50 protein-coding genes (2 of these 50 only partly in view) are annotated in these 56365 nt (G+C 70.4%); 28 read left to right on the top strand and 22 right to left on the bottom strand.

Translation table 11 applies throughout. From position 1 onward, the window contains the following. The 3 genes from NVS83_RS15950 to NVS83_RS15960 all read left to right on the top strand — a co-directional run. Positions 1 to 628: the 3' portion of a TIGR00282 family metallophosphoesterase gene (locus NVS83_RS15950; protein ID WP_258734735.1), read on the top strand. The gene continues 188 nt to the left of window position 1, outside the view; only the last 628 of its 816 coding nucleotides appear in the window; its start codon lies off the left edge, out of view; the stop codon is at positions 626 to 628. 34 nt (positions 629 to 662) lie between these two features. Further along, complete coding sequence (locus NVS83_RS15955) at positions 663 to 1709, top strand: alpha/beta hydrolase family protein (protein ID WP_258740204.1); 1047 nt, start codon at positions 663 to 665, stop codon at positions 1707 to 1709. Between the two features lie 120 nt (positions 1710 to 1829). Further along, positions 1830 to 2576 (top strand): YebC/PmpR family DNA-binding transcriptional regulator, encoded by a 747-nt coding sequence (locus tag NVS83_RS15960; protein ID WP_258734737.1) that lies wholly within the window; start codon positions 1830 to 1832, stop codon positions 2574 to 2576. A 107-nt stretch (positions 2577 to 2683) separates the two neighbouring features. On the opposite strand, the gene NVS83_RS15965 is transcribed toward NVS83_RS15960, so the two are convergent. Then, entirely contained in the window at positions 2684 to 3520 is an 837-nt protein-coding gene (locus NVS83_RS15965) for a sulfite exporter TauE/SafE family protein (protein ID WP_258740205.1), read from the bottom strand. Between the two features lie 133 nt (positions 3521 to 3653). Here NVS83_RS15965 and NVS83_RS15970 point away from each other — a divergent pair, with 133 nt between their 5' ends. Then, positions 3654 to 4583, top strand: coding sequence for a DMT family transporter (locus tag NVS83_RS15970; protein ID WP_258740206.1), 930 nt, complete (start codon positions 3654 to 3656; stop codon positions 4581 to 4583). Here NVS83_RS15970 and NVS83_RS15975 read toward each other — a convergent pair. Beyond that, a complete protein-coding gene (locus NVS83_RS15975; RefSeq protein WP_258740207.1) occupies positions 4580 to 5497 on the bottom strand; it encodes a LysR family transcriptional regulator in 918 nt (305 codons plus the stop codon). The genes NVS83_RS15970 and NVS83_RS15975 overlap by 4 nt on opposite strands. A gap of 114 nt (positions 5498 to 5611) precedes the next feature. Here NVS83_RS15975 and NVS83_RS15980 point away from each other — a divergent pair, with 114 nt between their 5' ends. Then, positions 5612 to 6616, top strand: a complete 1005-nt coding sequence (locus NVS83_RS15980; protein WP_258740209.1) for an aldo/keto reductase — start codon at positions 5612 to 5614, stop codon at positions 6614 to 6616. A gap of 4 nt (positions 6617 to 6620) precedes the next feature. Here NVS83_RS15980 and NVS83_RS15985 read toward each other — a convergent pair whose 3' ends face one another. Beyond that, entirely contained in the window at positions 6621 to 7103 is a 483-nt protein-coding gene (locus NVS83_RS15985; protein ID WP_309486209.1) for a pyridoxamine 5'-phosphate oxidase family protein, read from the bottom strand. 177 nt (positions 7104 to 7280) lie between these two features. Between NVS83_RS15985 and ruvC the strand changes: the two genes are divergently transcribed. The 17 genes from ruvC to glmM all read left to right on the top strand — a co-directional run bounded on the left by ruvC (position 7281) and on the right by glmM (position 23936). After that, the gene (gene ruvC, locus NVS83_RS15990; protein WP_258740210.1) at positions 7281 to 7796 is read left to right on the top strand and encodes a crossover junction endodeoxyribonuclease RuvC; all 516 of its coding nucleotides are present in this window, start codon (positions 7281 to 7283) and stop codon (positions 7794 to 7796) included. Beyond that, the gene (ruvA, locus tag NVS83_RS15995) at positions 7793 to 8410 is read left to right on the top strand and encodes a Holliday junction branch migration protein RuvA (protein WP_258740211.1); all 618 of its coding nucleotides are present in this window, start codon (positions 7793 to 7795) and stop codon (positions 8408 to 8410) included. The genes ruvC and ruvA overlap by 4 nt, the downstream gene beginning before the upstream one ends. After that, positions 8407 to 8856, top strand: coding sequence for a hypothetical protein (locus NVS83_RS16000; protein WP_258740212.1), 450 nt, complete (start codon positions 8407 to 8409; stop codon positions 8854 to 8856). Before ruvA ends, NVS83_RS16000 begins: the two co-directional genes overlap by 4 nt. Further along, positions 8853 to 9890: a Holliday junction branch migration DNA helicase RuvB gene (gene ruvB, locus NVS83_RS16005; protein ID WP_258740213.1), complete on the top strand. Its 1038-nt coding sequence runs from the start codon at positions 8853 to 8855 to the stop codon at positions 9888 to 9890. The genes NVS83_RS16000 and ruvB overlap by 4 nt, the downstream gene beginning before the upstream one ends. A gap of 66 nt (positions 9891 to 9956) precedes the next feature. Next, positions 9957 to 10589 carry a TetR/AcrR family transcriptional regulator gene (locus tag NVS83_RS16010; protein ID WP_258740214.1) on the top strand — a complete coding sequence of 211 codons (633 nt, stop codon included), beginning with the start codon at positions 9957 to 9959 and terminating at the stop codon, positions 10587 to 10589. A gap of 95 nt (positions 10590 to 10684) precedes the next feature. Further along, complete coding sequence (locus NVS83_RS16015; protein ID WP_258734747.1) at positions 10685 to 11134, top strand: DUF2852 domain-containing protein; 450 nt, start codon at positions 10685 to 10687, stop codon at positions 11132 to 11134. Between the two features lie 137 nt (positions 11135 to 11271). Further along, positions 11272 to 11811 carry a tol-pal system-associated acyl-CoA thioesterase gene (ybgC, locus tag NVS83_RS16020; RefSeq protein ID WP_258740215.1) on the top strand — a complete coding sequence of 180 codons (540 nt, stop codon included), beginning with the start codon at positions 11272 to 11274 and terminating at the stop codon, positions 11809 to 11811. A 279-nt stretch (positions 11812 to 12090) separates the two neighbouring features. Further along, positions 12091 to 12804: a protein TolQ gene (tolQ, locus tag NVS83_RS16025; protein WP_258734749.1), complete on the top strand. Its 714-nt coding sequence runs from the start codon at positions 12091 to 12093 to the stop codon at positions 12802 to 12804. Positions 12805 to 12807: 3 nt separating this feature from the next. Continuing rightward, positions 12808 to 13260, top strand: coding sequence for a protein TolR (tolR, locus tag NVS83_RS16030; protein ID WP_258740217.1), 453 nt, complete (start codon positions 12808 to 12810; stop codon positions 13258 to 13260). 3 nt (positions 13261 to 13263) lie between these two features. Then, positions 13264 to 14247: a cell envelope integrity protein TolA gene (tolA, locus tag NVS83_RS16035; protein ID WP_258740218.1), complete on the top strand. Its 984-nt coding sequence runs from the start codon at positions 13264 to 13266 to the stop codon at positions 14245 to 14247. 136 nt (positions 14248 to 14383) lie between these two features. Beyond that, positions 14384 to 15742: a Tol-Pal system beta propeller repeat protein TolB gene (gene tolB / locus NVS83_RS16040; protein ID WP_258740219.1), complete on the top strand. Its 1359-nt coding sequence runs from the start codon at positions 14384 to 14386 to the stop codon at positions 15740 to 15742. A 163-nt stretch (positions 15743 to 15905) separates the two neighbouring features. Continuing rightward, entirely contained in the window at positions 15906 to 16391 is a 486-nt protein-coding gene (gene pal / locus NVS83_RS16045) for a peptidoglycan-associated lipoprotein Pal (RefSeq protein WP_374114619.1), read from the top strand. 226 nt (positions 16392 to 16617) lie between these two features. Next, a complete protein-coding gene (gene ybgF / locus NVS83_RS16050) occupies positions 16618 to 17523 on the top strand; it encodes a tol-pal system protein YbgF (protein ID WP_258740220.1) in 906 nt (301 codons plus the stop codon). Further along, positions 17510 to 18586: a tRNA lysidine(34) synthetase TilS gene (tilS, locus tag NVS83_RS16055; RefSeq protein WP_258740221.1), complete on the top strand. Its 1077-nt coding sequence runs from the start codon at positions 17510 to 17512 to the stop codon at positions 18584 to 18586. Before ybgF ends, tilS begins: the two co-directional genes overlap by 14 nt. A 147-nt stretch (positions 18587 to 18733) precedes the next feature. Then, complete coding sequence (gene ftsH / locus NVS83_RS16060) at positions 18734 to 20653, top strand: ATP-dependent zinc metalloprotease FtsH (RefSeq protein ID WP_258734756.1); 1920 nt, start codon at positions 18734 to 18736, stop codon at positions 20651 to 20653. Positions 20654 to 21039: 386 nt separating this feature from the next. After that, on the top strand, positions 21040 to 22437 hold the full coding sequence (locus tag NVS83_RS16065) for a nucleobase:cation symporter-2 family protein (RefSeq protein ID WP_258740222.1): 1398 nt from the start codon (positions 21040 to 21042) through the stop codon (positions 22435 to 22437). A 152-nt stretch (positions 22438 to 22589) separates the two neighbouring features. Continuing rightward, positions 22590 to 23936, top strand: coding sequence for a phosphoglucosamine mutase (gene glmM / locus NVS83_RS16070; RefSeq protein WP_258734758.1), 1347 nt, complete (start codon positions 22590 to 22592; stop codon positions 23934 to 23936). 53 nt (positions 23937 to 23989) lie between these two features. Here the strand turns inward: glmM and choV are convergent, their stop codons facing one another. The 3 genes from choV to NVS83_RS16085 form a co-directional block, all read right to left on the bottom strand. Then, positions 23990 to 25183 (bottom strand): choline ABC transporter ATP-binding protein, encoded by a 1194-nt coding sequence (choV, locus tag NVS83_RS16075; RefSeq protein ID WP_258740223.1) that lies wholly within the window; start codon positions 25181 to 25183, stop codon positions 23990 to 23992. A 14-nt stretch (positions 25184 to 25197) separates the two neighbouring features. Next, on the bottom strand, positions 25198 to 26049 hold the full coding sequence (gene choW, locus NVS83_RS16080) for a choline ABC transporter permease subunit (RefSeq protein WP_258734760.1): 852 nt from the start codon (positions 26047 to 26049) through the stop codon (positions 25198 to 25200). Positions 26050 to 26247: 198 nt separating this feature from the next. After that, positions 26248 to 27213, bottom strand: a complete 966-nt coding sequence (locus NVS83_RS16085) for a choline ABC transporter substrate-binding protein (RefSeq protein ID WP_258740224.1) — start codon at positions 27211 to 27213, stop codon at positions 26248 to 26250. Positions 27214 to 27799: 586 nt separating this feature from the next. On the opposite strand from NVS83_RS16085, the gene betB reads away from it, so the two are divergent. Beyond that, complete coding sequence (betB, locus tag NVS83_RS16090) at positions 27800 to 29875, top strand: betaine-aldehyde dehydrogenase (RefSeq protein WP_258740398.1); 2076 nt, start codon at positions 27800 to 27802, stop codon at positions 29873 to 29875. Further along, positions 29875 to 31542 (top strand): choline dehydrogenase, encoded by a 1668-nt coding sequence (gene betA / locus NVS83_RS16095; RefSeq protein ID WP_258740225.1) that lies wholly within the window; start codon positions 29875 to 29877, stop codon positions 31540 to 31542. Before betB ends, betA begins: the two co-directional genes overlap by 1 nt. Positions 31543 to 31555: 13 nt before the next feature. Here the strand turns inward: betA and NVS83_RS16100 are convergent, their stop codons facing one another. The 6 genes from NVS83_RS16100 to NVS83_RS16125 all read right to left on the bottom strand — a co-directional run bounded on the left by NVS83_RS16100 (position 31556) and on the right by NVS83_RS16125 (position 40523). Then, entirely contained in the window at positions 31556 to 32317 is a 762-nt protein-coding gene (locus tag NVS83_RS16100) for an adenine nucleotide alpha hydrolase family protein (RefSeq protein ID WP_258740399.1), read from the bottom strand. A gap of 4 nt (positions 32318 to 32321) precedes the next feature. Beyond that, a complete protein-coding gene (locus NVS83_RS16105; RefSeq protein ID WP_258740226.1) occupies positions 32322 to 33572 on the bottom strand; it encodes an electron transfer flavoprotein subunit alpha/FixB family protein in 1251 nt (416 codons plus the stop codon). Continuing rightward, positions 33569 to 35488: a DUF3483 domain-containing protein gene (locus NVS83_RS16110; RefSeq protein ID WP_258740227.1), complete on the bottom strand. Its 1920-nt coding sequence runs from the start codon at positions 35486 to 35488 to the stop codon at positions 33569 to 33571. The genes NVS83_RS16105 and NVS83_RS16110 overlap by 4 nt, the downstream gene beginning before the upstream one ends. Before the next feature lie 111 nt (positions 35489 to 35599). Next, complete coding sequence (locus tag NVS83_RS16115) at positions 35600 to 37639, bottom strand: NADH:flavin oxidoreductase (protein WP_258740228.1); 2040 nt, start codon at positions 37637 to 37639, stop codon at positions 35600 to 35602. A gap of 152 nt (positions 37640 to 37791) precedes the next feature. Then, a complete protein-coding gene (locus NVS83_RS16120) occupies positions 37792 to 39468 on the bottom strand; it encodes a SulP family inorganic anion transporter (RefSeq protein ID WP_258740229.1) in 1677 nt (558 codons plus the stop codon). A gap of 80 nt (positions 39469 to 39548) precedes the next feature. Beyond that, a complete protein-coding gene (locus NVS83_RS16125; protein WP_258740230.1) occupies positions 39549 to 40523 on the bottom strand; it encodes a GlxA family transcriptional regulator in 975 nt (324 codons plus the stop codon). Between the two features lie 193 nt (positions 40524 to 40716). Between NVS83_RS16125 and NVS83_RS16130 the strand changes: the two genes are divergently transcribed. Further along, on the top strand, positions 40717 to 41382 hold the full coding sequence (locus tag NVS83_RS16130; protein WP_258740231.1) for a hypothetical protein: 666 nt from the start codon (positions 40717 to 40719) through the stop codon (positions 41380 to 41382). 31 nt (positions 41383 to 41413) lie between these two features. Here NVS83_RS16130 and NVS83_RS16135 read toward each other — a convergent pair whose 3' ends face one another. Further along, a complete protein-coding gene (locus tag NVS83_RS16135; protein WP_258740232.1) occupies positions 41414 to 42577 on the bottom strand; it encodes an FAD-binding oxidoreductase in 1164 nt (387 codons plus the stop codon). A gap of 98 nt (positions 42578 to 42675) precedes the next feature. Continuing rightward, positions 42676 to 43935 (bottom strand): aromatic ring-hydroxylating oxygenase subunit alpha, encoded by a 1260-nt coding sequence (locus NVS83_RS16140; RefSeq protein ID WP_258740233.1) that lies wholly within the window; start codon positions 43933 to 43935, stop codon positions 42676 to 42678. 234 nt (positions 43936 to 44169) lie between these two features. Here NVS83_RS16140 and NVS83_RS16145 point away from each other — a divergent pair, with 234 nt between their 5' ends. Then, on the top strand, positions 44170 to 44607 hold the full coding sequence (locus tag NVS83_RS16145; protein WP_258740234.1) for an EamA family transporter: 438 nt from the start codon (positions 44170 to 44172) through the stop codon (positions 44605 to 44607). Positions 44608 to 44614: 7 nt separating this feature from the next. Here NVS83_RS16145 and NVS83_RS16150 read toward each other — a convergent pair whose 3' ends face one another. From NVS83_RS16150 to NVS83_RS16180, 7 genes are all read right to left on the bottom strand, one after another. Further along, positions 44615 to 45670 (bottom strand): GlxA family transcriptional regulator, encoded by a 1056-nt coding sequence (locus tag NVS83_RS16150; protein ID WP_258734772.1) that lies wholly within the window; start codon positions 45668 to 45670, stop codon positions 44615 to 44617. 87 nt (positions 45671 to 45757) lie between these two features. Beyond that, a complete protein-coding gene (locus NVS83_RS16155) occupies positions 45758 to 47122 on the bottom strand; it encodes an L-serine ammonia-lyase (RefSeq protein WP_258740235.1) in 1365 nt (454 codons plus the stop codon). A 209-nt stretch (positions 47123 to 47331) separates the two neighbouring features. Next, the gene (locus NVS83_RS16160; RefSeq protein ID WP_258740236.1) at positions 47332 to 47895 is read right to left on the bottom strand and encodes a sarcosine oxidase subunit gamma; all 564 of its coding nucleotides are present in this window, start codon (positions 47893 to 47895) and stop codon (positions 47332 to 47334) included. Further along, positions 47888 to 50923: a sarcosine oxidase subunit alpha gene (locus NVS83_RS16165; protein WP_258740238.1), complete on the bottom strand. Its 3036-nt coding sequence runs from the start codon at positions 50921 to 50923 to the stop codon at positions 47888 to 47890. Before NVS83_RS16165 ends, NVS83_RS16160 begins: the two co-directional genes overlap by 8 nt. 1 nt (position 50924) lies before the next feature. Next, complete coding sequence (locus NVS83_RS16170; RefSeq protein WP_258740239.1) at positions 50925 to 51221, bottom strand: sarcosine oxidase subunit delta; 297 nt, start codon at positions 51219 to 51221, stop codon at positions 50925 to 50927. A gap of 3 nt (positions 51222 to 51224) precedes the next feature. Then, entirely contained in the window at positions 51225 to 51593 is a 369-nt protein-coding gene (locus NVS83_RS16175) for a cupin domain-containing protein (RefSeq protein WP_258740240.1), read from the bottom strand. Between the two features lie 11 nt (positions 51594 to 51604). Beyond that, positions 51605 to 52855, bottom strand: coding sequence for a sarcosine oxidase subunit beta family protein (locus NVS83_RS16180; RefSeq protein ID WP_258740241.1), 1251 nt, complete (start codon positions 52853 to 52855; stop codon positions 51605 to 51607). 276 nt (positions 52856 to 53131) lie between these two features. Here NVS83_RS16180 and NVS83_RS16185 point away from each other — a divergent pair, with 276 nt between their 5' ends. Next, positions 53132 to 53950 carry a tellurite resistance TerB family protein gene (locus tag NVS83_RS16185; RefSeq protein WP_258740242.1) on the top strand — a complete coding sequence of 273 codons (819 nt, stop codon included), beginning with the start codon at positions 53132 to 53134 and terminating at the stop codon, positions 53948 to 53950. Positions 53951 to 54133: 183 nt separating this feature from the next. Then, positions 54134 to 54766 carry an outer membrane protein gene (locus NVS83_RS16190; RefSeq protein WP_258740243.1) on the top strand — a complete coding sequence of 211 codons (633 nt, stop codon included), beginning with the start codon at positions 54134 to 54136 and terminating at the stop codon, positions 54764 to 54766. A gap of 66 nt (positions 54767 to 54832) precedes the next feature. Here NVS83_RS16190 and NVS83_RS16195 read toward each other — a convergent pair whose 3' ends face one another. Beyond that, positions 54833 to 56365 carry the 3' portion of a methyltransferase domain-containing protein gene (locus NVS83_RS16195; RefSeq protein WP_258740244.1) on the bottom strand. The gene runs 165 nt beyond the window's last position, so 1533 of the gene's 1698 nt are visible here — the last part of the coding sequence; its start codon lies off the right edge, out of view; the stop codon is at positions 54833 to 54835.

Below are 56365 nucleotides of genomic sequence, written 5' to 3' on the forward strand. Positions count from 1 at the left end.
CACGCTCGGCAATCATTCCTTCGACCAACGCGAGGCGCTCGTCTTCATCGAGCGCGCGCCGCGGCTGATCCGCCCCGCCAACTATCCCGCCGGCACGCCGGGGCGCGGGGCGGCGCTGGTGGAGGCGCGCGGCGGCGAGCGGGTGCTGGTCGTCAACATGATGGGCCGCGCCTTCATGGACCCGATGGACGATCCCTTCGCCGCCATCGACCGCGAGCTGGAGGCCGGTCCGCTCGGTCTCGTCGCGGACGCTGTGATCGTCGATTTCCACGCCGAGACCACCAGCGAGAAGCAGGCCTTCGGCCATTGGTGCGACGGGCGCGCCAGCCTCGTCATCGGCACGCACACCCATGTCCCGACCTCCGACCACCGCATCCTGCCGGGCGGCACCGCGTTCATGACCGATGTCGGCATGTGCGGCTGCTATGACGGCGTGATCGGCATGGACAAGGAGGAGCCGCTGCGCCGCTTCACCCGCAAGATCGGCTCCTCGCGCTTCGAGCCGGCGATGGGCGAGGGCACGCTGTCGGGCCTCGCGGTGGAGACGGACGGGGCGGGCCAAGCGATCAAGATCGCGCCAGTGCGCATCGGCGGGTCGCTGCAGCCGGCGCTGCCGGATTTCTGGTGAGCCCTTCTTCCACCGGCGAAAAAAGGCGTCGCGAATGCTGGGTGCCGTGATGATGTCGACCGGCCGATCTTCGCTCGCCATCCTTCTGGCCGCGCTCCTCACGGTTGCGGGCGCGCTGGCGGCGCGGGCCGCTGACGACGTTCCCGTCGGGGTGAGACGTTTCGACGTCGCGGTGCCCGAGCGCGGCGCGCCGGTGACCGCGGAGCTGTGGTATCCGGCCGCCCCGGGCGGCACGGCCGAGGCCTATGGCGCGTCGCCGCTCTTCGTCGGGGTGGAGGCGGCGCGCGATGCGCCGACCGCGGCGGGTCGCTTTCCACTCGTGCTGCTGGCGCATGGCGGGCTGCGCTCGAACCCTTCTCTCGCCGGCTGGATCGCCGCGCGTCTCGCCGGTGCGGGGCGCATCGTCGTCAGCGTGCACCCTCCCAAACTCAGCCCGCGGCAGGCGGGCGAGGCGGTCGACGAGTTCCGGCTACGGTCGGCGGATCTGCGCGCGGCGCTTTCCGCGGCCGAGGCGCTGCCGGAAGTCGCCGCCCATCGCGCGCCGGGCAAGGTGGGCGCGGTCGGCTTCTTTCTCGGCGGCACCTCGGTGCTGGCGCTCGCCGGCGCGCGTTTCGACGTCGCCGGCCTTCGCGCCGCCTGCGACCCGCCGGCGCGCGGGCCGGACTGCCGCTGGTTCGCGGCCTCGGACGTCGACCTGCACCGGGCGGTGGACGAGGCTTTCGGGGCGGACAGGACGGACGCGCGCATCGGCGCCGTAGTCGCGGTCGATCCCGAGCTGATGGACGCCTTCGACCCGGCGAGCCTTGCCGCGATCGCGGTTCCGGTGATGCTGCTGCGCCTCGGCGCGGATGGCGCGTCGCCGCAGCGGGCACTCATCCCCGGCTTCCGAACCGGGACGATCGCGGACGCCGACGCATTCACCGCCTTCGGCGCCTGCACCGGGCGGGCGGCGGCGATATTGAAGCAGGAGGGCGAGGACGAGGCGATCTGCCGCGAAGGCGCCCGGCCGCGCGCCTCTCTCCAGGCCGAGATCGCCGCGCGGATCGAAGCGGGGCTGGCGCGCGGGGCGGGCGCGCCCTGAGGGGCGACGCGCGGCCCGGCTTTACGCGCGCACGCCCTGTCGCCTATAAGCCGGCACTCAGTTTTCCGGAATTCAGACGCGGCAGGCCAGGGCGCCCGGCCGCGCGACGTGGAGGCGGCCATGGCCGGGCATTCGCAGTTCAAGAACATCATGCACCGCAAGGGTAAGCAGGACGCGGTGCGCTCCAAGCTGTTCTCCAAGCTCGCGCGCGAGATCACAGTCGCGGCGAAGCTCGGCATGCCGGACCCGGCCATGAACCCGCGCCTGCGCGCGGCGGTGCTGGCGGCCCGCGCCGAGAACATGCCCAAGGACAATATCGACCGCGCCATCAAGAAGGCGGCCGGCGGCGACGCGGAGACCTATGACGAGATCCGCTACGAGGGTTACGGGCCGGGCGGCGTCGCCGTCATCGTCGAGGCGCTGACCGACAACCGCAACCGCACCGCCTCGGAGGTGCGCTCCTACTTCACCAAGTCCGGCGGCTCGCTGGCGGAGACGGGCGCCGTCGCCTTCATGTTCGACCGCGTGGGCGTGGTGGAGTTCGATGCCGACAAGGCTTCCGCCGACGACATGCTGGAAGCGGCCATCGAGGCGGGCGCCGACGATGTCTCCTCGAGCGAGGACGGCCACGAGGTGGTGTGCTCGATGGAGAATCTGCACGAGGTCGCCGGCGCGCTGGAAGCCAAGTTCGGCGAGCCGCGCAAGTCGGCGCTGGTCTGGCGGCCGCAGAACACGGTGGCGGTGGACGACGAGGTGGCGGAGAAGCTGATCCGGCTCGTCGACAACCTCAACGACAATGACGACGTGCAGAACGTCTACGCCAATTTCGAGATCTCGGACGAGATGATTGCCAAGATGAGCGCCTGAGCGCTCATCTTCAGCGAAGACATTCTGAGCGCCTGAGCGCTCATCTTCAGCGAGGACATCTGGGCGCGTGAGCGCTCCTCCTTCCGCGAGGACCCCGAGCGTCGCCGTCAGCGTCCGAGCAGCGTGTCGAACACCGGCAGGCTGAGCAGCAGCGCGAGCGTGATGATCCAGTAGGCGATGAAGCGGAAGTTCCGGTCCGACGTACCGCGAAAGGCGCGGGCACCGAGGAACAGGCCGGCGGCATAGGCCGGCCCGAGCACCAGCACCAGCCAGCCGACCTCGCGCGTCAGCATTCCGTTGGCGGCATAGGCGGTGGCGCTGGCGACCGTGACCAGCGCGAAGAAGCCGAACATGTTCGCCCGCACCAGCGCCGGCGGCTGGTTGCTGCCGAGCCAGTAGGCGACGAGGGGAGGCCCGGACATCTGCGCCGCGCCGCCGAGCACGCCGGCGAAGGCGCCGAGCGCCAGCTTGGAGGGCAGCCGCTGCTGCCCCGAATGACGCCATCCGGCCATCACCGGCGCCAGCATGGCAAGGCCGAGCCCGGCCAGCGCCCAGCGCAGTGCCAGCGGGTCGGCATGCCTGAGGATGGCGACGCCAGCGGGCACGGCGACGACCGCGCCGATGGCGAGCGGGGCGACCTGGCGCCACACGCAGTCACGGAACGCCCTGATGACGAAGGGCAGGGTGAGCGCGGTGTCGACGATGAGCAGCGTCGGCGCCGAGACCCGCGGCCCGTAGGCGGCACTGATCAGCGGCACGAAGATCAGCGCGCCGCCGAAGCCGGCAAAGCCACGTGTCGTTCCCGCGACCAGCGCGGTAAGAAGGGCTCCGGCGAGAACCGGATCGAAGCTCATGGGAAGACCGATGTGAAGGCGCATGCCCGCAGGGCGCGGTGCCCTCAGGTGGTAGTCCTGCCGGTCCGGCGCGTCAATGCGAGCTTCCATCGGCTTTCGTGAACGGGCTCATCGGCAAAACTCGTTTGCGAACAAAGATCGCTCGCGCCACATTCGTCCCAACTTCGCCGCCGCTGCGGCACCACCCTTCGAATTGGCCGCCCGGGCGGCCGGATTGTGATCAATGCAGAAGCCTCTTGCTCCGCGCGCGACCGGCGCCGCCGACGCCGCGCCTCTCAACGGGCGCCTCGTCGGCTATGGCTGCGCGCTCCTTGCCGTCACCATCTGGGGCGCGTGGATCGTCTCGACCCGCCACGCCGTGCACGGCCACCTGCCGCCCGCCACGATCGGCTGGCTGCGCTTCATCGTGCCGGCCACCATGCTCGCCCCCGCCTGGCTGAGGGTCGGCCCGTGGCCCAAGCGCGGCCTGGTGCCGTTCCTTTTCTGCTTCTTCGGCGCCGGCGGCATCTTCTTCCTCGTCGTCGCCAATGCGATGCGCTTCGTGCCGGCGGCCGATGTCGGTCCGCTGCTGCCGGGCACCATGCCGCTCGTGGTGGCGGTGATCTCGGTGCTGGTGTTCCGCGAATGGCTCGGCACGGCGCGGGCGGTCGGCTTCATCTGCATCGCGCTCGGCGTGGTGACGCTGAGCGGGCGCGGCCTGTTCGAGCCCGAGGACGGCGCCTGGCGCGGCCATTTGCTGCTGCTGTGCGGGGCGACGATGTGGGCGGGCTATACGCTCGCCTTCCGGCGCACCGGCATGAAGGCGACCGAGGTGGTGGGGCTGATCGGCCTGTGGTCGGTGCTGATCCTCACCCCCACCGGCCTGCCCGGCGTGGTGACGGCGGTGCGCGAGGGCTACGGCACCGAGGTTCTGTTCCAGTTGCTGATGCAGGGCCTGCTCTCGGGCGTGGTGGCGCTGGTCGCCTTCGGCATCGCCATCGAACGGCTTGGCTCCTCGCGCGCGGCCGCCTTCACCGGCCTCGTGCCCGCGCTCGCCGCGCTCATCGCCGTGCCGGTGCTGGGCGAGCATCCCGACACGGCGGCGATCATCGGTGTCATCGGCACCGGGGTCGGGGTCGCGCTGGCGAGCGGCGCGTTCAGCCGGGCCCGCTAGACGGAAACGGCATTCCCGCTCCGCGCGTTGCGGGCGCGCACGAAGTCGAGGAAGACCCGCAGCGCGACCGGCATGTGGCGCCGGCTCGGATAGTAGAGGAACGGCCCCTCGAAGGGCGGGCACCAGTCCTCCAGCAGCGAGACCAGTTCGCCGCGCGCGACGGCGGGGGCGGCGAACTCGCTGAAGTTCATGCCGATGCCGACGCCGTCGATGGTGGCGCGGATCATCATGTCCGAATTGTTGCTGATGAACGGCCCGCGCGGCTCGATCATCAGCGTTCGGCCGTCCTTCTCGAACTCCCAGGGCCGCACCGCGCCGCCGGCGAAGCGCAGCAGGATGCAGCGGTGCGCGAGCAGGTCGTGCGGCGTCGAGGGCACGCCGTGGCGCTCCAGATAAGAGGGCGAGGCATAGACGCCGTAGCGCTGCGGCGGGCCGAGCGGCACCGCGATCATATCCTGCGCCAGGCTTTCCCCATAGCGCGCGCCGGCGTCGAAGCCGGCCTCGATCACGTCGACGAGGCGCTCCTCCAGATGCACTTCCAGCGTGAGGTCGGGATAGGCGGCGAGGAATTCCGCCAGCATCGGCGCCAGCACCAGCCGCGCCACCGGCCCGGGGACGTTGAGCCGCAACAGGCCGCCCGGGCTGTCGCGGAAGCTGTTCACCTCGTCCAGCGCCTCGCCGAGCTCGTCCAGCATCGGGTTCAGCCGCTCATAGAGCCGCCGGCCCGGCTCGGTCAGCGTGACGCTGCGGGTGGTGCGGTTGAGCAGGCGCACGCCGAGCTGGTGCTCCAGCCGCTTCATGGATTCGCTCAAGGTCGAGGCCGAGACGCCCCGCTCCCTGGCGGCGCGGCGGAAGCTGCGGTGGCGTGCAACGGCGGCGAAGGCATCGAGCAATGCGAGATCGGCAGAATGCATTGTACGGATTTCCGAACGGTTCATTCAGATAAGAATAGATTATCGAACAGGTTCCCCCGCGCCATATCTGGCCCATCCCGCCGGGACTGCCGGCGGCCGCGATGGAGACGCATCATGACCCTTTCCCGCACCAAGCTCGGCGCCACCGGACCGGAGGTCTCCGCCTTCGGCCTCGGCGCCATGGGCATGTCCGGCATGTACGGGCCCGCCGACCGCGAGGAGAGCCTCGCCACGCTGCACGCCGCGCTCGACGCCGGCATGACGCTGATCGACACCGGCGACTTCTACGGCATGGGCCACAACGAGGTGCTGATCGGCGACGCGCTTACGGGCGTGCCGCGCGAGGCCTACCAACTCAGCGTCAAGTTCGGCGCGCTGCGCGACCCGGCCGGCGGCTGGGGCGGCTACGATCTGCGCCCGGCGGCGATCCGCAACGCGCTCGCCCAGTCGCTCAGCAAGCTGCGGGTGGACTACATCGACATCTATCGCCCCGCGCGCCTGCCGGCGGGCACCGATGTGGAGGAGGTGGTCGGCACGCTCGCCGACTTGGTGAAGGCCGGCTATGTGCGCCATATCGGCCTGTCCGAGGTCGGGGTCGAGACCATCCGCCGCGCCGCCGCCGTGCACCCGGTCTGCGACCTGCAGATCGAGTATTCGCTGGTCTCGCGCGGCATCGAGGACGAGATCCTGCCCGCGCTGCGCGAGCTCGGCATCGGCGTCACCGCCTATGGCGTGCTCTCGCGCGGTCTCATCAGCGGCCACTGGCAGGGCACGCAGGGCGCTGGCGATTTCCGCGGCGCCAGCCCGCGCTTCCAGGGCGAGAACGCCGCCGCCAACCTCGCGCTGGTCGAGGCGCTGAGAAAGGTCGCCGAGGCGCGCGGCATCTCGGTGGCGCAGGCGGCGATCGCCTGGGTGGACGCGCAGGGCGCGGACATCGTGCCGCTGGTCGGCGCGCGCCGGCGCGACCGCCTCGCCGAAGCGCTGGGCGCGGCGGACATCCGCCTCTCGCCCGACGATCTCGCCGCGATCGAGACGGCGGTGCCGAAGGGCGCCGCGGCCGGCGAGCGCTATCCGGCCATGGCGATGGCCGATCTCGACAGCGAGCGCAAGGCGCGCTGAGGCACTACAGCCGCACCAGGTCGGTGTGACCGAAGCCCTTCGAGTAGTCGAGCAGCGAGATCACGCTCGGCGTGACGCGGAAGATGCGGATGTCGTCCGGGCTGGGGCGGACGATCGGCACCGGGGCGGGCGCGTCGGCATAGGCGGCGATCATCGCCGTGATCACCCGCTCGGCCTCGGTGCGGTCCCCGACGGCGCGCGCATGGCCGGCCAGCGACAGCGCGCTGATGGCCATGATGTCGGCCGTGTCGCGGTCGATGGTGAGCGAGACGCGGTCGTCGCGGGCGATGTTGGCAGCCTTCTGGCTGTCGAGCGCGCACAGGAAGTAGATCGCCAGCCCGTCATGCACATAGCCGACCGTCGTCGCCTGCGGCCAGCCATCCGGCCGCAGCGTGGCGACGGTACAGATGCGGTGCGTGTCCAGCACCTTCACGATCTTCTCGCGCAGAAGCGGGTCGATCTTCCCGCCGTCGGTCTTCGCGTTCATTGCCGTCACCCCCGAGGGACCGGAGGCGCCAGCATGCGCCCGGCGCGGCGTCCCGGTCTTGACCGGCGTCAACGGGCGCCGGCGATATCAACCTTGCGTTAACCACAACCGGCCGGCGGGCGGGCAGGCGGCGCCCACGGCCTTCACGTTCGTCCTTTGTTCGGGTACGCCGATGATATGGCGCCACCTGCGATTCGCATCCTCGGGCTCGACCCCGGCCTCCGCCGCACCGGATGGGGGGTGATCGAGGCCGCCGGCACGCGGCTGACCTTCGTCGCCTGCGGCACGGTGCTGCCGCCGGAGGAGGGCGGGCTCGCGGACCGCCTCGCCGCGCTCCATACCGAGCTGGCGCGCGTGCTCTCCGCCTATCGCCCGGACGAGGCGGCGGTGGAGGAGACCTTCGTCAACGTCAATCCGGCCTCGACGCTGAAGCTCGGCCAGGCGCGCGGCGTGGTGATGCTCACCCCGGCCCTTGCCGGCGTGCCGGTGTCGGAATATGCCGCGCTGTTTGTGAAGAAAACCGTGGTCGGCGCCGGCCGGGCCGAGAAGGCGCAGATCCGCATGATGATGAAGGTGCTGCTGCCGCAGGCCGATTTCGAGACCGACGACGCCGCCGACGCGCTTGCGGTGGCGGTCACCCACGCCCAGCATAGGGGCATGGCGCAGATGAAGGCCCGGATGGCGGCGCGATGATCGGCAAGCTGAAGGGCGTGGTCGATACCTATGGCGAGGATCACGTCATCCTCGACGTGCACGGGGTGGGCTATCTCGTGCACTGCTCCGGGCGCACGCTGCAGGCGCTGCCGCCGGCGGGGGAGGCGGCGACGCTGTTCATCGAGACCTTCGTGCGCGAGGACATGATCCGGCTCTACGGCTTCGTCTCGAAGGCCGAGAAATCCTGGTTCATCCTGCTGCAGAACGTGCAGGGGGTCGGCTCCAAGGTGGCGCTCAACGTGCTCTCCACCCTCTCGCCCTCCGAGCTCGCCAATGCGGTGGCGATGGGCGACCGGGCGATGGTGGCGCGCGCCAACGGCGTCGGGCCGAAGGTCGCCGCGCGCATCGTCGCCGAGCTCAAGGACAAGGCGCCGGGCTTCGCCGACGTCGACCCCGCGCTGGCCCAGCTCGCCGGGCAGATCGAGGAGCGCAGCGCCCCCGCGCCGGTGAGCGACGCGGTCTCGGCGCTGGTCAATCTCGGCTACGCGCAGGTGCAGGCCAGTGCCGCGGTGGCGGCCGCGCTGCGCGAGGCGGGCGAGGGGGCCGACGCCGCACGGCTGATCCGGCTCGGGCTGAAGGAGCTGGCGCGATGATGCTGCGCCTGCTCTCGCGCCTGCGCGGTGCCGACCGGCGCGAGCCGGCCGTGTGGCCGTGGCCGTCGCGTATCCCGGCCATGATCTTCGCCTATGGCGGCGCGATCATCGCCGTGCTGATGATCGAGCGGCTGATGCACAGCCTGATGTCGGCCAACTACGCCGCCATCGCGGTGGTGCCGGGCGGGCTGGCGGCGGGGATCTGCGCCTTCGCGCTGTCCTTCACGCCGCGCTCGCGGCTGTTCGTGCTCGTCGCGGTGCTGGTGGTGTCGCTGCTGCCGCTCGCCGTGGTCTTCCTGTCGATCGACTTCAAGGAATACGAGGCACTGTTCGAGCACCGCGCCATCATCCTCGCGCCGATCTTCGCGGCGGCGATCGTGATCGTCACCGGCGTGCTGATCGTCGGCGGCGTGTTTCCCTCGCGTCGCGGGAGCCCGCCGGCATGAACACCAAGCGCCTCATCACGCCCGACAAGCGCGAGGAGGACCTCGCCGAGGCGACGCTGCGCCCGCAGACGCTGGCCGATTTCGTCGGGCAGGAACAGGCGCGCGCCAATCTCGACGTGTTCATCAAGGCGGCGAAGGCGCGCGGCGAGGCGCTCGACCACGTGCTGTTCGTCGGCCCGCCCGGGCTCGGCAAGACGACGCTGGCGCAGATCGTCGCGCGCGAGCTGGGCGTCGGCTTCCGCTCCACCTCCGGCCCGGTGATCGCCAAGGCCGGCGACCTCGCGGCGCTGCTGACCAATCTCGAAGAGGGCGACGTCCTCTTCATCGACGAGATCCACCGCCTCAACCCGGCGGTGGAGGAGATCCTCTATCCGGCGATGGAGGACTATGAACTCGACCTCATCATCGGCGAGGGGCCGGCGGCGCGCTCGGTGAAGATCCAGCTCTCCAAATTCACGCTGGTCGGCGCCACCACGCGCTCGGGGCTGCTGACCACGCCGCTGCGCGACCGTTTCGGCATCCCGGTCCGGCTCAATTTCTACACCGTGGACGAGCTGGAGCTGGTGGTCTCGCGCGGGGCGCGGGTATTCGGCATCCCGATCTCGAAGGACGGGGCGCGCGAGATCGCCCGCCGCGCGCGCGGCACGCCGCGCATCGCCGGGCGGCTGCTGCGCCGGGTGCGCGACTTCGCGCTGGTCGCCGGCCGCGACGTGATCGACCGCGCCGCCGCCGACCATGCGCTCGGGCATCTCGAGGTCGACGCCGCCGGGCTCGACCAGATGGACCGGCGCTACCTCACCGTGGTCGCGGTGAACTATGGCGGCGGGCCGGTCGGGGTCGAGACCATCGCGGCGGCGCTGTCCGAGCCGCGCGACGCGATCGAGGAGATCATCGAGCCCTATCTGGTGCAGCAGGGTTTCATCCAGCGCACCCCGCGCGGGCGCATGCTGACGGCCCATGCGTTCAAGCATCTCGGCCTCGCCGTGCCGACCAGCACCAACCAGATGCCGCTCTTCGACGAAGGCGACGAATGACGCGCACGGGGCGGCGTGCATCGGCGCAATCGACGCGGATCGCGCGGTGATGTAAGTGCCATTCACATGAGCTGGTCGAGAAACGGCGAATCCCGCGGCTATCATCACGGCAACCTCCGGGAAGCCCTGATGAAGGCGGCGCTCGAGCTGATCGCGGAGAAGGGCACGGCGGGCGCCACCTTCGCCGAGGCGGCGCGGCGTGCCGGCGTCAGCCCCGCCGCGCCCTACCGCCATTTCCGCGACCGCGACGAGCTACTGGCGGCGGTGGCGACGGAAGGCTTCGAGCGCTTCGCCGCGGCGTTGCAGGCGTCGTGGGGCGAGGGCCGGCCGACACCTGCCGAAGCCTATGAGCGCATGGGACGGGCCTATCTCGATTTCGCCCGCACCCACCCCGCCGACTATGTCGCCATGTTCGAATCCGGCCTGTCGGCCGAGGCGCATCCGGCGCTGGCGCAGGCAAGCCAGGATGCGTTCGGGGTGCTGCGCGCGGCGGCCGACGTGCTGGTCGCCTCGATGCCGGGGCAGGGGCGCCCGCCGGCGCTGATGGTGGCGCTGCACACCTGGGCGCTCGCCCATGGCGTCGCCTCGCTGTTCGGTCGCGCGGACGGGGCGCGGCGCAAGCTGCCCATGTCGCCCGAAGAGCTGCTGGAAGCGGCTTTCCTGGTCTATCTGAAGGGCCTCGGCGCCCCGGCGAACTGAGCCGTCCGCGAAATCGGAAGGGGCGATCCTTGACAACGAGCCGGGCCGTCTCTACCTATGTAAATGTGATTAACATTAACCCAGGAACGGATGCCATGGAGCTCGCACAGAAGCTCGACTACTACGGCAAGCCCGCCTGGATCGCACTCACGGTCCTCGGCTTCATGGCCTGGTGGCCCCTGGGTCTGGCGATCCTGGCTTTCACCATAGGGAGTGGACGGATGTTTTGTGGCGGCAGGCGCGGCTTCGGCCGCTGGCAGGAAGACGGCGCGGAGATGATGCGCAGCGCATTCGGCGGCCGCTGCGGCCGGCGCGGCGGTTTCGCCTCGAGCGGCAATCGCGCCTTCGACGAGTATCGCGAGGAGACGCTGCGCCGCCTTGAGGACGAGCAGAAGGACTTCCGGGACTTCCTAGACCGTCTGCGCCAGGCCAAGGACAAGGCCGAGTTCGACCAGTTCATGACCGAGCGCCGCGACCGTCCCACGCCGCCCCCCTCGGACGTCCCCCCGTCCCAGCCCTGGAACCAGCCCCAGAACGGGGGCTGATCATCCGGCGCCGACCTCCACGCCTGATCGAGACGGCCCGGCCCTGCGCCGGGCCGTTTTCTTTTTGGCAGCACGGCAGGACCGGACCAGCGCGGGCTTTGTTCACAACGCGGCCGCGCTCGGCTATGAGGGCGACTATGAACGAGCGCCCCGAACCGCTGTCGCCGGACGTCCTGAAGGCCGATCCGTTCCTGCACCTCGCCGGCCGGCTGGTGCCGGGCGGGCATGTGCTGCCGGTCCGCGTCTATTACGAGGACACCGACTTCTCCGGCATCGTCTACCACGCCAACTACCTGAAGTTCATGGAGCGCGCCCGCTCCGACCATCTGCGGCTGATCGGCGTGGTGCAGGGGGATCTGTTCGGCGAGGCGCTCGCCGAGGCGCCGGGCTTCGCCTTCGTGGTGCGCTCGATGGAACTCCAGTTTGTGCGGCCGGCCCGCATCGACGACGTGCTGGAGATCCACACCGCCCCGCTCGAGGTGGCGGGCGCCTCGATCACGCTGCAGCAGAAGGTGATGCGCGGCACGGAATTGCTGGTCGAGGGCAAGGTGAAGGTCGCCTTCGTCTCCCAGGGCCGGGCCCGGCGCATCCCCGACGCGCTGCGCCTCGCCATGAAGGCGGCGCAGGAAGAGGCGCCACGAGACGGCGCCGCACCGGACGGGGCTCCGCGCGGCTAGGGAGCACCGGCGCGGGCCCGCCGCTGTTGCGAGGCGGTCACGCTAACGGTGCATTAACCTTGTCGATTGCTTAATCGGGTCGGCGCAACCCTTTGCACGCCCTAGTTTCGTCGGATTCGCCGTCGAACACGGGCGGACGGAAAGAGGGCGGCATGGACCCAGGACACCGCGTCCGGGCCGGTTCGCCCTGCTGGAAATTGCCGCAGGGCGTTGCCGCGTCGTGCTTTCCGGCCGTCCATCCGGGCGTGGCCGGCCTATCGTGCTGAGGTTAACACACACATGAATCCTGCCGATGTGGCGCAGACCGCCATGGCAGCCCCAACCGCGGATCTGACGCTGATCGGGCTGTTCCTCCAGGCCAGCATCGTCGTGAAGATCATCATGGTCGGGCTGATCCTCGCCTCGGTCTGGGTGTGGGCGATCATCATCGACAAGACGATCCTGTTCGGCCGCATGAAGCGCCAGATGGATCGCTTCGAGTCGACCTTCTGGTCCGGCCAGAGCCTCGAGGAGCTTTACCGTTCGCTCGCCTCGCGGCCGAACCATGCCATGGCCGCGATCTTCGTCGCCGCGATGCGGGAGTGGAAACGCTCCTACGAGGGCGGGGCGCGCTCCTTCTCCGGGCTCACCCAGCGTCTCGACAAGGTGATGGACGTGACCATCACCCGCGAGGTCGAGCGGCTGGAGCGTGGGCTGCTGGTGCTGGCGACGGTCGGCTCGGCGGGTCCGTTCATCGGCCTGTTCGGCACGGTGGTCGGCATCATGACCAGCTTCCAGTCGATCGCCGCGTCAAAGAACACCAGCCTCGCGGTGGTGGCGCCGGGCATCGCAGAAGCCCTGTTTGCGACAGCGATCGGCCTTTTCGCCGCCATCCCGGCGACGATTTTCTATAACAAGTTCGTTTCCCAGGTTAATCGACAGGCGCTGAGGCTGGAAGGTTTCGCGGACGAGTTCTCGGCCATCCTGTCCCGGCAGATCGACGAGCGGGGCTGACGAATGGGGATGTCCGCAGGAGGCGGAGGCGGCTGGACGTCGCGGCGCTCGCGCCGGCGCGGCGGCGGCGGCGTCATGTCCGAGATCAACGTCACGCCGATGGTCGACGTGATGCTGGTGCTGCTCATCATCTTCATGGTGGCGGCGCCCATGCTCACCGTGGGCGTGCCGCTCGACCTGCCGCAGACGCAGGCGCAGGCGGTGCCCCAGGACAACGAGCCGCTGGTGGTCAACATCACCAAGGACGGCAAGGTCTATCTCCAGGACACGGAGATCGCGGTCGACGAACTGGTTCCCAAGCTGCAGGCCATCGGCAAGGCGGGCTATGAGGAGCGGATCTTCGTGCGCGCCGACAAGAGCCTCGACTACGGCTCCGTGATGCGCGTCATGGGCCGCCTGTCCGGTGCCGGCTTCAAGCACGTCGCCCTGGTTTCCGAAGTCGAGCAGGGGAGCTGAGCCATGCGCGTCGGCATCGTCTCTTCGACCGCCCTTCATCTCGGCATCATCGGCTTCATGGTGATCTCGTTCGCCTCGCCCTCGCCCTTCGAGGTGCCGCCGAGCGAAGCCATGCCGATCGACATCATCTCCGACGCGGAGATGAGCCAGATGATGGCCGGCAAGAAGGACGCGCCGCGCAAGGAAGACCCCAAGCCGGTGGTCGAGAAGGTCGAGGACAAGCCGAAGCCGGCCGAGAATCTCGAGGCCAAGGTCGAGGACAAGCCGGAGATCAAGGCGAGCCGCGAGGCCGCCGCGCCGCCGCCCCCGCCGCAGGAACAGGCAAAGCCCGCCGAGCAGAAGCCGCCGGCCGAGAAGGCCGAGGCCAAGCCCGAGCCGGCGCCGCCAAAGGACGCGGAATCGCTCGCCGCCAAGCCGCCCGAGCCCAAGCAGGAGCAGCAGCCCAAGCCCGAGGAGACCGCGCAGGCGGCCCCCGCGCCGGTGCCGCCGAGCAAGCCGAAGAACATCCCGCCCAAGGTGGTGCAGGCGCCGCCGAAGGACCAGAAGGAGTTCAACCCGAACGACATCGCCGCGCTGCTGAACAAGCAGGACGCGCGGCGCATGGCCTCGATCGGCGACACCATCAACAATACCAGCTCGCTCGGCGCCTCGACCGGCTACGCCCCGACGCTCTCGCTGACCGAGCTCGACGCGCTGCGGGCCTATCTCGCCCGCTTCTGGCACATGCCGACCGGCGCCGCCGACGTCGGCCGGGTGAAGGTGATGGTGGTGCTGCGGCTCAGCCCGAACCGCACCCTGATCGGCCGGCCGGAGGTCGTGGGCATGGAGAACGCGTCGAACCCCTACGCGCCGCAGATGAGGGAGAGCGTGCTGCGCGCCATCTACGCCGCGGCGCAGCAGCCCAACCCGTTCCCGATGCTGTCGGCCGAGAAATACGACGTCTGGCGGGAGATGCAGCTCACCTTCGATCCCTCATGGATCAACTGACAATGCACGGCGTCGGCAGGACGGGCGGGACGCCGATGGCGGAGTGTGACCTTGCGGAACCTATGCGTGATGTGATTCGACAAAAGACAATTGGGGCGGGCATTCGCCATCAGGGATTAGATTCGAGATCGATATTATGAGTCACATTGTCCGTCCGGGCCGTTCCGGCCTCCTCATCGGTCGCCGCAGTCTCATTGCAGGGGCCGGCGCCCTCACCGGCGTCAGCCTGCTCTCGCGCCCGGCCGAGGCGGTGCTCAAGCTCGACGTGACCGGCGGCACGGTGCAGCCGCTGCCCATCGCCATCACCGATTTCGTCGGCGGCGGCAGCCCGCAGGACGTGGAGGCGGGCAAGGGGGTGACGCAGATCATCACCGCCGACCTGCGCCGTTCCGGCCTGTTCGCGCCGATCGACCCGGCCGCCTTCGTCGAGAAGATCACCAACCCCGACACCTCGCCCCGTTTCCAGGACTGGCGCGTGATCAACGCGCAGGCGCTGGTGACCGGCCGCATGACCCGCCAGCCCGACGGGCGGGTGAAGGCCGAGTTCCGCCTGTGGGACGTGTTCGCCGGCCAGCAGCTCATCGGCCAGCAATATTTCACCCAGCCGGAGAACTGGCGCCGCGTCGCCCACATCATCGCCGATGCGATCTATGAGCGGCTCACCGGCGAGAAGGGCTATTTCGACACGCGCATCGTCTTCGTCGACGAGAGCGGGCCGAAGGAGAAGCGGGTCAAGCGCCTCGCCATCATGGACCAGGATGGCGCCAACGTGACCTATCTCACGCGCGGCGACGACCTCGTGCTGACGCCGCGCTTCTCGCCGACCAGCCAGGAAATCACCTATATGAGCTACGGGCAGGGCGAGCCGCGCGTCTACCTGCTCAACATCGAGAATGGCCAGCGCGAGGTGGTCGGCAACTTCCCGAACATGAGCTTCTCGCCGCGCTTCGCGCCCGACGGGCAGCGGGTGATCCTCTCGCTCCAGCAGGGCGGGGATTCCAACATCTTCGTCATGGACCTGCGCTCCAAGGCGACGACGCGGCTGACCGACACGGCGGCGATCGACACCGCGCCGTGCTATTCGCCGGACGGCTCGCAGATCTGCTTCGAGAGCGACCGCGGCGGCTCCTCGCAGATCTACGTCATGAATCCCGACGGCTCGAACCCGCACCGCATCTCGTTCGGGGAAGGGCGCTATTCGACCCCGGTCTGGTCGCCGCGCGGCGACGTCATCGCCTTCACCCGGCAGGCGCAGGGGCGCTTTGCCATCGGCCTGATGAACCCGGACGGTTCGGGCGAGCGCATCCTGACCGAGGGCTACCACAATGAGGGGCCGACCTTCGCCCCGAACGGACGCGTGATCATGTTCTTCCGCGACCCGGGCGGCGAATCGGGGCCCCAGCTCTATACCGTGGACATCACCGGCTATAACGAGCAGCGGGTGCCGACGCCGAGCTACGCCTCGGACCCGGCATGGTCGCCGCTGCGTTCGTGAGCCGGTAGGGAACGGTTAACCATAAGAGATCGTTGAGGCGATGGTCTTGGAATCGACGCATTTGAGCAAGGTTCCGTAAAGGTTGACGGACCATCCATAAACGTCATCACGCTAGATCGGGGCGCCCGGTCAGGGGAATCAGGAGTCAGCGGTTATGATCGGTATGTTGCGCCATCTGGGCGGAGCGCGCGCCGCCTTCATCATCGGTTTTGCCATGCTCGCGGCAGCCTGCGCGAAGAACCCGATGGATGGTGCAGGCCAGCAGCTTGGCTCGGCCCCTCCCGGCAGCCCTCAGGAGTTCATCGTCTCGGTCGGCGACCGCGTGTTCTTCGAAAGCGACCAGTCCGACCTGTCGGCGCAGGCGCAGGCGACGCTGGACAAGCAGGCGCAGTGGCTGAACCACTACCGGCAGTACACCTTCACCATCGAGGGTCATGCCGACGAGCGCGGCACGCGCGAATACAACATCGCGCTCGGCGCCCGCCGCGCCCAGAGCGTGCGCGACTATCTGGTCGCGCGCGGCGTCGATGCCAACCGCATGCGGACCATCTCCTACGGCAAGGAGCGCCCGGTCGCGGTGTGCAACGACATTTCCTGCTGGTCGCAGAACCGGCGCGCAGTGACGGTGCTGAACGCCACCAACTCCTGACGCACGCTGGGGCAGCTTCGGGGCCCGGTCCGCTTCACGGCGGGCCGGGCCTTGCCATGTCCGGCGTGCCGGGGCTGGCGGGCCACACTTTGGACGCGATCGGCCCGGTATGTTCGGCTATCATGCTGCGGCTCCCGTCGCCGCCTGAAGCCGGCCGCCCGTTCCGGGCCGCCTCAATCCCATCCAAGCTTGCGCTGCCGCTCGCGCCGAAGCCTGCCCAGTTGTCATGATGTTCCGTATCTCGCGATTTTCCGCCCTTCTGCTGCTCGCCGGTCTCACCGCGGCGGTGCCCGCTACCTGGCAGGGCGCGCAGGCGCAGGCGAACAACGATTTCTTCGGCAACCTGTTCAAGCCGCCGGGCCAGGTGCGCCAGGGCAATAACGCCAATGAGGGCGATTCACCCGACTCGCTGTCGGCGCGGATGGACCGGCTCGAGAACCAGATGCGGATGATGACCGGCCAGATCGAGCAGTTGCAGTACCGCAACCAGCAGCTCGAGAACCAGCTCCGCGGCACGCAGGGCGGCGCGGCGCCGGCCGGCATGCCGCCGGCCGCGCCCGGCGCCGGCCGCGGCTCGGACGCGTTCGACCCGTCGAGCCAACCGGGCGCCGCCGGCGCGCCGCGCCCGCTCGGCACCACCGCGCCCTCCGGCCCGCCCCCGGGCGCCTCGGCCGGCACCCCGCCCGGCGCGCCGATGGACCTCGGCGCCCTGTCGGGCTCCGTCGCGGCCGCCCCGGCGCCGAGCTCGGAGAGCCCGAAGGACCTGTACGACCGCGCCTATGGCTACATGCTGCAGCAGGACTACAGCCAGTCCGGCCAGGCGTTCGAGCAGTTCATCCAGCTCTATCCCAACGACCGGGCCGCGCCGGACGCCTATTACTGGCTCGGCGAGACGCAGTTCCTGCGCAAGTCCTACAAGGAGGCGGCGCAGAGCTTCCTCAAGGTCTCGACTGACTATCCCAACGCCGTGAAGGCGCCGGACGCGCTGCTGCGGCTCGGCCAGTCGCTCGCCGCGATCGGCGAAAAGGACGCGGCCTGCGCCACGCTCAACGCCGTCAACAACAAGTATCCGCGCGCCTCCACCACCATCAAGCAGGGTGTGGCGCAGGAGCAGAAGCGTGCCGGCTGCTGAGGCAGCACCACGCTCCCGCGGGTCCGGCGACGCCGCGCTCGCAACCTCCTTCGCGCCCTTCGAGCGGCACCGCAAGGTGCTCCTCGCGGTTTCCGGCGGCCCCGATTCCACCGCGCTGATGCTGCTCGCCAGCCGCTGGCGCGCGGCCATGGCCGAGACGTCGGCGAAGGTGCCGGAGCTTGCCGTCGCCACGGTCGACCACGGGCTGCGGCCCGATGCGCGGGCCGAGGCCGAGGCGGTCGGCCGGCTCGCCGGTGCGCTCGGGCTCGACCATGCCGTGCTCGGCCTGCCGCGCCGCCTGCCGGCGACCGGCGTGCAGGAGATGGCCCGAAACGCCCGCTACGACGTGCTCCTCGCCCATGCCCGCGCGATCGGGGCCGATGCCATCGCGACCGCCCATACCGGCGACGACCAGGCCGAGACGGTGCTGTTCCGGCTGATGCGCGGTTCCGGCCTGTCCGGCCTCGCCGCGATTCCCGCCGAGCGCGACCTCGAGGGTGTCGCCCTGCTGCGCCCGCTGCTCGGCTGGGCCAAGGACGAATTGATCGCCGTCTGCGCCGCGGCCGGGGTCGATTTTGCTCGCGATCCCTCCAATGCCGACCCGCGCTTCGCCCGCGCGCGCCTGCGCGCGCTCATGCCCGAACTGGCGCGCGAGGGGCTTGACGCCGCCCGCCTCGCCCGCCTCGCGGCGCGGATGGCGCGGGCCGATGCCGCGCTGGAGGCGGCGACCGACACCGCCGCCGCCGCGCTGTGGCGCGAGCAGGGGGATGGAATCGCCGTCGACCGCGCGGGCCTGCTCGCCCTGCCGGCGGAGATCGGCCTGCGACTCATTGGCCGGGCTGTCGAACGGGCGGGCGGGCGCGCGCCCGAGCTCGCCAAGCTGGAGGCGGTGCTGGCCTGGCTTTCCGCCTTGCCGGCCGGCACGGGCGGGGCGCGCACCCTCGCGGGCGCGCTGATCCGGGCCGGGCAGGTGCGGGTGACGGTGCGGCAGGCGCCGGCGCGCCGGCCGGGAACCGGGCGTCCCGGCGGGGCGTCGACACGCGACCGAGAGAACGCCCGCTGACGTGAATGTGCGCCTTGCCGTTAGCCGCTTTTTTTGCTGCATCTTGGCAACGATCAATGGCGGACCTAAATTACGGTGCGACAAGGGAGGTCCGCCAGCGCCGGCGGAACCCGAGCGTCGGGCTTATCCGACGCCGAAAGGAACGAGATGAACGCCAATATCCGGAATTTCGCCCTGTGGGTGATCATCGTTCTGCTGCTTCTGGCGCTTTTCTCGCTGTTCCAGAACCCGGCGCAGCGTCAGACGGCAAACGACATCAGCTTCTCGCAGCTCCTCAACGAGGTCGATCAGGGCCGCGTGCGCGACGTGGTGATCCAGGGCCCGGAAATCACCGGCTCCTTCACCGACGGCCGCGCCTTCCAGACCTACGCGCCGAACGATCCCTCGCTGGTGCAGCGGCTCTACGGCAAGGGGGTGTCGATCACCGCCAAGCCGCAGCAGGACAACGTCCCGTGGTTCGTCAGCCTGCTCATCTCCTGGCTGCCCTTCATCGCACTGATCGGCGTGTGGATCTTCCTCTCGCGCCAGATGCAGGGCGCGGGCGGCAAGGCCATGGGATTCGGCAAGAGCCGCGCCAAGCTGCTGACCGAGGCGCACGGGCGCGTCACCTTCGAGGACGTGGCGGGCATCGACGAGGCCAAGAGCGACCTCACCGAGATCGTGGAATTCCTGCGTGATCCGCAGAAGTTCCAGCGCCTCGGCGGGCGCATCCCGCGCGGCGTGCTGCTGGTCGGCCCGCCCGGCACCGGCAAGACGCTGCTGGCGCGCGCCATCGCCGGCGAGGCCAATGTGCCGTTCTTCACCATTTCCGGCTCGGACTTCGTCGAGATGTTCGTTGGTGTCGGTGCCAGCCGCGTGCGCGACATGTTCGAGCAGGCGAAGAAGAACGCGCCGTGCATCATCTTCATCGACGAGATCGACGCGGTCGGCCGCCATCGCGGTGCCGGCCTCGGCGGCGGCAATGACGAGCGCGAGCAGACGCTGAACCAACTCCTGGTCGAGATGGACGGCTTCGAGGCCAACGAGGGAATCATCCTCATCGCCGCGACCAACCGCCCCGACGTGCTCGACCCCGCGCTGCTGCGTCCCGGCCGCTTCGACCGCCAGGTCATCGTGCCGAACCCGGACGTCGTCGGCCGCGAGCAGATCCTCAAGGTCCACGCCCGCAAGGTGCCGATCGCGCCGGACGTCAACCTCAAGGTCATCGCGCGCGGCACGCCCGGCTTCTCCGGCGCCGACCTCGCCAATCTCTGCAACGAGGCCGCCCTCATGGCCGCCCGGCGCAACAAGCGCATGGTGACGATGAGCGACTTCGAGGACGCCAAGGACAAGGTGATGATGGGCGCGGAACGCCGCTCGCTCGTCATGACCGAGGACGAGAAGATGCTGACCGCCTATCACGAAGGCGGGCATGCGATCGTCGCCCTCAACGTCCCGGCCACCGACCCTGTGCACAAGGCGACCATCATCCCGCGCGGGCGGGCGCTCGGCATGGTCATGCAGCTTCCCGAGCGGGACAAGCTGTCCATGAGCTACGAGCAGATGACCTCGCGCCTCGCCATCATGATGGGCGGGCGCGTGGCCGAGGAACTGATCTTCGGCCACGACAAGGTCACCTCGGGCGCCGCCTCCGACATCGAGCAGGCCACCCGCCTCGCCCGCATGATGGTCACGCGCTGGGGCTTCTCGGACAAGCTCGGCCAGGTCGCCTATGGCGAGAACCAGGACGAGGTGTTCCTCGGCATGTCGATGCAGCGCCAGCAGAACGTCTCCGAGGCGACGGCGCAGACCATCGACAGCGAAGTGCGCCGCCTCGTCGACGAGGGCTATGGGGAGGCCAACCGCATCCTCACCGAGCACAAGGACCAGCTCGAGACGCTGGCCCGCGGCCTGCTGGAGTACGAGACGCTCTCGGGCGACGAGATCGTCAATCTGCTCGACGGCCAGCCGCCGGTGCGCGACACCACGATCGAGCCCGCCCATACGCGCGGCTCGGTGGTGCCCACCGCGGGCAAGAACCGCCCGCCGCGCCCCGATGCCGGCATGGAGCCGCAGCCGCAGGCCTGAGCCGGCGACAACGAACGAGTTGAAGAGCCCCGGGCCTCGTGTCCGGGGCTCTTTTCTTTTGAGCCGGCGGGCGGGAGAGGGCGGCGAGGGGCGGATCCGGCAGCGGATCGCTTTCATGCCTCGACCGCCTGCAGGCCGAACTGCGGGTCGCGCCCGCGGGCCTCAGCGTGGCAGAATCCTGCGCATGCTCTGATCGCCGCCCCATGGGACGCGGTCCGACCGGGCCGGCCGGTGCCTCGCATTTCCGCACACTCCCCTTCATTCGCCCGAATCCTGACCTCTGGACGAAAGTCTGAAGGGTGCTGGAGCACCATGGCATGATCGTTGAATGGCTTCCGCAACGGGAACGGGCATCGCGCCCTGTCACAGCAGCGGAGGAGTTCGGCATGACGGCGAAAGTGCACCCGGTGGACGAGCGACTCCCCTGGCCGCGGCTGACCACGCTCGGTCTCCAGCATGTGCTGGTCATGTATGCCGGCGCGGTGGCGGTGCCGCTCATCGTCGGCCGAGCACTGAAGCTGGCGCCGGAGGACGTCGCTTTCCTCATCAGCGCGGACCTGTTCACCTGCGGCATCGCCACGCTGATCCAGAGCATCGGCTTCCCGGGCGTGGGCATCCGCCTGCCGGTGATGATGGGCGTCACCTTCGCCTCGGTCGGGCCGATGCTCTCCATCGCCACCACCGGCGACATCGGCATCCTCGGCATCTACGGGGCGGTCATCGCGGCCGGCATCTTCGGCATCGTCATCGCGCCCTTCGTCTCGCGGCTGCTGCCGCTGTTCCCGCCGGTGGTGACGGGCACCATCATCATGGTGATCGGCATCTCGCTGATGCGGGTGGGCATCAACTGGGCCGGCGGCGGGCTGCCCACGCTGACGCGGGTGGTGGACGGCGAGCGCGGCGCCTTTCCCAATCCGGCCTACGGTCAGCTCGGCGGGCTCGCCATCGCGCTGTTCGTGCTTCTCGCCATCCTTGCCCTGACCCGGTGGGGAAAGGGCTTCGTCGCCAATGTCGCAGTGCTGCTCGGCATCGTCGCCGGCTGCGTGCTGGCGAGCGTCATCGGCGTGATGCACTTCGACAAGGTGGCCGCAGCGCCCTGGTTCGGCGTCGTGGTGCCGTTCCATTTCGGCGTGCCGGAGTTCCATCTCGTGCCGGCGCTGACCATGTGCCTCGTCATGATCGTGGTGATGATCGAATCGCTCGGCATGTTCCTCGCGCTCGGGGAGATGACCGGCCGGCACATCGACCGCGCCGCCCTCACGGCGGGCCTGCGCGCGGACGGCGTCGGTACGCTGTTCGGCGGCATCTTCAACACCTTCCCCTACACCTCGTTCTCGCAGAATGTCGGCCTGGTCGGGGTCACGGGCGTGCGCTCGCGCTATGTCACGGCGGCGGGCGGGGTCATCATGCTCGCGCTCGGGCTGCTGCCGAAGATGGCCGCCATCGTCGAGGCGGTGCCGCAGGTGGTGCTCGGCGGCGCCGGGCTGGTCATGTTCGGCATGGTCGCCGCCACCGGCGCGCGCATCCTCACCGCGGTCGATTTCCGCGACAACCGGTTCAACCTCTACGTCGTCGCCGTGTCGGTCGGCTTCGGCATGATCCCGCAGGTGGCGCCGAACTTCTTCCGGAATCTGCCGCACGCCCTGCATCCGCTGCTCGAATCCGGCATCCTGCTGGCGGCGATCTCGGCGGTGCTGCTGAACGCCTTCTTCAACGGCGTGCGCAGCGCCGAGGAGGCGGAGCGCGAGGTGGCCGCGGCCGCGGCGGCGGCAGAGCACGGCTGAGTTGCATTGCAAGGTGCGCTTACACTTTGTGAAACCCTTTCGTTCAATGTCGGTGCTAGACAGATGACATGGCGGCGCGCGGTCCCCCCGCGCGGCCGCCCTCGTTCGATGGTCGGTGCCCCCAGAGGCCGCCGATCCGTGAGGGGCTGAAGATGGGACGCAGTTATTTCGGTACGGACGGCATTCGCGGCCGGGCCAACGGGGCCATTACGCCCGAGCTGGCGCTGCGCGTCGGCATGGCGGCGGGCTATGTCTTCCACCGCGGCGACCATCGCCACCGCGTGGTGATCGGCAAGGACACGCGCCTGTCCGGCTACATGATCGAGAACGCGCTGGTCGCGGGCTTCACCTCGGTGGGCATGGACGTGCTGCTGCTCGGGCCGATGCCGACCCCGGCCGTGGCGATGCTCACCCGTTCCATGCGCGCCGATCTCGGCGTCATGATCTCCGCCTCGCACAACCCGTTCGACGACAACGGCATCAAGCTGTTCGGGCCGGACGGCTACAAGCTGTCCGACGCCATCGAGAGCGAGATCGAGGAGCTCATCGGCGCCGAGAACATGTCGGCCCAGCTCGTCGAGCCGGCGCAGATGGGCCGGGCCAAGCGGCTGGAGAGCGTGCATGCGCGCTATATCGAGTTCGCCAAGCGCACCCTGCCGCGCAACCAGTCCTTCGAGGGCATGCGGGTGGTGGTGGACTGCGCCCACGGCGCCGCCTACCGCGTCGCGCCGGAAGCGCTGTGGGAGCTCGGCTGCGAGGTGATCGCCATCGGCGACAAGCCGGACGGCTTCAACATCAACCGCGAGGTCGGCTCGACCGCGCCCGAGGCCCTGATGGCCAAGGTGCGCGAGGTGCGGGCCGATATCGGCATCGCGCTCGACGGCGACGCCGACCGTGTGCTGATCGTCGACGAGAAGGGCCATCTGGTCGACGGTGACCAGCTCATGGCCGTGGTGGCGGAAAGCTTCAAGGAGGAGGGGCGGCTCTCGCGCGAGGGCATCGTCGCCACCGTGATGTCGAATCTCGGCCTCGAGCGGCATCTGGCCGGGCTCGGCCTGTCGCTGGTGCGCACGCCGGTCGGCGACCGCTACGTGCTGGAGCGCATGCGCTCCGAAGGCTTCAACGTCGGAGGCGAGCAGTCCGGCCACATCATCCTGTCCGACTATTCGACCACGGGCGACGGCCTCGTGGCGGCACTGCAGGTGCTGGCCGTGGTGCAGCGCCACCAGCGGCCGGTCTCCGAGGTGTGCCACCGCTTCGACGCGCTGCCGCAGATCCTCAAGAACGTGCGCTACAAGAAGGGCCGCCCGCTCGACGATGACGGCGTGATCCGGGCCATCGCCGCCGCCGAGCTCAAGCTCAACAGCCATGGCCGGCTGCTGATCCGCCCCTCCGGCACCGAGCCGGTGATCCGCATCATGGGCGAGGGCGACGACCGCGACCTGGTGGAGGCCGTGGTGGCGGACGTGGTCGAGGCGGTCGGCGTCGCCGCGATCTGACGGCGGCGCGGCCGCCTTCCTGCCGGGGAGGCGGGTCGCGCTAGCGGACCTGCCTAACCCTCCAACCGCCTGAGCAGGCCGCGATAGATCTCGTCGTCGTCGCATAGGCCGGCGAGCCGGCCGAGGTCGTCCACCAGCAGGATCGGCAGCTCGGTGTGGCGCTTCAGCTCGATCGCCGCCTTCAGCCTCAGATCGACCGGCGCGATGATGCAGTCGCTGGCGATCGCCAGCTTGTCGTCGATCGCCCCGGCTTCGCCGTCGGCGACCGCCAGCAGTCCGGCGCGGCCGTCGAGATCGATGGCGATCGGCCGGCCCTCCGGATCGACCTTCACCTTCACCCGTCCGGCCTTGTCCAGCACCACGGCGTCGCCCTCGCGCGGCAGGCCCGCCGCCGGGCGCATCACCGCCGTGCCGCGCAGCACGTTGAGCGGGTTCATGTGCTTCACGAATTCGGCCACGTAGTCGTTGGCCGGGCGCAGCAGGATGTCCTCCGCCGTGCCGGCCTGCACGATGCGCCCGCCCTCCATGATGGCGATCTTGTTGCCGAGCTTGAGCGCCTCGTCGAGGTCGTGGCTGACGAAGACGATGGTCTTGTGGATGCGCCGCTGCAGGTCCAGCAATTCGTCCTGCAGCTTGTCGCGGATCAGCGGGTCGAGCGCGGAGAAGGGCTCGTCCATCAGCAGGATCTCGGCGTCGGTGGCGAAGGCGCGGGCGAGGCCCACGCGCTGCTGCATGCCGCCGGAGAGCTCGTTGGTGTATTTCTCGGCCCAGTTGGTGAGGCCGACCATGGCGAGCTTCTCGTCGACAATGCGGGCGCGCTCGGCGGCCGGCGTGCCGCGCAGCTCCAGTCCGAAGCCGACATTGTCGCGCACCGTGCGCCAGGGCAGCAGACCGAACTGCTGGAACACCATGGAGACGGTGTGCATGCGGATGTCGCGCAGCGTCGCCTCGTTGCAGTGGGCGACGTCGATCGCCGTGCCCTTGTGCTCCACCAGCACCTCGCCGCGCGCCACCTCGTTCAGCCGGTTGATGGCGCGCAGGATGGTGGACTTGCCCGAGCCGGACAGGCCCATCAGCACGCAGATCTCGCCGCGCTCGACGGCGAGGCTCACCCCGGCCGCGCCGAGCACGGAGCCGGTGGCGCTGAGGATCTCCTCGCGCGAGCGGCCTTCGTCGATCAGCTTCAGCGCGCCCTTTTGGTCGTTGCCGAAGACGATGTCGATGTTGCGGAATTCGACGGCCGGCATGGATGCCTCCCCGCTCAGTTCTTGCGCGAGCGGCGCTCGGGCCGCTTGCACACGCGGTCGAGCACGATCGCCAGCACGACGATGGCGAGCCCGGCCTCGAAGCCCATGGCGATGTTGACGGAATTGAGCGCGCGCACCACCGGCTTGCCGAGCCCGTCGGCGCCGACCAGCGCCGCGATCACCACCATGGAAAGGCTGAGCATGATGCACTGGGTCACGCCGGCCATGATGGTGGGCAGCGCATGGGGCAGTTCCACCTTGAACAGGAGCTGCGTCGGGGTGGCGCCGAACGCCTTGCCCGCCTCGTGCAGCGCCGGCGGCACCGAGGAGATGCCGAGATGCGTGAGGCGGATCGGGGCGGGGATGGAGAAGATGACGGTCGAGATCAGCCCCGGCACCGCGCCCAGCCCGAACAGCACCAGCGTCGGGATCAGGTAGACGAAGGTCGGGATGGTCTGCATCAGGTCGAGGATCGGCCGGATGGCAGTGTAGAGCCAGGGCCGGTGCGCGGCCGCGATGCCGATCGGCACGCCGACGATGACGCAGACGAGGGTCGCGCAGATGACGAGGGAGAGCGTCTCCATCGTCGCCTCCCAGTAGCCGAGATTGGCCACCAGCAGCAGCGCGGCGAGGATGAAGACGGTGAGCCCGATCGAGCGGTGCACCAGCCAGGCGGCGAGGGCGAACAGCGCGATCAGCAGCAGCGGCGGCACCCAGAGCAGCACGGCGGTGAAGCCGCCGATGAGCCCGCCTAGCACCAGCGAGATGAAGTCGAAGACGTTCTGCCCGTGGGTCGTCAGCAGGTCGACGAAGTCCCTCAGCCAGAGCCCCAGCGGGATCTTGTGATCGGTCAGCCAGTCATACATGGGGTCCGGCCTCGAATGCGGGTTTAAGCGAAGGGCGCGGCCGCTCGGCCGTCACCGCGGGAGCCGCCCGCCCGCCGGCAGCGCCGGCGGAACGGGTCACGCAAGGTGGCCTGCGCCCGCCCGGGTGCCGACCACATACGCGGCGCCTGCGCCGGGCCCGAAGCGGGGCCCCGCCCGCCGGGGACGGGGCGCCGGCGTTCAGAGGCCGACGCTGGCCTTCACCGCGGGAACCGCGGGCTTGCCGTCGATCGTGGTCACGCCGGCGAGCCAGGGCTCCCACACCGTCGGGTTGGCCTTCAGCCACTTCGCCGCCGCCTTGGACGGCTCCATACCGTCGAACAGGATGTAGCCCATCACCACGTTCTCGGCGTCGAGCGAGAACTTCAGGTTCTTGATCAGCGCGCCGACATTGGGGCACTCGCTGACATAGCCCGCGCGGGTATTTGTGTAGACCGTGGCGCCGCCATAGTTGGGGCCGAACACGTCGTCGCCGCCCGACAGGTAGCTCATCTTGTACTTGGAGTTCATCGGGTGCGGCTCCCATCCGAGGAAGACGATGGCCTCCTTGCGCTTGGTGGCGCGCTCGACCTGGGCCAGCATGCCCTGCTCGCTGGATTCGACGAGATCGAAGCCCTTCAGGCCGAACTTGTCGTCCTTTATCATGTCGAGGATCAGCCGGTTGCCGTCATTGCCCGGCTCGATGCCGTAGATCTTGCTGTCGAGCTTGTCGCGGAACTTGGAGATGTCGGCGAAGGACTTCAGCCCCTCGTCATAGAGATAGGTCGGCACGGCGAGCGTGTACTTGGCGCCTTCGAGGTTCACGCCGATGATGTCGACGCTCTTGTCCTCGCGATAGGGGGCGAGGTCGGCCTCCATGGTCGGCATCCAGTTGCCGAGGAACACGTCGATGTCCTTGGTCTGCATGGACTTGTAGGTCACCGGCACCGAAAGGACCTGGGTCTTGGTCGTGTAGCCCAGCGCCTCGAGGATCGCCGAGGTGACGGCGGTGGTGGCGGTGATGTCGGTCCAGCCGACATCGGCGAAGCGCACCGTCTTGCAGGCGGCGGGCTCGGCGGCCGCGGCGCGGGGCGTGGGAAGGGCGAGGGTGAGACCGAGGGCGGCGGCGGCCATGAGTCCCGCGGACACGAATTTCAAGCTGCGCATCGTTGCTGTTCCCGTTTGCATCCTGGCGGGATCCTGGATCCGGGCGGCCATCACGCCAAGCCCGCCACGACCCGTCTCGACAAGTCGGAGTCCGCACGCCGGTCGCGTCGAGCGGGGGAGCCGCTCCGCCGGACGGCGCCGCGACGGGCCCCGACGGCACGCGAACGCGAACGACTCTGGCAGCATCGCAGGGCTGGTGCGTGCACCAGCCCGATACCGGATGCGGCCTCTGGAGGCTTCTTTTGAATAAGTATTCAATACGCCTATTCCGCATTTGTCACGCGTAATTTTTACCCACGCACCCTCTGATTCATGCGCTCATTCCGGGCATTTTGGCCCGATGCGCCGGCGCGCTTGAACCTTTGCGACACAAGGGATGACCTCACCCGAGGGGACTTTGCGCCCTTGAGCAATCGATGTATTATTCAGTCATTCAATAATGCCCATTCAGCGGTGCGACCGCCCGATCAGGGAGACGATGGTGGCCTCGACCGATGCGCATTCGCCCACTCACGCCTCCACCCATCACCCCGCCCGCGCGAGCGAGCCGTCGGGCCCGCGCCACCTCGCGTCCGGCGCCGAGGAGATGCGCCGGCGCGAGCCGGAGGATGTGCGCCGCCGCCAGCTCATCGAGGCGACGATCGATTCCCTCGCCGAGATCGGCTTCAACGCCTCGACGCTGGCGCAGATCGCGCGCCGCGCCGGCGTCTCGCCGGGGCTGGTGGCGCACTATTTCGGCGACAAGGACGGGCTGCTGGAGGCGACGCTGCGCTCGCTTTCGCTGCGCCTCTACCGTGCGACCGCCAGCCGGCTGCGTGTCGCGCATGGCCCGCGCGCCCGCGTCCAGGCGCTGATCGACGCCAATCTGGCGCCCGAGGAGTTCGACCAGCGCACCTCCAGCGTCTGGCTCGCCTTCTGGGGGCAGGTGCTGCATTCCGAGCGCCTGCGCCGGGTCCAGCGCGTCTATCAGGCGCGCATGCTCGCCAATCTGCGCCACGATCTGCGCGACCTCGTCGCCGCCGGCGAGGTGCACCGCCTCGCCATCACCATCGCCGCGGTGATCGACGGGCTGTGGCTGCGCTCCAGCCTTTCCGCCGCCGGCGAGACCGATTCGGTGAGCGCGCGGCAGGTCGCGAGCGCCTTCGTCGACGCCCAGATCGCCGCCGCGCCGGCCGCGCCAGTTGATGGACCCAGAATGAGCATGCCCCTTCAGACCCATGCCGGCCATATCGGCGGGCGCTACCGCCCAACCGGCGGCGAGACCTTCGAGACCCGCAATCCCGCCACCGGCGAGGTGCTCGCCGCGATCGAGATCGCGGGCGAGGCCGAGATCGAGGCGGCGGTCGAGGCGGCGCGCAAGGGCCAGAAGCTGTGGGCGGCGATGACCGGGGCCGAGCGCGGGCGCATCCTCAAGCGGGTCGCCGACATCCTTCGCGCGCGCAATGACGAGCTGGCGCGGCTCGAGACGCTCGACACCGGCAAGCCGATCCAGGAGACCAGCGTGGTTGACGTGCTCTCGGGCGCCGAGTGCATCGAATACTATGCCGGCCTCGCCGCCTCGCTCTCGGGCGAGCATGTCGATCTCGGCCCGTCCGCCTTCGGCTATACGCGCCGCGAGCCGCTCGGCATCGTCGCCGGCATCGGCGCGTGGAACTATCCCCTGCAGATCGCCTGCTGGAAGTCGGCGCCCGCGCTCGCCTGCGGCAACGCCATGATCTTCAAGCCCGCCGAGCTGACCCCGCTCACCGCGCTGAAGCTCGCCGAGATCATGGCCGAGGCGGGGGTGCCTGAGGGCGTGTTCAACGTGGTGAACGGCTTCGCCGACACCGGACGCCTCATCACCCGCCATCCCGCCATCGCCAAGGTCTCGCTCACCGGCGAAGTCGGCACCGGCAAGAAGGTGATGGCGGACGCCGCCGGCACGCTGAAATACGTCACGCTGGAGCTCGGGGGGAAGTCGCCGCTGATCGTGTTCGACGATGCCGATCTCGACGACGCCGTCTCCGGCGCTCTGCTGGCGAATTTCTATTCGGCCGGCGAGGTCTGCTCGAACGGCACCCGCGTCTTCGTCCATGAGCGCGTGCGCGAGGCCTTCCTCGACAAGCTGGTCGCCCGCGTCGGGAAGATGGTGGTCGGCGACCCGCTCGATCCGGCGACGCAGGTCGGCGCGCTGATCTCGCCCGACCACATGGAGAAGGTGCTGTCCTACATCGCCCGCGGCCGGGCGGAGGGCGCGAAGCTGCTCGCCGGAGGCGGGCGCGTCACCGCCAACGGGCTCGACAAGGGCTGCTTCGTCGCGCCGACCGTGTTCGACGGCTGCGCGGACGAGATGGGCATCGTGCGCGAGGAGATCTTCGGCCCGGTCATGGCCGTGCTCTCCTTCGCGGACGAGGACGAGGTGATCGCGCGCGCCAACGACACCGAGTTTGGCCTCGCGGCCGGCGTGTTCACGCGCGATCTGGCGCGCGGGCACCGTGTCATCGCGCAGCTCCAGGCCGGCACCTGCTGGATCAACCACTACAACGTCACGCCGATCGAATTGCCCTTCGGCGGGGTGAAGCAGTCGGGCCTCGGCCGCGAGAACGGGCGGGCGGCGATCGAGCATTACACCCAGCTCAAGAGCGTCTACGTCAATCTCGGCCGCGTCGAGGCGCCCTACTGATGAGCGCCGCCGCCGAGAGCTTCGACTATGTGATCATCGGCGCCGGCTCGGCGGGCTGCGTGCTGGCCGACCGGCTGAGCGCGGACGGCAGCCACCGCGTTCTGGTGCTGGAATATGGCGGCTCGGACCGCTCCATCTTCATCCAGATGCCGAGCGCGCTCTCCATCCCGATGAACATGAAGAAGTACAACTGGATGTACGAGACCGAGCCGGAGCCGGGCCTCGGCGGGCGCCAGTTGCACTGCCCGCGCGGCAAGGTGCTCGGCGGCTCGTCGTCGATCAACGGCATGGTCTACATGCGCGGCGCGCCGCAGGATTTCGAGCGCTGGCAGGAGGAGGGGGCGCAGGGCTGGTCCTATGCCGACGTGCTCCCCTATTTCCGCCGCGCCGAGGGACGGCGCGAGGGCGGCGACGAGTATCGCGGCGGCGAGGGCCCGCTCGGCACCAGCTACGGCACGCTGAAGAACCCGCTCTACGGCGCCTTCGTCGAGGCGGCGCGACAGGCCGGCTACCCGGCGAGCGAGGACGTCAACGGCTACCGGCAGGAAGGCTTCGGCCGGATGGACATGACCGTGAAGAACGGCGTGCGCTGGTCGGCGGCCAATGCCTATCTCAAGCCGGCACTGAAGCGCCCCAACCTCAAGGTCGAGACCGGCGCGCGGGTGCAGCGCATCCTCTTCGAGGGGCGCCGCGCAGTCGGCGTCGCCTATGCGCGCGGCAGCCAGAGCTTCACCGTGCGCGCCGCGCGCGAGGTCATCCTCTCCGGTGGGCCGATCAACTCGCCGCAATTGCTCAAGCTTTCCGGCGTCGGTCCCGCGGACGAGTTGAAGGCGCACGGCATCGATGTGGTGGCGCACCGCCCCGGCGTCGGCGAGAACCTGCAGGACCATCTCGAATATTACTTCCAGTTCGCCTGCACGCAGCCGATCTCGCTCTATGCGCATATGGGGCTGTTCGCCCGCGGGCTGATCGGCGCGCGCTGGCTGCTGACCGGGCAGGGGCTCGGCGCGACCAACCATTTCGAGACCTGCGGCTTCATCCGCTCGCGCCCGGGCATCGCCTCGCCCGACATCCAGTTCCACTTCCTCCCGCTTGCCGTCACCTATGACGGCAAGGGCATGGCGAACGAGCCCGGCTTCCAGGCCCATGTCGGGCCGATGCGCTCGAAGAGCCGGGGCTGGGTGCGGCTGAAGTCCGCCGACCCGTTCGAGGCGCCGCGCATCCGGTTCAACTATCTCACCCATCCCGACGACATGGCGGAGATGCGCGCCAGCGTGCGGCTGACCCGCGAGATCTTCGCCCAGCCCGCCTTCGATCCCTATCGCGGGCGCGAGATCCAGCCCGGCGCCGACTGCACCTCGGACGAGGACGTCGACGCCTTCGTGCGCGCCCACAGCGAGAGCGCCTATCACCCCTCCTGCACCTGCAAGATCGGCGGACCCGCCGACCCGATGGCGGTGGTCGACCCGCAGCTCCGGGTGATCGGCGTGGAGGGGCTGCGCGTGGTGGATTCCTCGGTGATGCCTTCCATCACCAACGCCAACCTCAACGCGCCGACCATCATGATCGGCGAGAAGGGGGCGGACCACATTCTCGGCCGGGCGCTTCTGGCGCCGTCCAACGCGCCCTATTACACCGCGCCGAACTGGCGGACCGCGCAGCGCTGACGGCCCCGCGCGTTCAGCCGCGCAGCACGCCGATATCGCGCAGATGGGCGAGGATTTCCCGCGCCGCCTCCTCGGGCGGCGGGTCGACCAGCACCCGGCCGCCGCCGCTGGCGGCCTCGGTCGCGGCTTTCAACCGCTCCGCCGCGCTGGCACCGGCCGCGCTCTTCGCGATCAGCTTCGGGCGCGGGCGATAGGCGCGCTCCTCGATCGCCCGCTCGCCGCGCGGGGAGGCGATGCCCGCCCGCTCTTCCACCACGCCCCGGCGCCGCGCGGCATAGGCGAAGGGAAGCGGCGCGGGCGCGGCGGGATGAACGGTGACGAGCGCGGGCAGGCGCACCACCAGCCGGCGGCGCGCGCCCTTGGGCAGCGCCTGCTCGACCAGCAGCGTGCCGGGCTCCGGCCCCTCGCGCAGCGCGCTCGCATCGGCGACGACCGGCAGGCCGAGCGCGCGGGCGAGCGCATAGGGCAGGAGGCCGCTGTCCTCGCCGCCCTGTCCGACGCGGCCGGCGAGGATCAGCGCGGGCTTTTCCGCCCCTAGCGCCGCGACGAGGCTCGCCAGCGGGTCGTCCGCCTCGCCGATTTTGAGATGGACGAGCCGAGCCAGCCCGTGGCCGAGCGCGTCCGCTATCGTCTCGGATGCCGGGCCGGCATGAAGGCCGGTCATTTCGGCGCCGAGCGCGTGGCCGAGCCCGATCGCCTGCATTTCCACCGGCACCGGGCAGGGCTGGCCCGAGACCGGATGGCGCCCGGCGGACAGCAGCACGGCGACGTTCATCGGCTCACGCATCGACCGCCTCCATATCGCTTTCGCCCGCGCCCGCATCATGCGTCTCTGCGTCGGCTGCCTTCTCGGCGAGCAGGCTCAGCAGCGCCGGCATCAACTTCTGCGCGTCGGCGACGATGGCGAGCCCGGCCCGCTCGATCATCGCCGCGTGGAGATCGGTGTTGACCGCGACCACATGCTCGCAGCGCGCCACGCCCTGGAGGTGCTGCGGCGCGCCGGCGATGCCGAGCGCGAAATAGCAGCGCGCCTCCAGCACCGTGCCGGACGCGCCGACCTGCGCGGCGCGCGGCATCAGCCCGGCGTCGCACACCACGCGGCTGGCGCCGGGGGTGGCGTGGAGCGCTTCGACGAGGTCGTGGAAGCTAGCGAAGTCGGTGATGCCGTTGCCGGCCGAGACCACGAAATCGGCCTCGGCGAGCGGCACGCGCGACGGGTCGGCCGGCACGTCGTCGGCCGAAAGGATTGCCCCGGGCGGCAGCGGGGGAAAGGCGAAGGCGACCTCGAGCGCCTCGTGCAGCGAGCCGGCATGGGGCGCGGCGGCATCGGCGGCGAGGGTGAGGAGGCGCGGCGGCGCCATGCGCTGCTCGGTGCGCCGGCCGGCGGTGGGGCGGGTGACGGCGCGCGCGGTCAGGCTCTCGGCGCCGGCGAAGAGCGGCTCGCCGGTGAGCGCGGCGAGGCGGCGGGCGAGGTCGCCGCCTTCCGGGCTCTCGGGCAGCAGCACGTGGCGGACGTCGAGGCCGGCCAGCACGGCCTGCAGCGCCATCGCCCGGGCCTCCGGGTCGTAGCCGGTGACGGGCAGGGCCAGCACGCGGTCGGCGCCGGCGCTGGCGAGCTCGTCCGCCGGCGCGCCGGCGAGCGCTAGCACCGCGCCGCCACCGGCATCGGCCAAGAGGCGTGCGGCGCCGAGGAGCTGGCGGTCGTGCGGGGTGAGACGACCGCCCGGCGCGTCGGGCACGGCGGCGACGAGGAAGGCGGGCTCGGGAATGGCGACGAGGCGGGCGCCCGCCTGCGGCTCCGGCGCGCGGGGGGCCGGGGCGAGGTCGAGGGCGGCGACGCGCTGGGTGCGGTCGAGCCGAAGCCGCGCGGTGCCGGGCACCTGCGCCAGCCGGAACTCCGTGCGCGGGTCGCGGCGTGCGCGCCCGTGCAGGCCGGACGGCGCGGCGGCGAGGTCGAAGCGCGGGCGCACCGCGCCCTCGACCTGGTGGCGGGAGCGCTCGCCGCGCGGATCGCGGCGGACCCGGCTCACGCGGCCGGCTCCCGGGCGCGGGCGGGAATCGCCTCCACCGCCTCCAGCACCAGCTCGGCGATGTCGCGCACCTCGGGCCGGGTGCCGGTGACGCCTTCGAGCATCGCCGTGCATTGCGGGCAGGCGACGGCGACGATGCCGGCGCCGGTCTGCGCCGCCTGGTCCATGCGGATGTCGGGAATGCGCCGCTCGCCCTCGATGTCGCTCAGCGGCGCGCCGCCGCCCCCGCCGCAGCACATGGAGCGCCGGCCCGAGCGCTCCATCTCCACGCGCGCGAGGCCGAGCCGGTCGAGGAGGCGGCGCGGCGCGTCGATCTCGCCATTGTAGCGGCCGAGATAGCAGGGGTCGTGATAGGTCACGCTCGCCTTCAGCGGCGCCACGCCGAGCCGGCCCGCCGCCACCAGCTCGTCGAGGAACGCGCTGTGGTGCACCGCCTCGTAGATGCCGCCGAGGGCGGGATATTCGTTGCGCAGCACGTGCAGCGCATGCGGGTCGGGCGTGAGGATGCGGCGGAAGGAATGACGCGCCAGCGTCGCGATGTTCGCGCGGGCGAGGCGCTGGAAGGTGGCCTCGTCGCCGAGGCGCCGGGCGATGTCGCCGCAGTCGCGCTCCTCCTCGCCCAGCACGGCGAAGTCGACGCCGGCGAGCTGCAGCAGCCGCACCAGCGCGCGCAGCGTGCGGCCGTAGCGAAGGTCATAGGCGCCCTCGCCGAGCCAGAGCAGCACCTCGGCGCCGCCCCTGGCGGAGATGAGCGGCAGGTCGAGCCCGGCGGCGAAGTCGGTGCGGGCGCCGAGCGGGCGGCCCTGCGGCTCGTCGGCGTAGCGCAGCTCGGCGAGCGGGGCGGCGGCCTTCTCCGGCAGCGCGCCGAGCTCCAGCGTCTGGAAGCGGCGCAGCGCGACGATGGCGTCGACATGCTCGATCATCATCGGGCATTCCTCGACGCAGGCGCGGCAGGTGGTGCAGGACCACAGCGTGTCCGGGTGGATCATCGCGCCGGCGCCGACGATGGGCAGGTCCGGCCCGCCGATGCCGGCGACCTCGCGCGCATGCGGGTAGGGGCTGCCGGCATAGGCGGCGTTGGTCTCGCCCGGCACCATGGCGGTGGCGAGGTCCTGGATCAGCCGCTTGGGGTTCAGCGGCTGGCCGGCGGCGAAGGCCGGGCAGGCGACCTCGCAGCGCCCGCACTGGATGCAGGCGTCGAAGCCGGCGAGCCGGTTCCAGGCGAAGTCGGCCGGGGTGGCGACGCCGAGGCGCGGCGCCTCGAGGTTCAGCGGCGCGAGCGCCGTCTCACGCCGCCCCTCGAAGCGTGCCGCGCGCGGATGGGCGACGAGGTGCAACGCCCCGGCGAAGGCGTGGCGCATCGGCCCGCGGTCGAGCTGCATGGCGAGGCCGAGACCGCCCGCGGCGGCGAGCCACAGGCCCGGCCAGGCGAGCGGCCAGACCGATCCCGCCAGCGCCGCGTCGAGCGCGACCAGGAAGGCGCCGCCGGCATAGGCGGCGAGCAGGAGCGGCAGGCGCTGGAATCTCCCGCCCGACAGCCGTGCCGGCCTTTCAGGGTAGCGCCGCCGCCCGACCATGAAGCCGCCGGCGAGCGCCACCGCGAAGGCAAGCGCGACCAGCGCCCAGAACAGGCGCGAGGCGCCGAGCGGGGGGATCAGCGCCAACAGCGCGAGGGCCGAGCCGCCCAAGAGGCCACCGGCGGCGAGCGCGTGCATGCGCGCGGCATAGGGGTCGCGGCCGACGACGTGGTGGACGTCGACGAGGTAGCGCTTTGGCAACGCCATCAGGCCGCGCATCCAGTCGACCTTCGCCGGCCGGCCCGCGCGCCACAGCCGGGCCCGTCCGCCGGCCATGACGGCGGCGATCGCGGCGAGGGCGAGGATCGCCAGCGAAAGGCTGAACGCGGCCTCCGTCATCGGCGCCTCCCGAGGGGGCCTTGCCGGAATGCTATCCCGGCGTGCACGGGCGTGCGGGAGGGGAGGGTGTCCGCGGCTCCGGTCCCTGTCCGCGCGGCGCCCATGGCCGCCTCACAGGTCCTTGCACAGGCGCAGCGCATCGTAGATCGCCGCGTGGATGTTGCGCCCCGCCCAGGCGTCGCCCACGCGGTAGAGCGCGAAGCCGGGCCGTCCGGTCCATCGCTGCGGGCGGCCGGCGACCAGCGCGTCGAGGTCGGTCTCGCCGTCATTCACCGATTTCCCGCGCAGCGCCTCGAACAGGCCCTCGACCGGCAGCGTGCCGTAGTCGACGACCACGCGGTCGATGACGCGCTCCTCCTCGGCGTCGGTCATGGTGTTGCGCAGGGCGGCGACGAGGCGGTTGCCTTCCGGGTAGATCTCGATCAGCTCCATGTTCGGCGTCATCACGACGCCCAGCCGGTAGAGCTCGCGCAGGTGGATCGGCTGGTTGGTGGTGCCGACCTCCTCGGCCACCATGCGGTCGTGGGTCGCCACCTCGACGAGGCAGCCGCTGCGCGCCAGCACCTCGGCGGTCGAGGCGGCGTTGTGGCCGCCGATCTCGTCATAGACCAGCACCGAGCCGGTGGGCTCGACCCGGCCGGTCAGCACATCCCAAGTGGTGACGGCGTGCTCGTGGCCCTTCGCATGGCCGGCATTGGGTAGGCCGCCGGTCGCCATGATGACGACCTCCGGCGCCTCCGCCAGCACCGCCTCTGGCGTCGCCTCGGTGCCGAGCCGGATGTCGACGCCCTTCTTCGCGACCTGACCGTGGAGCCAGCGCGGAATGCCGGAGAGCGCCTCGCGCCACGTCGCCCTGGCGGCGATGTTGATCTGGCCGCCGACCACCTTCTCCTTCTCGAACAGCACCACCTTGTGCCCGCGCTCGGCGCTGACGCGCGCGGCCTCGAGCCCGCCCGGGCCGGCGCCGATGACGACCACCTTGCGCACCGTCTCCGCCTTCGGGATCACGTGCGGCATGGTCGCCTCGCGCCCCGTCGCCGCGTTCTGGATGCACAGCGCGTCGCCGCCGACATAGATGCGGTCGATGCAGTAGCCCGCGCCGACGCACTGGCGGATGTCGTCCTCGCGGCCCTCGGTCAGCTTCTTCACGAGGTGCGGGTCGGCGATGTGGGCGCGGGTCATGGCGATCATGTCGACATGGCCCTCCGCCACCGCCCGCGCGCCGGTGGCGAGGTCGGTCACGCGCTGGGCGTGGAAGATCGGCACGTCGACCTCGCGCTTGATGGCGCTGGGCAGGAACAGGAACGGCGCCACCGGGAACGACATGTTCGGCAGCGAGATGGCGTGGGCGATGTGGTCGCGGGCTTGGCCGCCGAGGATGTTCAGGAAGTCGACCAGCCCGCGCCGCGCATATTCGGAGGCGATGGCGACGCATTCCTCGTGGCTGAGGCCGTCGGCGATCATCTCGTCGCCAGACATGCGCATGCCGATGACGTAGTCCTCGCCCGCCGCCTCGCGCATCGCCTCCAGCACCTCGATGCCGAAGCGCATGCGGTTCTCCAGCGAGCCGCCATATTCGTCGCTGCGCTGGTTCACGCTCGGCGACCAGAACTGGTCGACGAGGTGGCCGTGGGCGGCGGAAATCTCGCAGCCGTCGAGCCCGCCCTCTTTGCAGCGCTTCACCGCCTCGGCGAAGGACGTCACCACGCGGCGGATGTCGTTCCTGTCCATGGCGCGCGGGATGGTGCGCGAGGCCGGCTCGCGCCGCACCGAGGCGGAGAGGGTGGGGAACCAGTTCTCCGTGTCCCACTTGGTGCGCCGGCCCATATGGGTGAGCTGGATCATCAGCTTGGCGCCGTGGGCGTGCACGCGCTCGGCGAATTGCTGGAAATAGGGAATGACGCTGTCGTCGGCGACCGAGATCTGCGCCCAGGGCGCGGCTGGGCTGTCGATGGCGACAGAGGAGGAGCCGCCGAACATGGTGAGGCCGATGCCGCCCTTGGCCTTCTCCATGTGGTAGAGCTGATAGCGCTCCTGTGGCTTGCCGTCCTTGCCGTAGCCGGGCGCGTGCGAGGTCGACATCACCCGGTTGCGGATGGTGAGCCCCTTGATGGTCAGCGGTTTGAGCAGTGCCTCGGCATTGGCGATCATGGGGGTCGCGCGCGCTCCTTCGCCCGGCCTATCCTTCGGGATGGTCGCACGATAGGTCGCATGCGCCTATGGCGAACAGAAGATTTGCGCCATCGGGCCGGTAGGGTTGCGACCCGGCCGCAACCCGTTCGCGGCGCGCGCGTCTTCTGCCCTCAGCCGCCGGTGCGCGAGGGGCCGTCCACCGTGCGGCGATAGCGTACCAGCGGCGAGCGCAGGCCGTGGCTCCACAGCACCCGGCGGATCGCCGGCGTGGTGCCGGTGACGATCACGCGGACGCCCGCCCGCTGCATTTTGTGGGCGAAGCTCTCCAGCATGGCGGCGGCGGTCGAATCCACGAACGGCACCGCCGAGAAGTCGAGCACGAAGCGCTTCGGCAGCCGCGAGATGCTGTCGAGCACCGCGCCGACGGTCGAGGCGGCGCCGAAGAAGAAGGCGCCGGACAGGCGGTAGACCAGCGTGTCGGAATCGGCCTGCGGGCCGGTCGGCACGGGAACGTCGGCATCCGCCTCGTCCTCGACCGCGAGCGGGGCGGCCTCGACCCCGACCGCCTGCGACATGCGGTGCAGGAACAGCAGCGTGCCGAGGGTGAAGCCGACCACGATGCCTTCGGTAAGGTCGCGGAAGATGGTGAGCAGCAGGGTGGAGAGCAGCACCAGCGCGTCGCCCCAGCCCGAGCGCAGCAGCGCGCCGATGGCGTGCTTCTCCACCATGTTCCAGGACACGACCGCCAGCAGGCCGGCCAGCGCGGCCAGCGGGATGTAGCTGGCCAGCGGCGCGGCGACGACGATGAACAGCAGCACGAACAGCGAGTGCAACATTCCCGAGACCGGGCTGCGCGCGCCGGCGCGCACATTGGTCGCGGTGCGGGCGATGGTGCCGGTGACGCAGATGCCGCCGAAGATGGCGGAGGCCATGTTGGCGACGCCCTGCGCCACCAGCTCGCAATTGGAGCGGTGACGCCGCCCGGTCATGCCGTCCGCCACCACGGCAGAGAGCAGGGATTCGATCGCGCCCAGCATGGCGAAGGCGGCTGCGTTCGGCAGCACCGCCATCACCTTGGCGGGCGAGAGGTCCGGCAGCACCGGCGCCGGCAGGCTGGAGGGAATGCCGCCGAAGCGGGTGCCGATGGTCTCGACCGGCAGGCCGAGCGCCAGCACCGCGACGCTGGCCAGCGCCACCGCGATGAGCAGGTTCGGCCAGGCCGGGGCGACCTTCTTGATGCCGACGATGGTGACGATGGTCAGCAGCGAGACGCCGAAGGCCGAGGGGCTGATGGTCGACAGCGCGCCGGTCAGCACCTGGAGCTTGGGGATCAGCGCCGCCGGCTCCTTCACCGTCAGGGTAAGGCCGAGCAGGTCGGTGATCTGGCTCGAGAAGATGATGACGCCGATGCCGGCGGTGAAGCCGACCGTGACCGGATAGGGGATGAACTTCACATAGGTGCCGAGCCGCAGCAGCCCGATGGCGGCGAGGAAGATGCCGGAGAGGAAGGTGGCGAGCAGCAGCCCGCTGAGCCCGTGCTGCTCCGCCGTCATCGCCACCAGCACGATGAAGGCGCCGGCCGGGCCGCCGATCTGGTACCGGCTGCCGCCGAGCGCGGAAACGAAGAAGCCGCCGACGACGGCGGTGTAGAGCCCGCGCTCGGGCGTGGTTCCCGAGGCCATCGCGATGGCCATGGAAAGCGGCAGCGCGACGATCGCGACCGTGAGGCCGGACACGAAATCGGCGCGCAGGCCGGCAAGGCCGTAGCCCTCGCGCAGCACCGTTATCAGCTTGGGAGTGAACAGGTCGGCGAAGCTCGGCGCGTGCGGGCGTGTCAGCGTGGTCATTGAAAATATCGATCGTGGGGCGGGAACTGATAGAAAATTTTGCGCCTTCGGCGTCCCGGCTGCAAGCGGATTAACGCGTATCAGCCATTCGCCTTCGGCGGTGCTGCGGTGCGCCGCTCGGTGCTGGGCGGGCGGCCGAAGCGGCGCGCATAGGCGGTCGAGAAGTGCGCCGCCGACTGGAAACCGCAGGCGAGGCCGACATCGGTGATCGGCAGCACGGACAGGCGCAGCAGCTCGCGCGCCCGCTCCAGCCGCAGGCCGAGCTGGTAGCTGGCCGGCCCGGTGCCGAGATGGCGCCGGAACAGCCGCTCGAGGTGGCGCGGGGAGACGTCGAGGCGGCGGGCGATGCCGGCGACGCCGAGCGGGTGCTCGATGGTGCCCTCCATCAGCCGCACCGCGCGGGCGAGCGTCGGGTCGGGGAGGGCGGGCCGCGGGCGCGCCGACGCCTTCGCCTGCGGGGGGCGCGGCGCGCGGTCGACGATGAACTGCTCCGACACCTTGTCGGCGAGGCCGCGCCCGCCGCGGGCGGCGATCAGCTCCAGCATCATGTCGAGCGGGGCGATGCCGCCGGTGCAGGTGAGCCGGTCGCGGTCGATGACGAAGGGCTCTTCCACGAAGTGGATCTCGGGGAATTCCTCGCGGATCGAGGAGAGGTTTTCCCAGTGCACGGCGCAACGGTAGAAATCGAGCAGGCCGGCATCGGCGAGCACGAAGCTGCCGGTGCACAGCGCGCCGAGCGCGACGCCCCGGCGCGCCAGCCGGCGCAGCGCGTCCGCGATCACCGGGGTCGCCGCGTGGCGCACGTCGACGCCCCCGCACACCAGCAGCAGGTCGAGCGGCCCGGCCTCGTGCAGGGCGAGCGTCGGCGTGAAGCCGAGCCCGTTGCTGGCGGTGGCCATGGTGCCGTCCAGCGTCACCACGTGCCAGGAATAGAGCGGCGCCTCCGCCACGTAGTTCGCCATGCGCAGCGCTTCCAGCGCGTTGGCGCAGGCGATCATCGAGTGGTTGGCGAGGGTGAGGAAGCCGATGCGCGTCAGCGAGGCGGGGTCGATCACGGCGGCGATCTCGAGGGTGGACGTTGCCGAAGGTTGCAGCGCTCCTTCTTCAGAAGAAGCATCCACATTCAGAAAAAGTCACGCAGAATTACCCGGGCTTCGTCACCGGCCGGCACGATTGCCGCCGCAAAAAGGTCGCGCCTCCTCCGCGAAATGGTCGCTGCACATTGCGGATTCCCCGTGGAGAGACGACATGCGACTTGCGCCCGTGCCGACGACGAGCCTCGCCCGGTTCCAGGGCTGGCTTCCCGGTCGCGTCATGCTGCCGGTGGGCTTCGCCGCGATCCTCGCCCTTGGCGTCTATGCTGTCGGCACCGGCCGGCACGGCGCGGAGGGGGAGACGGCCCAGGCCGCGCCCCCGAGCGACGTGGTGCGGGTGATCAGCGCCGCTTCCGACGACACGCCCGCCCCGGCGCGGGCGGGCCACCAGAAGGATGACGCGCCCGCGCCGAGCCTGGTGATGGCGATCGACCCCGGGGCGGTCTACCGGCCCCGCGCCGACCATGCCGCCGGCGTGACGCGGACGGCGGCAACCCATGCCGGCGAGGACATGACCATACCGGTGGGGGTCGAGCGCTTCGACACCTGCGGGCCCGGCTGCGACTCGCGCGATCCGCTGGTGCTGCATTCGTCCTATCCGGTCCGGGTGGCGCCGGCGCAGGTCGCGCCGGCCGAATTCGCCACCACGCAGGCCGCGCCGCAAGCCGCCCGGCCGGCCGAGGCGGACGATGACGGGCTGTTCGACCTGCCGTCGCTGCCCGCGCCTGGCGAGGTCTATGACCGCGCGGTGGAAGGCACGAGCGCGGTCTACGACACGCTGAAGCAGGCCGTGGGCGGGGTGGTCCAGCGCTTCCGCTGACCGCCTCGCGCGCCTCGCCGCCGGCGGCCGCTCAGCGGTCGACGACCAGGTTGCTGGTGGGCTTCGAGCAGCACAGCAGCGCCATGCCGGCGTCGATCTCGCGCTGGCGGATGCCGCCGCCATGCTTCATGTCGACCGTTCCCGAGACCAGCTTGGACTTGCAGGTGCCGCACAGCCCCTTGGAGCAGGAGGAGGGCAGGCGCACCCCGGCCCGCCGCGCCGCGTCGAGCACGAACATATCCGAGCGGCAGTCGATGCTGCGCTTCTGCCGGACGAACTCGACCGTGTAGGTGGTGACGGGCGGAGCCACCGCCTCCTGCACTGCCGCCAGCGCCTCCGCGGAGACGACTTCGGCCGCGACCTCGGGCGCGTTCTCGGCCAGCGTGGCGAAGTCGAAGCTCTCCTCATGGTGGCGGCTCATGTCGAAGCCCGCGCCCTTGAGCATGTCGCGCACCGCCGCCATGAACGGCGCCGGCCCGCACACGAACACCTCGCGCTCGCGGAAGTCAGGGGCGATGTGGTTGAGGAGGCCGAGATTGAGCCGGCCGCGCAGCCCGTGCCACGGCTCGCGCGGGCTGTCGGCCTCGCAGATCGGCGCGAAGCGGAAATTGCCGGGCTGGTTGCGCGCCATCAGCTCCAGCTCGTCGCGGAAGATGATGTCGACCGGCGCGCGCGCGGCGTGCACGAAAACGATGTCGCGCGGCTCGGCGAGGTCGTGGAAGGTGCGGGCCATCGACATCAGCGGGGTGATGCCCGAGCCGCCGGAAAGGAACAGGTAGCTCGGCGCGGGCGAGGGCCGGCCTTCGATGAAGCAGGAGAACTCGCCCATCGGCCCGACCGCCCGCAGGATCGAGCCGACCAAGATCCGGTCGTGCAGGAAGTTCGACACCGGCCCGCCCGGCACCCGCTTCACGGTGATGGAGATCGTGTGCGGGCGCGTGGGGGTGGAGGCGATGGTGTAGCAGCGGTTCACGCTCTCGCCGTCGATGTCGAGATCGAGGGTGAGGAACTGGCCGGGCGCATAGGCGAAGGTGCAGGGCTTCTCCGGCGCCAGCACGAAGGTCTTCACGTCCGGCGTCTCCTCGCGGATGGCGCGCACGATCAGCGTGTCGTCGAGGTCCGGGTTCCACGGCGGCAGCGTGCCGGCAAGGCGCGCGGCGGCGGGATCGGGCGGGACGGCGGGGAGGGAGGCCATGTGTCGGTTTCTCGGGATCCGGCCGCGTCCGGCCGTGGCAGCGCCGGTCCTCTCCCCGGCGGGGAGAGGACGAGGAAGGGAGCGAGGGTCAGGACCCGTCAGCGGCCCACATGCTCGGCCATGCGGGCGATGTACCAGTTGCAGAACTTGTCCACGAGCATCTCGGTGTGCGGCGAGTAGGGGCCGGGCTCGTAGGCGGGGCTCCGCGCGCCTTCCTGGCAGTAGCCGACCAGCGTCGAATCCTGGTCGTTGGTCGCGTCCCACACCGAGACGAGGTTCTCGATGTCGTAGTCGACGCCCTCGACCGCGTCCTTGTGCACCAGCCACTTGGTGCGCAGCAGCGAGCGCTCGGCGTCGAGGGGCAGCACCGAGAACACCACCGCATGGTCGGACATGAAATGGTGCCAGCTATTGGGTTGGGTCCAGAAGTGCAGCGCACCGTGGCGGGGATCGTTGATCTTGCCGAGCAGCTTCCTGCACGCGGCCTTGGTGTCCGAGGTATGGCTCTCGCCGTCGCCGGCGAGCGGCAGGCGCTCGGTGCGGTAGCCGGTGACCATGTCGTCGAGATGCTCGATCATCTCCGAGGGGAAGCCGCAGCTCTCCCATTCGCGATGCGAGTTCGTCACCAGCTTCGCGTAGTCCTCGGCCTCCTTGCGGCCGTGCTCGTCGAGCTCCTCCGGCGCGAAGCCGAAGCCGTAGGCGAACAGCGGCACGGTGAGCTCGGGATGGTTGCCCGCGCAGTGATAGCACTCGCGGTTGTTCTCCATGGTGAGCTTCCAGTTGCCGGGCTCGATGATGTCCTTCTCGAACGCGACCTTGGCGTTCGTCAGGTCGTGCGGGGCGAGATAGGGCGCCATCTTGGCGGCCATGACGTCGAAATCGGCCGGCGGCTCGTCGGAGAGGCACACAAAGATCAGGCCTTCGAGCGAGCGGCAATTGACCGGCTTCAGCCCGTGGCAGGACGGGTCGAAGCCCGCGCCCATGTGCTCGGCGAAGAGCAGCTTGCCGTCGAGCCCGTAGGTCCAGCTATGGTAACGGCAGACGAGGTTGCCGACCGTGGTCTTGTAGTCGAGCACGAGGCGCGCGCCGCGATGGCGGCAGACATTGTGGAACGCGCGCACGTTCATGTCGTCGTCGCGCACGATGGCGATCGAATACTTGCCGATGTCGAGCGTCATCGCGTCGCCGGGCTCGGGAATGTCGGGTTCGACGCCGACGAAGATCCAGTGCCGGGCGAAGATGACTTCCATGTCCGCCTCGAAGATCTCGGGGCTGGTGTAGAACGGCGCCTCCAGGCTGTAGCCGGGCCGGCGGCGACGGATCAGCGACTTCAGCGGGGTATCGGTGGTGTCCAGCATCGACGTGTCTCCGTGGCGGAACCTGAGCGACCGCCTGTCGTCTGGACTGGAATTGTTCGACGGAACCGGCGCCCTGACTTTCACGCAAGCGACAATCGCTTTCCCGGACACGACATTTGCCGGCGTCCGGCACCCATGACGACACCGCGATGGCGGGATCGCCCCGCGCGTGCCAGCATGGGCGCGAACCCGATGTTCCAGCGGGGGGCGCCCCTCCGGCCGTATGGATGACGAATGAAAGCGCTTGTGTCGACCTGGCAGTTCTGGGCCGTGCTCTCGGCCGCCTTCGCGGCGCTCACCGCCATCTTCGCCAAGGTCGGGGTCGCCAATGTCGGCTCGGACTTCGCGACCTTCATCCGCACGCTGGTCATCCTCGCCGCGCTGGCGCTGATGCTGACCCTGACCGGGAGCTGGCAGGGCCTCGGCACGGTGTCGGCGCGCTCGGGCACGTTCCTGGTGCTGTCCGGCCTCGCCACCGGCGCGTCCTGGCTGTGCTATTTCCGGGCGCTGAAGCTGGGCGAGGCCTCGCGCGTCGCGCCCATCGACAAGCTGAGCGTGGTGCTGGTGGCGGTGTTCGCGGCGCTGTTCCTCGGCGAGCGGCTGAGCGCGACCGGGTGGCTGGGCGTGGCGCTGATCGGCGCGGGGGCGATGCTGATCGCGACCGGGCTGTAGCCGGCCCTCACTCGAACAGGCGCTGGCCGACGAGGTTGCGGGCCGGGGCGCCCGGCGCGCGGGCGCGCGCGTCCGAGGGGGTGAAGCCGTGCTGCGCCTTGAATTGGCGCGAGAAATGGGCGCAGTCGGAAAAGCCCGATTCCAGCGCGATGTCGGTGACTGAGCGCCCGGTCGTGTCCAGCAGGAAGCGCGCATAGCGCAGGCGCAGGCGCCGGTAGAATTCGGCCGGGCGCTGGCCCATCACGGTCTGGAACAGGCGCTCGAGCTGGCGGGTGGAAAGCTGCAGCCGGCGCGCGATGTTGGCGATCGGCAGCGGATCGGCGAGGTGCTGCTCCATGAGCAGGAGCGCGCGGCGCACGCGGTCGTCGGCGACGAGGTCGGCGATCGGCGGATGGGGCTGGGATTCCGAGCCGGTGCGCTGGCGATCCAGCAGCAGCACGTGGCGGCTCTTCTGCGCCACGGCGCGGCCGAGGAATTTCTCGATCAGCGCGGTGGCGAGGTCCGCCGCCCCGCCCCCGCCGGCGCAGGTGATGCGGTCGCCGTCGATCACGTAGAGCCGGTCGGCAACCGGGGTGTGGTGGGGGAACTCCTCGAGGAAGTCCTGGTAGTGGTACCAGGAGACGCAGCAGCGCCGCCCGGTCATCAGCCCGGCGCGGGCGAGCACGAAGCTGCCCGTACATACGCCCACCAGCGGCACGCCCGCCTTCGCCGCCCGTTTGAGATAGGCGACCGTCTCGTCGTCGAGCTGCTGGCCGGTGTGCAGAAGCCCGCCGACCACCACGATGTAGTTGAGCGTCGCCGGGTCCTGCAGCGGGCCGGAGGGCGAGACCGTGACCCCGCAGCTCGCCCGGATCGGCTCGGCCTTCGAGGACATCACCTGCCAGCGCGCGAGGATCGGGCGCGAGCGGTCGCCATCATCGGCGGCGAGGCGGAGCTGGTCGACGATCAGCGAGAAGGCGGAGAGGGTGAAATTGTCGGTCAGGATGAAGCCGACATTGAGCACCGGCGCGGGGTTGGCCGGGGCGGGAACCTGTCCGGGAAGGGGCGTGCGCATCACGTTCATGGCGTCATCTTCCTCGTCACAGCATAGCCTAATCGGCTGGTTGGGGTAGCAAAGATGATGCCGTTTCATCCGAAGGTAGCGTGCCGCTCAGCATTCGGGAAGGTTCACCGCCAGGCCGCCGAGGGAGGTTTCCTTGTATTTGGAGGCCATGTCGCGGCCGGTCTCGCGCATGGTGACGATCACCTTGTCGAGCGAGACCACATGCGTGCCGTCGCCGTACAGCGCCAGCGAGGCGGCGTTGATGGCGCTGACCGCGCCGAAGGCGTTGCGCTCGATGCAGGGCACCTGCACCAGCCCGCCGATCGGGTCGCAGGTCATGCCGAGATGGTGCTCCATGCCGATCTCGGCGGCGTTCTCGATCTGCGCGTTGCTGGCGCCGAGCGCGGCGGCGAGGCCGCCCGCCGCCATCGAGCACGCCACGCCGACCTCGCCCTGGCAGCCGACCTCGGCACCGGAGATGGAGGCGTTCATCTTGAACAGCGCGCCGATGGCGGTGGCGGTGAGCAGGAACAGGTGCATGCCCGCGCGCGAGGCGCCGGGGCAGTGGTCGCGGTAGTAGCGCAGCGTCGCCGGCACCACGCCGGCCGCGCCGTTGGTGGGGGCGGTGACGACCCGCCCGCCGGCCGCGTTCTCCTCGTTCACGGCGATGGCGTAGAGGCTGACCCAGTCCATCACCTCGTGCGGGGTCGGCGCGTTGCGGGCGGTGAGGCTGTCGCGGATCGCCTTGGCCCGGCGTTTCACCTTCAGCCCGCCGGGCAATTCGCCGGTGGTGGAGAGGCCGCGGTCGATGCAGGCCATCATCGCGTCGGCGACGCGGTCGAGATGGGCGTCCACCTCCGCCTGCGGGCGGCCGGCGCGCTCGTTCTCGGCCACGAGCTCGGCGATGGTGAGGCCGGCCGCATCCGCCATGTCGAGGAGCTGGCGGGCGTTGCGGAACGGGTGGGGCAGGGCGACGTCGCCGGCGGCGACGGGCCGGCCGACCTCGTCCTCGGGCACCACGAAGCCGCCGCCGATGGAGCACCAGCGCTCCTCGCGGATCAGCGCGCCCTCGGCCGTGAAGGCGCGGAAGGCGAGCGTGTTGGGGTGCTTGGGCGTGGCCGAGACGCCGTCGAGCACGATGTCGCGCTCCGGCTCGAAGCCGATGAAGTGCAGCCCGGCGAGCTCCAGCCGGCGCTCGCCCGCCGCCTGCGCCACCAGCGCGTCAGCATGGTCGGGATCGACCGTGTCGGGGCGTTCCCCGGCAAGGCCGAGGATCACCGCCTTGTCGGTGCCGTGGCCGCGGCCGGTCCAGGCGAGCGAGCCGAACAGCGCCACCTCGACGCGCGCGACATGCGCCAGCACGCCGTGCGTCGCGAGGTCGGCGGCAAAACGTGAAGCCGCCACCATCGGCCCCACCGTGTGGGACGAGGAGGGGCCGATACCGATCTTGAACAGCTCGAAGGCGCTGATCATGGATGCCCTGCTGCCGGCGTGGCGTTTCAACTGCGAATGAGGGGCGCCCCTCCTTCCGCCCGGCGGCCTTGCGGACCGGTGCGGATACGGGATCGGTTTTTGGCATCCTTGCCCGGTTGCGGACAAGCAACAGGCGGATGCAGTCGCGGGCGGTGCACGAGAGAGGCGCGGTGCGCTCCCCTGGTGCGTACCTCGGAGACGGCGCGGGCTCAGGCGAACTCGCGCCGGCCCTCCTCCAGCAACTCCCACACATAGGGCGCGAAGGAGCGCCAGACATCGATGTGGAAGATTTCGGGTTCGGTGCGCACCAGCACGATCTCGCCCTTGTGGAAGAGCGTGCGCGTGCACATGCCGACCGGGAACGCTTCCGGGGAGAGGTCGAGCGGGCAGCCCTGACCCAGCACGAAGGCGGCCTCGGGCCCCGCGATCTCGATGCCGGTGCTGCGCGCGGAGACGTCCGTCAGCGCGTGCGGCAGGCCGGCGGTCGCGGCCTCGATGGCCGCGAAGATCGGCGCCGGGTCGGTGTCGAGGGCGAGCAGCATCCACTCGTCCGGGCCGAGCCAGAGCGCGTAGCGCCCGTCCGCGGCGTTCACGCGGCAGGCCTCGCGCGGCAGCGGGACGCCGAACGCCTCGCCCGCCGGGCCGATCGCGGCCTCGCGCCCGCGGAAGACGAGGCGCGCGGCCGGGCCGAGCGCGACGAGGCGGGCCGCGGCGACGTCGCGGGGCGCGGCGGCGAGCGTGTCGAGGGGCAGGGACGGCATGAGCTCAGCCATCGAGGCGCTCTCCCTTGGGGTCGTAGAACACCGGCTCCACTACATCGACCTCGATCATGCGGCCGGGCATCGGCACGACCAGCGTCTGGCCGATCCGCGCGCGCCCGCCCTTGACGACTGCGAGGGCGATGGAGCGCTCGAGCGTGGCGCTCATATAGGACGAGGTGACGTGGCCGAGCATCGGCACCGGCACCAGCGCCTTCGGGTCGGCGACGACCTGCGCGCCTTCCTCCAGAACCGTCCTGGGGTCCTTCGTCAGCAGGCCGACGAGCTGCTTGCGGTCCGGCCGGAAGAAGGCGGCGCGTTCGAGCGAGCGCTTGCCGACGAAGTCCTTCTTCGCCTTGCCGATCGCCCAGCCGAGGCCGACATCGTCCGGCGTCGCGGTGCCGTCCGTCTCCTGGCCGACGATGATGTAGCCCTTCTCGGCGCGCAGCACGTGCATGGTCTCGGTGCCGTAGGGCGTGATGCCGAACGGCTCGCCGGCGGCGAAGATCGCCTCCCACACCGCGCGCCCGTAGGTCGCGGGCACATTGACCTCGAAGCCGAGCTCTCCGGTGAAGGAGACGCTGAACAGGCGCGCGGGCACGCCGCAGATGCGCCCCTCGCGCACGCACATATGGGGGAACGCCTCGCGCGAGAGGTCGATGCCCTCCACCAGCGGCTCCAGCACGGCGCGCGCCTTCGGCCCCTGCACGGCGATCACCGCCCACTGCTCGGTGGTCGAGGTCAGCCACACGTCGAGGTCCGGCCATTCGGTCTGGAGGTAGTCCTCCATATGGGCGAGCACGCGCGGCGCGCCGCCGGTGGTGGTGGTGACGTGGAAGCGGTCCTGCGCCATGCGTCCGACAACGCCGTCATCCATGACGAAGCCGTCCTCGCGCAGCATCACGCCGTAGCGCAGCCGGCCGGGGGCGAGCTTCAGCCAGGCATTGGTGTACATGCGGTTCATGAACTCGGCCGCGTCCGGGCCGACGATCTCGATCTTGCCGAGCGTCGAGGCGTCGAACATGCCGACCGAGGAACGCACCGCCCGGCACTCGCGCGCCACCGCCGCGTGCATGTCCTCCCCGGCCTTGGGGAAATAGTGCGCGCGCTTCCACAGCGACACGTCCTCGAAGGCGGCGCCGTGCTCGGCGGCCCAGTCGTGGATCGCGGTCTTGCGGACCGGATCGAACAGGTCGCCGCGCGCCTCGCCGGCGAAGATGCCGAAGGTGGTCGGGGTGAAGGGCGGGCGGAAGGTGGTGAGGCCGATCTTCGGCACCGCCTCGCCGATCGCCTCGGACACGATGCCGAGGGCGTTCATGTTCGAGGTCTTGCCCTGGTCGGTCGCCATGCCGGTGGTGGTGTAGCGCTTCACATGCTCGATGGAGCGGAAGCCCTCGCGGGTCGCCAGCTTGATGTCCTTGGCGGTGACGTCGTTCTGCCAGTCGACGAAGGCCTTCACGAAGGCCGGATTGCGGGCATGCGGCGTGGCGCCGATGAAGCCGTCGGCCGACGCATGATCGCCGGAAGCATCGAAGGCGCGCCCCTCGGCCACGCTGGCGGGGGAGGCAGCGCGTCCCGGCGCGGCATGGGTGCGCGCGTCCTTCGCGGCGGCCTCGCCCTTCGCGTAGCCGTCCTCGAGCACGGCCGCGAGGCCGTGGACGCCCCGGCAGGCGCCCGCCGAACGCTCGCGCTCCGCCGAGGTGCCGGGCAGGTAGGCGCCCGCCGCCTCGTCCCAGACCAGCTTGCCGCGCGACTGGGAGAACAGGTGCACGCTCGGCGTGAGCCCGCCGGACATCAGCAGCGCGTCGCAGGCGATCTTTTCCGAGGGGCTGACCGCGCCGTCCTTCACCTTGGCGAGATGGGCGGCGGAGATGCGCAGGCGCCCGGAGGTGCCGGTGACGACCGTCGCGGGCCGCACGTCGATGCCGGCGGCGAGCGCGCGGGCGGGCAGGTCGCCCGTCACCTCGGCGCGCAGGTCGGCGACGGCGACGACGGCGACGCCGCCGGCCTTGAGGTCGAGCGCGGTGCGGTAGCCGGAATCGCCGGCGGTGAAGATCACCACCCGCTCGCCCACGCGCGCCCCGTAGCGGTTGAGATAGGTGCGCCCGGCATCGGCCAGCATCACGCCCGGCCGGTCGTTGTCCGGGAACACCAGCGGGCGCTCCAGCGCGCCGGCGGCGATGACGACCTCGCGGGCGCGCACCTTCCAGAGCCGCTCGCGCGGCTGGTTCGGGTCCGGGCTCGCCAGATGCTCGGTGACGCGCTCGGCGAGCGCGATCAGATTGTGCGGGAAATAGCCGAAGGCGGTGGTGCGCGGCAGCAGGGTGACGTTGTCCCGCGCGGTGAGCGTGGCGAGCGCCTGCGAGAGCCATTCGGCGGCCGGCTGGCCCTCGATGGTGGCGGCGGTCTCGGCCAGCAGCGAGCCGCCGAACTCGGCCTGCTCGTCGCACAGCACCACCTTCGCGCCGCCCTCGGACGCCGCCAGCGCGGCAGCGAGGCCCGCGGGGCCGGCGCCGACGACCAGCACGTCGCAGAAGGCGTGGTTCTGGGTGTAGCGGTCCGGGTCGGGCAGGGTCGGGGCGACGCCGAGGCCCGCCATGGCGCGGATCTTCGGCTCGTAGAAGCGCTTCCACGCGCCCGCCGGCCACATGAAGGTCTTGTAGTAGAAGCCCGCCGGCAGGAAGGGCGAGAACAGGTCGTTCATCGCCCCGGCGTCGAAGCCGAGCGAGGGCCAGCGGTTCTGGCTGGTCGCGTTCAGCCCCTCATAGAGCTCGACCTGCGTGGCGCGCAGGTTCGGCGCGGTGCGGGCCCTGTCGCGGGCCACGTCGACCAGCGCGTTGGGCTCGTCCGAGCCCGCGGAGAGGAAGCCGCGCGGGCGGTGATACTTGAAGGAGCGCCCGACGAGGTGGACGCCGTTGGCGATCAGCGCCGAGGCCAGCGTGTCGCCCCGGAAGCCGTCATAGGTCTGCCCGTCGAAGCGGAACGAGACCCGGGCGCGGCGGTCGATGCGCCCGCCGGAAGGGGTGCGGAAGCGGTTGGTCATCTCAGCGGTCCCCGCCTTCGGTGCCGGCATCCGGGCGCGGCTCGCCGGCCTTGTAGGTGACGACGAAGAAGTCGCTCACCGTGTCGCGGACGGCGTTGAAATAGCGCCCGCAGCCATGGAGGTGGCGCCAGCGCTCGGCGTGCAGGCCCTTGGGGTTGGTGCGGTTGTAGAGGAAGTCGGCCCATTCCTGGTCGGAGAGCGCCGACGGGTCGGCCGGGCGGGCGATGTGCGCCTCGCCGCCATAGGCGAACTCGACCTCGGGCCGCGCGCCGCACCAGGGGCAATCGATGATGAGCATGGCTCAAAGCCTCGTCTTGACGACGGCGGTCGCCGGATCGCCGGTGTTGGGCGTGCCGGCCGGCTCGATGACGACGAGATGCGTCTCCTCCTCGGCGACCGGGCAGTGCTCCACGCCCTTGGGCACGACATAGAGCTCGCCCGGGCCGAGGATGACGGCGCTCTCGACGCCCTGCGCGTCGCGCAGCCTGATGGTGAGGCGGCCCTTCAGCACCAGGAAGAAGTCGTCGGTGTCGGGATGGGAGTGCCAGTTGAACTCCCCCTTCACCTTCACGACCATGACGTCGTGGCCGTTGAAGTCGGCCACCACCTTGGGCGTCCAGTGCTCGGTGAAGAGCGAGAGCTTCTGCGCGAGATCGATGGCGGCGGGCATCGGCCGTCTCCTCAATGCGCGACGGCGGCGGCGGCCGCCTCGTCGATCAGGAAGCCGTCGCGGAAGCGCTCCAGCGTGAAGGCGGCATTGATCGGGTGCGGCTCGTCGCGGGCGATAGTGTGGGCGAACACGTGGCCCGAGCCCGGCGTCGCCTTGAAACCGCCGGTGCCCCAGCCGCAGTTCACATAGAGCCCCGGCACCGGGGTCCTGGCGATGATCGGCGAGCGGTCCGGCGTCACGTCGACGATGCCGCCCCAGTTGCGCAGCATGCGCAGCCGGCGGAACTGGGGGACCAGCTCGCAGATCGCGTCAAGCGTGTGGGTGGTGATGTGGAGCGCGCCGCGCTGCGAGTAGCTCGTATAGGCGTCTGTGCCGGCGCCGATCACCATCTCGCCCTTGTCGGACTGGGAGATGTAGGCGTGGATGGTGTTGGACATCACCACGGTCGGGAAGGCCGGCTTGACCGGCTCCGACACCAGCGCCTGCAGGGGATAGCTCTCCAGCGGCATGCGCACGCCGGCCATCGCCATCACCACCGAGGTGTGGCCCGCGGCGGCGACGCCGACCTTGCGCGCGCGGATGAAGCCCTTCGAGGTCTCGACGCCTTCGACCGCGCCCGAGGCGTCGCGGCGGATGCCCGTGACCTCGCAGTTCTGGATGATGTCGACGCCGCGCGCGTCGGCGGCGCGGGCGAAGCCCCACGCGACCGCGTCGTGCCGGGCGGTGCCGCCGCGCCGCTGCAGCGCGCCGCCGAGGATCGGGTAGCGCATGCTGGAGATGTTGAGCGGCGGGCAGAACGCCTTGCACTCCTGCGCGTCCAGCCACTCATTGTCGACGCCGTTGAGGCGGTTCGCGTGGACGTGGCGCTTGAAGCTCTGAACGTCGTGATGGTTGTGGGCGAGCATCAGCACGCCGCGGGCCGAATACATGACGTTGTAGTTGAGGTCGGCCGAGAGGCCTTCCCACAGCTTCACCGCGTGCTCGTACAGCCCGGCGCTCTCGTCGAACAGGTAGTTCGAGCGCACGATGGTGGTGTTGCGCCCGGTATTGCCGCCGCCCAGCCAGCCGCGCTCGATCACCGCGACCCTGGTGATGCCGTGCTCCTTGGCGAGGTAGTAGGCCGCCGCGAGGCCGTGGCCGCCCGCGCCGACGATGACGACGTCGTATTCGGGCTTGGGTTCGGGACTGCGCCATTGCGGCTGCCATCCCTTGTGCCCGGAGAGGGCGCGGCGGAACAGCTCGAAGCCGGAGAATTTCTGCACGATGAGCCTCCGACGAAGGAGCGTCGCGTGACCATGACGAGACATGCTCGCGCACCCTGTCGGCCGGAGCGAGCATCGTTTCGGCGCCGGCGTTGAACGAATCCGACACGGCTTGTCCGCCGGCGACGCCGGTAAGCCGTCGCATCGCGCCGTGTCACCGGTTTGATGCCGGGTCCGTGCATCACCTGATGCTGATCGGCCCGCCCTGCTGTTTCCTTGCGCTGGCCATGATCCACACCTACGGGACTTGACCATACGTAAGGAAGGATCCCCGATATGCTGAACAGCGGAAATTTCGACGCCCGGCGGCTTCTCGACATGTTCCTGTCGCCCCAGCAGGGAGCGGCCGGCCAGCCCCCCGCGACGCAGGACAACCCGCTCGGCGGCTTTCTTGGCGGTCTCGGCGGGGTCGGGCCGGCGGGTGCCGGGGCCTCCGGCGGGGACATGATGGCGCGGGCGAAGGACTATCTCGCCGGCAATGGCGGGGCGCTCGCGGGCGGGGCGGCGGCCGGCGCGCTGATGTCGCTGGTGCTCGGCAGCAAGGCGGGGCGCAAGCTCGGCGGCAATGTGGTGGCGCTGGGCGGCCTCGCCCTTGCGGGCACGCTCGCCTACAAGGCCTACCAGAACTACCAGCAGGGCCAGGCGCCGCATAAGGCGGCCGAGCCGCTGCCCGCGGCCGGGGCGGCGCTGCCGCCGCCGGAATCGCCCTTCCACCCGGCGCATGCGGGCGCGAGCGAGCTGCCGGTGGTGCTGCTGCGCACGATGATCGCGGCCTCGCTCGCCGACGGGCATATCGACGAGGAGGAGCGGACCGCGATCTCGGCCAAGCTCGACGCAGACGGCGCGACGCTCGGCGAGGCGGAAGCGTTCCTTACCGCGGAGCTGGCCAATCCAGCGAGCGTGGAGGCGATCGCCGCGGCGGTGACGCGCCCGGAACAGGCGGCGGAGGTCTATATCTGCGCGCTGCTGGCGATCGACGGCGACAACAGCGCCGAGCGCGCCTTCCTCGCCCGGCTCGCCGCGGCGCTGCGTCTCGACCCGCAGCTCACGCCGCATCTGGAGGCGGCCGCGCGTGCCGCCAAGCAGGACGGATGAGGGCGCAGCAGGGCGTGCAGGTGAGGGGCCGGTAGCGGATCGTTAAGGTTAAGCGCTCCTTAAAGAATCGCTGAGAGACTGCGAATCCGATGGGGGCGGGCGACCGTCCCGTCGGAGGGTTTCTCAGCGGGTTCTGCGATGCGTGGCGTGTGCTCTTTCCGGATCGGTGCGGTTCTTCTGGCGATGGGCGGGAGCCTCCTCGCCCCCTCGGCCAAAGCCTCCGACCTCGACGGCGCCGACGACCTGCTCGCCAATGCGCCGGTGATCGAGGACAGCACCGGCTGGTACCTGCGCGGCGACGTGGGCTACGTCGTCAACGAGACGCCGGACTGGTCGTCGCTGAACTTCGATTCCGCCGCCGCCGACCTCGGCGACGCGTGGCTGCTCGGCATCGGTGGCGGCTTCAAGCTCAACGACTGGCTGCGCCTCGACCTGACGGCCGACTACCGCACCGAGGCCGATTACGGCTCGGGCGGGCTCTCGGCGGACTTCAGCGCCGCCACCTTCCTCGCCAACGCCTATATCGATCTCGGCACCTGGAACGGCTTCACGCCCTATCTCGGCGCGGGGGTCGGTGCCGGCTTCGCCTCGTTCGACAATGTCGATTTCAACGGCGCGCGGATCGGTGATGCCGACGGCTGGGGTCTCGCCTGGGGCGTGATGGCGGGCGTCTCGGTCTCGCTCGGGCCGAACTGGCTGCTCGATGTCGGCTACCGCTATCTCTCGCTCGACGGCATCGACCTCGGCAACGGGCTGCCCGACTTCGACCAGCGCGCGCACGAGATCCGCATCGGCGCGCGCTACCTGATCAACTGAACGGGGCCATAAGGCCCCGCCCTCCCGCCAGATTTTCCCGCAGATCGCCGCTCGCGGCAGCCCCGGTCAGGCCGAGGCCGCGTTGCGCGGACGGAACTCGCCGACGCTGATCGCCATGACCTCGCCACGCGGGCCGGCATCGCGTAGCGCCGGCTGGGCGGGGCGCGGCGGGTTGAAGAACGAGCGTCCCTCATGCACGCCGTAGACGAGGTAGTGCAGCAGCGGGTTGATATTGGCCGCGCGCACGTCGGGATTGGCGTCGAGATAGGCCCGGCCGTCGAAATTCGCGCTCGGATTGCAGCCGATGGCATGGCCGATGGTCAGATAGTGCTCGATCGCCCCGTCGGGCTCGACGCCATAGGCGCGCGCGTACCATTCGATGTCGAACACGCCGCTCCGGCGCACCAGGTTGATGCCGGGGATGTGCAGCGGCTCGGCCGTGTCCTTCGCCGGAGCCTCGGCCGCCGGGGCGGCCTCGAGCGAAATGGCGGCGGGGGCGGGGGACGCCTCCTCCATGGCCGGCTCGGCGGCCGGGGTGGACGGCATCGTCCTGGCGGGGCCGAAGGCGTTGAGGAGCCGCGTCACGAGGCCGGAGGGGCTGCGCGCCGCGAGGCTGCCGGCGAGGGCGTTGAGCCCGGCCAGTTCGGCCATCAGCTCTGCCACCGGGTCCTGCGCCGGCGCGTCGGCGGTGCCGGCGTCCCCGGCGTGGTGCTCGGCCTGCCCGTCCGCCGCCGCGAGGCGCGCATGGGTATTGCGCAGCTTGGCGAGCAGTTCGCGGGCCAGTTCCTCGCGCGCCGCCACGAGGGCGGCTTCATGATCGATGCGGGAGTCACGCTCGGCGAGGCGCTCCTGCGCGGCGGCGAGTTCGCTGCCGAGCTGGGCGAGTTCCGCCGCCTGACGGGCGATGGTCGCGGCCTGCTCGTCGTGAATGCGGCGCACCTCGTCCCGGGCGCGCTCGTGCTCTTCGACGCAGCGATCCGCCCGCTCGACCGCGCTGTTGGCCCAGCTCTGCAGGGTCTCGATCGGGTTGGCGTCGCCGCTCGCGGCGTCGACCAGCACCGAACGGGCCTCGATCGGCTGGGGCGAGCGCGAGCACACCGCGACCAGATACACCGGCTCGCCGGCCGGGGCGGGCGAGCGGGTCAGCCCGTTCGGGTCCAGCCACCACAGCGCGTCGGGGCCGGACAGCGCGGCCGCTTGCATGTCGATCGGCGACAGGAAGGAGGCGAAGGTGGTGCGCTGCCCGTATAGGCGCACGGTCGGGAAGATGGGGGCCAGCAGCGCGACGAACTCGTCCGCCGACATCTCGGCGAGGTGGAACGGGTTGCGGTTGCCGATCCGGTCGGTGAACACGTCGCGGTCGGGCGTCGAGATGATCATGACGCCATCGGGCTTCAGCACCCGCCGCAATTCGCCGAGAGCGTGCGCGGGGTCGCGCACATGCTCGATGGTCTCGAAAGAGACCACGACGTCGAAGCTGGCATCGGGGAAGGGCAGGTCGCCGATGTCGGCGAACTGGAAGCGCGGCCCGGCCGGCCGGCCATAGCGCGCCTCGGCATGGGCCACCGCCTCCGGGTCGATGTCGACCCCGACCACGCT

Origin of the sequence: Ancylobacter mangrovi (genome assembly GCF_024752335.1) — a bacterium.
Classification (GTDB): Bacteria; Pseudomonadota; Alphaproteobacteria; order Rhizobiales; family Xanthobacteraceae; genus Ancylobacter; species Ancylobacter mangrovi.

Excerpts from the sequence above, each read along its gene's own strand:
- NVS83_RS15965 (WP_258740205.1), bottom strand. The coding sequence starts at position 3,520 with ATGGAAGCTCGCATTGACGCGCCGGACCGGCAGGACTACCACCTGAGG.
- pal (WP_374114619.1), top strand. The coding sequence starts at position 15,906 with ATGTTGCGCCATCTGGGCGGAGCGCGCGCCGCCTTCATCATCGGTTTT.
- NVS83_RS16140 (WP_258740233.1), bottom strand. The coding sequence starts at position 43,935 with ATGCTGGACACCACCGATACCCCGCTGAAGTCGCTGATCCGTCGCCGC.
- NVS83_RS16015 (WP_258734747.1), top strand. The coding sequence starts at position 10,685 with ATGGAGCTCGCACAGAAGCTCGACTACTACGGCAAGCCCGCCTGGATC.
- NVS83_RS16170 (WP_258740239.1), bottom strand. The coding sequence starts at position 51,221 with ATGCTCATCATCGATTGCCCCTGGTGCGGCGCGCGGCCCGAGGTCGAG.
- NVS83_RS16115 (WP_258740228.1), bottom strand. The coding sequence starts at position 37,639 with ATGATCGCCAATGCCGAGGCACTGCTCAAACCGCTGACCATCAAGGGG.
- tolA (WP_258740218.1), top strand. The coding sequence starts at position 13,264 with ATGCGCGTCGGCATCGTCTCTTCGACCGCCCTTCATCTCGGCATCATC.
- choW (WP_258734760.1), bottom strand. The coding sequence starts at position 26,049 with ATGTATGACTGGCTGACCGATCACAAGATCCCGCTGGGGCTCTGGCTG.
- glmM (WP_258734758.1), top strand. The coding sequence starts at position 22,590 with ATGGGACGCAGTTATTTCGGTACGGACGGCATTCGCGGCCGGGCCAAC.
- NVS83_RS16155 (WP_258740235.1), bottom strand. The coding sequence starts at position 47,122 with ATGATCAGCGCCTTCGAGCTGTTCAAGATCGGTATCGGCCCCTCCTCG.
- NVS83_RS16110 (WP_258740227.1), bottom strand. The coding sequence starts at position 35,488 with ATGACGGAGGCCGCGTTCAGCCTTTCGCTGGCGATCCTCGCCCTCGCC.
- NVS83_RS16175 (WP_258740240.1), bottom strand. The coding sequence starts at position 51,593 with ATGCCCGCCGCCATCGATCTCGCGCAGAAGCTCTCGCTCTTCACCGAG.
- ruvC (WP_258740210.1), top strand. The coding sequence starts at position 7,281 with ATGGCGCCACCTGCGATTCGCATCCTCGGGCTCGACCCCGGCCTCCGC.
- NVS83_RS16185 (WP_258740242.1), top strand. The coding sequence starts at position 53,132 with ATGCTGAACAGCGGAAATTTCGACGCCCGGCGGCTTCTCGACATGTTC.
- NVS83_RS16010 (WP_258740214.1), top strand. The coding sequence starts at position 9,957 with ATGAGCTGGTCGAGAAACGGCGAATCCCGCGGCTATCATCACGGCAAC.
- NVS83_RS15975 (WP_258740207.1), bottom strand. The coding sequence starts at position 5,497 with ATGCATTCTGCCGATCTCGCATTGCTCGATGCCTTCGCCGCCGTTGCA.
- ruvA (WP_258740211.1), top strand. The coding sequence starts at position 7,793 with ATGATCGGCAAGCTGAAGGGCGTGGTCGATACCTATGGCGAGGATCAC.
- NVS83_RS16190 (WP_258740243.1), top strand. The coding sequence starts at position 54,134 with ATGGGCGGGAGCCTCCTCGCCCCCTCGGCCAAAGCCTCCGACCTCGAC.
- ftsH (WP_258734756.1), top strand. The coding sequence starts at position 18,734 with ATGAACGCCAATATCCGGAATTTCGCCCTGTGGGTGATCATCGTTCTG.
- NVS83_RS15985 (WP_309486209.1), bottom strand. The coding sequence starts at position 7,103 with ATGAACGCGAAGACCGACGGCGGGAAGATCGACCCGCTTCTGCGCGAG.
- NVS83_RS15955 (WP_258740204.1), top strand. The coding sequence starts at position 663 with ATGCTGGGTGCCGTGATGATGTCGACCGGCCGATCTTCGCTCGCCATC.
- NVS83_RS16120 (WP_258740229.1), bottom strand. The coding sequence starts at position 39,468 with ATGACCACGCTGACACGCCCGCACGCGCCGAGCTTCGCCGACCTGTTC.
- ruvB (WP_258740213.1), top strand. The coding sequence starts at position 8,853 with ATGAACACCAAGCGCCTCATCACGCCCGACAAGCGCGAGGAGGACCTC.
- tolB (WP_258740219.1), top strand. The coding sequence starts at position 14,384 with ATGAGTCACATTGTCCGTCCGGGCCGTTCCGGCCTCCTCATCGGTCGC.
- NVS83_RS16135 (WP_258740232.1), bottom strand. The coding sequence starts at position 42,577 with ATGGCCTCCCTCCCCGCCGTCCCGCCCGATCCCGCCGCCGCGCGCCTT.
- tolQ (WP_258734749.1), top strand. The coding sequence starts at position 12,091 with ATGAATCCTGCCGATGTGGCGCAGACCGCCATGGCAGCCCCAACCGCG.
- ybgC (WP_258740215.1), top strand. The coding sequence starts at position 11,272 with ATGAACGAGCGCCCCGAACCGCTGTCGCCGGACGTCCTGAAGGCCGAT.
- NVS83_RS16130 (WP_258740231.1), top strand. The coding sequence starts at position 40,717 with ATGCGACTTGCGCCCGTGCCGACGACGAGCCTCGCCCGGTTCCAGGGC.
- betA (WP_258740225.1), top strand. The coding sequence starts at position 29,875 with ATGAGCGCCGCCGCCGAGAGCTTCGACTATGTGATCATCGGCGCCGGC.
- NVS83_RS15980 (WP_258740209.1), top strand. The coding sequence starts at position 5,612 with ATGACCCTTTCCCGCACCAAGCTCGGCGCCACCGGACCGGAGGTCTCC.
- NVS83_RS16150 (WP_258734772.1), bottom strand. The coding sequence starts at position 45,670 with ATGAACGTGATGCGCACGCCCCTTCCCGGACAGGTTCCCGCCCCGGCC.
- NVS83_RS15960 (WP_258734737.1), top strand. The coding sequence starts at position 1,830 with ATGGCCGGGCATTCGCAGTTCAAGAACATCATGCACCGCAAGGGTAAG.
- betB (WP_258740398.1), top strand. The coding sequence starts at position 27,800 with ATGCGCCGGCGCGAGCCGGAGGATGTGCGCCGCCGCCAGCTCATCGAG.
- NVS83_RS16165 (WP_258740238.1), bottom strand. The coding sequence starts at position 50,923 with ATGACCAACCGCTTCCGCACCCCTTCCGGCGGGCGCATCGACCGCCGC.
- tolR (WP_258740217.1), top strand. The coding sequence starts at position 12,808 with ATGGGGATGTCCGCAGGAGGCGGAGGCGGCTGGACGTCGCGGCGCTCG.
- NVS83_RS16065 (WP_258740222.1), top strand. The coding sequence starts at position 21,040 with ATGACGGCGAAAGTGCACCCGGTGGACGAGCGACTCCCCTGGCCGCGG.
- NVS83_RS16100 (WP_258740399.1), bottom strand. The coding sequence starts at position 32,317 with ATGAACGTCGCCGTGCTGCTGTCCGCCGGGCGCCATCCGGTCTCGGGC.
- ybgF (WP_258740220.1), top strand. The coding sequence starts at position 16,618 with ATGATGTTCCGTATCTCGCGATTTTCCGCCCTTCTGCTGCTCGCCGGT.
- NVS83_RS16085 (WP_258740224.1), bottom strand. The coding sequence starts at position 27,213 with ATGCGCAGCTTGAAATTCGTGTCCGCGGGACTCATGGCCGCCGCCGCC.
- NVS83_RS16160 (WP_258740236.1), bottom strand. The coding sequence starts at position 47,895 with ATGGCTGAGCTCATGCCGTCCCTGCCCCTCGACACGCTCGCCGCCGCG.
- choV (WP_258740223.1), bottom strand. The coding sequence starts at position 25,183 with ATGCCGGCCGTCGAATTCCGCAACATCGACATCGTCTTCGGCAACGAC.
- NVS83_RS16145 (WP_258740234.1), top strand. The coding sequence starts at position 44,170 with ATGAAAGCGCTTGTGTCGACCTGGCAGTTCTGGGCCGTGCTCTCGGCC.
- NVS83_RS16000 (WP_258740212.1), top strand. The coding sequence starts at position 8,407 with ATGATGCTGCGCCTGCTCTCGCGCCTGCGCGGTGCCGACCGGCGCGAG.
- NVS83_RS15970 (WP_258740206.1), top strand. The coding sequence starts at position 3,654 with ATGCAGAAGCCTCTTGCTCCGCGCGCGACCGGCGCCGCCGACGCCGCG.